Source organism: Spirosoma daeguense (assembly GCF_054776875.1).
On sequence record NZ_BAAHBF010000004.1, the window covers coordinates 519,044 to 576,714 of the forward strand.

At 46.8% G+C, this 57,671-nt stretch carries 49 protein-coding genes (1 of these 49 cut by a window edge); 27 read left to right on the forward strand and 22 right to left on the reverse strand.

All coding sequences use genetic code 11. The annotated features are described in order from the left end of the window. Both ACYVD4_RS15005 and lgt read right to left on the reverse strand, forming a co-directional pair. Complete coding sequence (locus tag ACYVD4_RS15005) at nt 1–2,103, reverse strand: S9 family peptidase (protein ID WP_460947553.1); 2,103 nt, start codon at nt 2,101–2,103, stop codon at nt 1–3. Nucleotides 2,104–2,286: 183 nt separating this feature from the next. Continuing rightward, nucleotides 2,287–3,132 carry a prolipoprotein diacylglyceryl transferase gene (gene lgt / locus ACYVD4_RS15010; RefSeq protein WP_460947006.1) on the reverse strand — a complete coding sequence of 282 codons (846 nt, stop codon included), beginning with the start codon at nt 3,130–3,132 and terminating at the stop codon, nt 2,287–2,289. A gap of 169 nt (nt 3,133–3,301) precedes the next feature. On the opposite strand from lgt, the gene yidD reads away from it, so the two are divergent. The 3 genes from yidD (at nt 3,302) to ACYVD4_RS15025 (ending at nt 4,526) form a co-directional block, all read left to right on the forward strand. Further along, nucleotides 3,302–3,511, forward strand: a complete 210-nt coding sequence (yidD, locus tag ACYVD4_RS15015; RefSeq protein ID WP_460947555.1) for a membrane protein insertion efficiency factor YidD — start codon at nt 3,302–3,304, stop codon at nt 3,509–3,511. Between the two features lie 139 nt (nt 3,512–3,650). After that, entirely contained in the window at nt 3,651–4,025 is a 375-nt protein-coding gene (locus ACYVD4_RS15020; RefSeq protein WP_460947008.1) for a co-chaperone GroES, read from the forward strand. Nucleotides 4,026–4,088: 63 nt separating this feature from the next. Further along, complete coding sequence (locus ACYVD4_RS15025; protein WP_460947010.1) at nt 4,089–4,526, forward strand: DUF4174 domain-containing protein; 438 nt, start codon at nt 4,089–4,091, stop codon at nt 4,524–4,526. Nucleotides 4,527–4,673: 147 nt separating this feature from the next. On the opposite strand, the gene ACYVD4_RS15030 is transcribed toward ACYVD4_RS15025, so the two are convergent. The 4 genes from ACYVD4_RS15030 to ACYVD4_RS15045 form a co-directional block, all read right to left on the reverse strand. Beyond that, nucleotides 4,674–6,653 carry a sialate O-acetylesterase gene (locus ACYVD4_RS15030; RefSeq protein WP_460947012.1) on the reverse strand — a complete coding sequence of 660 codons (1,980 nt, stop codon included), beginning with the start codon at nt 6,651–6,653 and terminating at the stop codon, nt 4,674–4,676. A 133-nt stretch (nt 6,654–6,786) separates the two neighbouring features. Then, on the reverse strand, nt 6,787–7,656 hold the full coding sequence (locus ACYVD4_RS15035) for a hypothetical protein (RefSeq protein WP_460947014.1): 870 nt from the start codon (nt 7,654–7,656) through the stop codon (nt 6,787–6,789). 202 nt (nt 7,657–7,858) lie between these two features. Further along, entirely contained in the window at nt 7,859–9,082 is a 1,224-nt protein-coding gene (locus ACYVD4_RS15040; RefSeq protein ID WP_460947016.1) for a hypothetical protein, read from the reverse strand. Between the two features lie 146 nt (nt 9,083–9,228). Continuing rightward, entirely contained in the window at nt 9,229–9,759 is a 531-nt protein-coding gene (locus ACYVD4_RS15045) for a DUF2911 domain-containing protein (RefSeq protein ID WP_460947018.1), read from the reverse strand. Nucleotides 9,760–9,995: 236 nt separating this feature from the next. Here ACYVD4_RS15045 and ACYVD4_RS15050 point away from each other — a divergent pair, with 236 nt between their 5' ends. From ACYVD4_RS15050 to ACYVD4_RS15075, 6 genes are all read left to right on the forward strand, one after another. Then, nucleotides 9,996–11,051: a YheT family hydrolase gene (locus ACYVD4_RS15050; RefSeq protein WP_460947557.1), complete on the forward strand. Its 1,056-nt coding sequence runs from the start codon at nt 9,996–9,998 to the stop codon at nt 11,049–11,051. 3 nt (nt 11,052–11,054) lie between these two features. After that, nucleotides 11,055–11,345: a type VII toxin-antitoxin system MntA family adenylyltransferase antitoxin gene (gene mntA / locus ACYVD4_RS15055; protein WP_460947020.1), complete on the forward strand. Its 291-nt coding sequence runs from the start codon at nt 11,055–11,057 to the stop codon at nt 11,343–11,345. Beyond that, a complete protein-coding gene (locus ACYVD4_RS15060; protein WP_460947022.1) occupies nt 11,326–11,685 on the forward strand; it encodes a HepT-like ribonuclease domain-containing protein in 360 nt (119 codons plus the stop codon). The genes mntA and ACYVD4_RS15060 overlap by 20 nt, the downstream gene beginning before the upstream one ends. A gap of 11 nt (nt 11,686–11,696) precedes the next feature. Continuing rightward, nucleotides 11,697–13,601 (forward strand): phosphoglycerate dehydrogenase, encoded by a 1,905-nt coding sequence (gene serA, locus ACYVD4_RS15065; RefSeq protein WP_460947024.1) that lies wholly within the window; start codon nt 11,697–11,699, stop codon nt 13,599–13,601. A 99-nt stretch (nt 13,602–13,700) separates the two neighbouring features. Then, a complete protein-coding gene (locus tag ACYVD4_RS15070; RefSeq protein ID WP_460947026.1) occupies nt 13,701–14,777 on the forward strand; it encodes an aminotransferase class V-fold PLP-dependent enzyme in 1,077 nt (358 codons plus the stop codon). A 212-nt stretch (nt 14,778–14,989) separates the two neighbouring features. After that, nucleotides 14,990–15,676: a hypothetical protein gene (locus ACYVD4_RS15075; protein ID WP_460947028.1), complete on the forward strand. Its 687-nt coding sequence runs from the start codon at nt 14,990–14,992 to the stop codon at nt 15,674–15,676. Here the strand turns inward: ACYVD4_RS15075 and ACYVD4_RS15080 are convergent. Beyond that, nucleotides 15,673–16,188 carry a DinB family protein gene (locus ACYVD4_RS15080; RefSeq protein ID WP_460947559.1) on the reverse strand — a complete coding sequence of 172 codons (516 nt, stop codon included), beginning with the start codon at nt 16,186–16,188 and terminating at the stop codon, nt 15,673–15,675. The two genes, ACYVD4_RS15075 and ACYVD4_RS15080, sit on opposite strands and share 4 nt — an antisense overlap. A gap of 91 nt (nt 16,189–16,279) precedes the next feature. On the opposite strand from ACYVD4_RS15080, the gene ACYVD4_RS15085 reads away from it, so the two are divergent. From ACYVD4_RS15085 to ACYVD4_RS15105, 5 genes are all read left to right on the forward strand, one after another. Continuing rightward, the gene (locus tag ACYVD4_RS15085; RefSeq protein WP_460947030.1) at nt 16,280–16,735 is read left to right on the forward strand and encodes a DUF4920 domain-containing protein; all 456 of its coding nucleotides are present in this window, start codon (nt 16,280–16,282) and stop codon (nt 16,733–16,735) included. A gap of 62 nt (nt 16,736–16,797) precedes the next feature. Next, nucleotides 16,798–17,229, forward strand: coding sequence for a hypothetical protein (locus tag ACYVD4_RS15090; protein WP_460947032.1), 432 nt, complete (start codon nt 16,798–16,800; stop codon nt 17,227–17,229). Nucleotides 17,230–17,311: 82 nt separating this feature from the next. Beyond that, a complete protein-coding gene (locus tag ACYVD4_RS15095; RefSeq protein ID WP_460947562.1) occupies nt 17,312–18,589 on the forward strand; it encodes a metal-dependent hydrolase family protein in 1,278 nt (425 codons plus the stop codon). A gap of 166 nt (nt 18,590–18,755) precedes the next feature. Next, nucleotides 18,756–20,450, forward strand: a complete 1,695-nt coding sequence (locus tag ACYVD4_RS15100) for a serine/threonine-protein kinase (RefSeq protein ID WP_460947033.1) — start codon at nt 18,756–18,758, stop codon at nt 20,448–20,450. Between the two features lie 19 nt (nt 20,451–20,469). Then, complete coding sequence (locus tag ACYVD4_RS15105; RefSeq protein WP_460947035.1) at nt 20,470–21,426, forward strand: hypothetical protein; 957 nt, start codon at nt 20,470–20,472, stop codon at nt 21,424–21,426. 70 nt (nt 21,427–21,496) lie between these two features. Here the strand turns inward: ACYVD4_RS15105 and uxuA are convergent, their stop codons facing one another. Beyond that, on the reverse strand, nt 21,497–22,681 hold the full coding sequence (gene uxuA, locus ACYVD4_RS15110; RefSeq protein ID WP_460947037.1) for a mannonate dehydratase: 1,185 nt from the start codon (nt 22,679–22,681) through the stop codon (nt 21,497–21,499). 201 nt (nt 22,682–22,882) lie between these two features. Here uxuA and ACYVD4_RS15115 point away from each other — a divergent pair, with 201 nt between their 5' ends. The 5 genes from ACYVD4_RS15115 to ACYVD4_RS15135 all read left to right on the forward strand — a co-directional run bounded on the left by ACYVD4_RS15115 (nt 22,883) and on the right by ACYVD4_RS15135 (nt 30,123). Further along, entirely contained in the window at nt 22,883–24,244 is a 1,362-nt protein-coding gene (locus tag ACYVD4_RS15115; protein WP_460947039.1) for an MFS transporter, read from the forward strand. A gap of 45 nt (nt 24,245–24,289) precedes the next feature. Next, on the forward strand, nt 24,290–25,282 hold the full coding sequence (locus ACYVD4_RS15120; RefSeq protein ID WP_460947041.1) for a PfkB family carbohydrate kinase: 993 nt from the start codon (nt 24,290–24,292) through the stop codon (nt 25,280–25,282). Between the two features lie 213 nt (nt 25,283–25,495). Then, a complete protein-coding gene (locus ACYVD4_RS15125) occupies nt 25,496–27,004 on the forward strand; it encodes a tagaturonate reductase (protein WP_460947043.1) in 1,509 nt (502 codons plus the stop codon). Nucleotides 27,005–27,578: 574 nt separating this feature from the next. Further along, on the forward strand, nt 27,579–28,571 hold the full coding sequence (locus tag ACYVD4_RS15130) for a GRP family sugar transporter (RefSeq protein WP_460947045.1): 993 nt from the start codon (nt 27,579–27,581) through the stop codon (nt 28,569–28,571). A 79-nt stretch (nt 28,572–28,650) separates the two neighbouring features. Then, on the forward strand, nt 28,651–30,123 hold the full coding sequence (locus ACYVD4_RS15135) for a sulfatase family protein (RefSeq protein ID WP_460947047.1): 1,473 nt from the start codon (nt 28,651–28,653) through the stop codon (nt 30,121–30,123). 37 nt (nt 30,124–30,160) lie between these two features. Here ACYVD4_RS15135 and ACYVD4_RS15140 read toward each other — a convergent pair whose 3' ends face one another. Further along, the gene (locus ACYVD4_RS15140) at nt 30,161–31,921 is read right to left on the reverse strand and encodes a DUF885 domain-containing protein (protein WP_460947049.1); all 1,761 of its coding nucleotides are present in this window, start codon (nt 31,919–31,921) and stop codon (nt 30,161–30,163) included. A gap of 175 nt (nt 31,922–32,096) precedes the next feature. Between ACYVD4_RS15140 and ACYVD4_RS15145 the strand changes: the two genes are divergently transcribed. After that, nucleotides 32,097–32,696 carry a hypothetical protein gene (locus tag ACYVD4_RS15145; protein ID WP_460947051.1) on the forward strand — a complete coding sequence of 200 codons (600 nt, stop codon included), beginning with the start codon at nt 32,097–32,099 and terminating at the stop codon, nt 32,694–32,696. A 249-nt stretch (nt 32,697–32,945) separates the two neighbouring features. Here the strand turns inward: ACYVD4_RS15145 and ACYVD4_RS15150 are convergent, their stop codons facing one another. After that, nucleotides 32,946–33,764 carry a LytR/AlgR family response regulator transcription factor gene (locus ACYVD4_RS15150; protein WP_460947053.1) on the reverse strand — a complete coding sequence of 273 codons (819 nt, stop codon included), beginning with the start codon at nt 33,762–33,764 and terminating at the stop codon, nt 32,946–32,948. Then, complete coding sequence (locus tag ACYVD4_RS15155) at nt 33,761–34,843, reverse strand: sensor histidine kinase (RefSeq protein ID WP_460947055.1); 1,083 nt, start codon at nt 34,841–34,843, stop codon at nt 33,761–33,763. The genes ACYVD4_RS15150 and ACYVD4_RS15155 overlap by 4 nt, the downstream gene beginning before the upstream one ends. A gap of 236 nt (nt 34,844–35,079) precedes the next feature. Here ACYVD4_RS15155 and ACYVD4_RS15160 point away from each other — a divergent pair, with 236 nt between their 5' ends. Then, nucleotides 35,080–35,871 (forward strand): ThuA domain-containing protein, encoded by a 792-nt coding sequence (locus tag ACYVD4_RS15160; RefSeq protein ID WP_460947057.1) that lies wholly within the window; start codon nt 35,080–35,082, stop codon nt 35,869–35,871. A 584-nt stretch (nt 35,872–36,455) separates the two neighbouring features. On the opposite strand, the gene ACYVD4_RS15165 is transcribed toward ACYVD4_RS15160, so the two are convergent. Both ACYVD4_RS15165 and msrA read right to left on the reverse strand, forming a co-directional pair. Further along, the gene (locus ACYVD4_RS15165; RefSeq protein ID WP_460947059.1) at nt 36,456–37,679 is read right to left on the reverse strand and encodes an MFS transporter; all 1,224 of its coding nucleotides are present in this window, start codon (nt 37,677–37,679) and stop codon (nt 36,456–36,458) included. Between the two features lie 85 nt (nt 37,680–37,764). Next, nucleotides 37,765–38,427, reverse strand: coding sequence for a peptide-methionine (S)-S-oxide reductase MsrA (gene msrA, locus ACYVD4_RS15170; protein WP_460947061.1), 663 nt, complete (start codon nt 38,425–38,427; stop codon nt 37,765–37,767). A 60-nt stretch (nt 38,428–38,487) separates the two neighbouring features. Between msrA and ACYVD4_RS15175 the strand changes: the two genes are divergently transcribed. Continuing rightward, complete coding sequence (locus ACYVD4_RS15175) at nt 38,488–39,336, forward strand: helix-turn-helix domain-containing protein (RefSeq protein WP_460947063.1); 849 nt, start codon at nt 38,488–38,490, stop codon at nt 39,334–39,336. 121 nt (nt 39,337–39,457) lie between these two features. Here ACYVD4_RS15175 and ahcY read toward each other — a convergent pair whose 3' ends face one another. Both ahcY and ACYVD4_RS15185 read right to left on the reverse strand, forming a co-directional pair. Then, nucleotides 39,458–40,768, reverse strand: a complete 1,311-nt coding sequence (gene ahcY / locus ACYVD4_RS15180; protein WP_460947065.1) for an adenosylhomocysteinase — start codon at nt 40,766–40,768, stop codon at nt 39,458–39,460. Nucleotides 40,769–40,895: 127 nt separating this feature from the next. Next, on the reverse strand, nt 40,896–41,108 hold the full coding sequence (locus ACYVD4_RS15185; RefSeq protein ID WP_460947067.1) for a RidA family protein: 213 nt from the start codon (nt 41,106–41,108) through the stop codon (nt 40,896–40,898). A gap of 167 nt (nt 41,109–41,275) precedes the next feature. On the opposite strand from ACYVD4_RS15185, the gene ACYVD4_RS15190 reads away from it, so the two are divergent. Continuing rightward, nucleotides 41,276–41,731 (forward strand): GNAT family N-acetyltransferase, encoded by a 456-nt coding sequence (locus ACYVD4_RS15190; RefSeq protein ID WP_460947069.1) that lies wholly within the window; start codon nt 41,276–41,278, stop codon nt 41,729–41,731. Nucleotides 41,732–41,740: 9 nt separating this feature from the next. On the opposite strand, the gene ACYVD4_RS15195 is transcribed toward ACYVD4_RS15190, so the two are convergent. From ACYVD4_RS15195 to ACYVD4_RS15205, 3 genes are all read right to left on the reverse strand, one after another. Continuing rightward, entirely contained in the window at nt 41,741–43,606 is a 1,866-nt protein-coding gene (locus ACYVD4_RS15195) for an outer membrane protein assembly factor BamB family protein (RefSeq protein ID WP_460947071.1), read from the reverse strand. An 84-nt stretch (nt 43,607–43,690) separates the two neighbouring features. Continuing rightward, nucleotides 43,691–45,352: a beta-N-acetylhexosaminidase gene (locus tag ACYVD4_RS15200; protein ID WP_460947073.1), complete on the reverse strand. Its 1,662-nt coding sequence runs from the start codon at nt 45,350–45,352 to the stop codon at nt 43,691–43,693. A 231-nt stretch (nt 45,353–45,583) separates the two neighbouring features. After that, nucleotides 45,584–46,222, reverse strand: a complete 639-nt coding sequence (locus ACYVD4_RS15205; protein WP_460947075.1) for a GDSL-type esterase/lipase family protein — start codon at nt 46,220–46,222, stop codon at nt 45,584–45,586. Nucleotides 46,223–46,467: 245 nt separating this feature from the next. Between ACYVD4_RS15205 and ACYVD4_RS15210 the strand changes: the two genes are divergently transcribed. The 4 genes from ACYVD4_RS15210 (at nt 46,468) to ACYVD4_RS15225 (ending at nt 53,810) form a co-directional block, all read left to right on the forward strand. After that, entirely contained in the window at nt 46,468–48,864 is a 2,397-nt protein-coding gene (locus tag ACYVD4_RS15210; RefSeq protein WP_460947077.1) for a TonB-dependent receptor, read from the forward strand. Between the two features lie 29 nt (nt 48,865–48,893). After that, nucleotides 48,894–50,111, forward strand: a complete 1,218-nt coding sequence (locus ACYVD4_RS15215) for a DUF4374 domain-containing protein (protein WP_460947079.1) — start codon at nt 48,894–48,896, stop codon at nt 50,109–50,111. A 116-nt stretch (nt 50,112–50,227) separates the two neighbouring features. Then, nucleotides 50,228–51,379: a PepSY-associated TM helix domain-containing protein gene (locus ACYVD4_RS15220; RefSeq protein WP_460947081.1), complete on the forward strand. Its 1,152-nt coding sequence runs from the start codon at nt 50,228–50,230 to the stop codon at nt 51,377–51,379. Next, on the forward strand, nt 51,369–53,810 hold the full coding sequence (locus tag ACYVD4_RS15225; RefSeq protein WP_460947083.1) for a TonB-dependent receptor: 2,442 nt from the start codon (nt 51,369–51,371) through the stop codon (nt 53,808–53,810). Before ACYVD4_RS15220 ends, ACYVD4_RS15225 begins: the two co-directional genes overlap by 11 nt. Before the next feature lie 54 nt (nt 53,811–53,864). Here ACYVD4_RS15225 and ACYVD4_RS15230 read toward each other — a convergent pair whose 3' ends face one another. The 4 genes from ACYVD4_RS15230 to ACYVD4_RS15245 all read right to left on the reverse strand — a co-directional run. Then, the gene (locus tag ACYVD4_RS15230) at nt 53,865–54,872 is read right to left on the reverse strand and encodes a phosphotransferase (protein WP_460947085.1); all 1,008 of its coding nucleotides are present in this window, start codon (nt 54,870–54,872) and stop codon (nt 53,865–53,867) included. Nucleotides 54,873–54,904: 32 nt separating this feature from the next. Next, complete coding sequence (locus ACYVD4_RS15235) at nt 54,905–55,780, reverse strand: AraC family transcriptional regulator (RefSeq protein ID WP_460947087.1); 876 nt, start codon at nt 55,778–55,780, stop codon at nt 54,905–54,907. A gap of 222 nt (nt 55,781–56,002) precedes the next feature. After that, nucleotides 56,003–56,920 carry a restriction endonuclease gene (locus ACYVD4_RS15240; RefSeq protein WP_460947089.1) on the reverse strand — a complete coding sequence of 306 codons (918 nt, stop codon included), beginning with the start codon at nt 56,918–56,920 and terminating at the stop codon, nt 56,003–56,005. A 65-nt stretch (nt 56,921–56,985) separates the two neighbouring features. Then, on the reverse strand, nt 56,986–57,671 hold the 3' portion of the coding sequence (locus ACYVD4_RS15245; protein WP_460947092.1) for a sugar phosphate isomerase/epimerase family protein. It continues 367 nt past the right edge of the window; 686 of the gene's 1,053 nt are visible here — the last part of the coding sequence; its start codon lies beyond the right edge, outside the window; it ends in the stop codon at nt 56,986–56,988.

Here is a 57,671-nt window from a genome sequence, read left to right on the forward strand (position 1 = left end):
CTAGCGGGCGCCGGGCGGGCAATTCTTCAGCAAATAGTTCGTGTATAAAGTCTGTAAGTGCTTCGTGGTTCCGGCTCCTTCCGAAATGCCATGCGTACGGTTTGGATACGGCATCACCTGAAACTGTTTATTATGTTTCACCAGCTCATTAATCAGCACTTCGGCATTGTCGTAATGTACGTTATCGTCGCCGGTTCCGTGAATATACAACAGATTACCTCTCAGATTTTGGGCATACGTAACAGGTGAACCGGCTACGAAATCTTCGCGATTTTCCTGCGGCAATCCCATATAACGTTCCTGATAGATATTATCGTAAAACAGTTGGTTACCAACGGCAGCAATCGAAATACCCGTTTTATAAATATCGGGATACTGAAACAGCAGGTGCAACGTAGTAGAACCTCCCCCACTCCAGCCCCACACAGCCACCCGGCTGGTATCGATATACGAATGCTGAGCGAATAATTTCTTCGCGCCCATCGCCTGATCACGAACGTTTATCCGACCGATTTGGCGGTAAATGGATTTGCGCCAGCCAGCTCCTTTCAGGTTCGGCGTGCCCCGGTTGTCGAGTGCTACGTAGAGATAACCCGCTTTCGCCATATCGCCCGCAAAAAGTCGGTTTAAGCCCACGGCAAAACCATCATTTACAGTGCAGTTAGCCGGTTCGCCGTAGACGTAAAAAACAATCGGGTATTTTTTGGTGCTGTCGAAATCAGTTGGCTTCGCCATCCAGCCATCCAATGTAACGCCATCGTCGGTCGTCACGCTGAAAAAACTGACATTCGGTTTGGCAATCGTGTTGGCTTTCATGGCTTCGCCCGTACCAACCAGCTTATGCTCTGGCAAACTCACCCATTCACGAGCCATTGGCGTCTGATAATTGGTGAACGTATGCTGCGCCAGCCGACCATTCGGCGAAACAACATAGCTGTGCGTTCCGGCCAGTCCTTCAGGTGTTACGCGTTCCGCCTTGCCTTTACCATCGAGCCGAACGCGGTACAGATAACGCTGGTTGGTTTTCTGGGGCGATGCGATGAAATAAATCTGGTTCGTCGCTTCGTCGATATGCGTGATCGATGCTACATCATAAGCTCCCGGCGTCAGCAGAGTTTCTTTTTTTCCGTCGGCGCTCAGCAGGTACAGGTGTTGCCAGCCATCTTTTTCCGACATCCAGACAAACGACTTCCCATTGTTCATCCATTCCCAGTTCATCGGATCATCTTTGGCATCGATCCAGGCTTTGTCGGTTTCGGTGTAAATGGGCGTAACAGACTGATTGGCTACGGTATAAACCAGCAGTTTGCTTTCGTTCTGTTTCCGATTCAATTGTTGAATCATCAGCGCACTCCCGTTTGGAAACCAGGCCATACGCGGTAAATAATTCTGCTGCGGATCGCCGGGGATATTCAACCACGTAGTAGATGGCACGGCATCCCGGCCCCCCCCTACGTTCACCAGACCGATACGTGTTGGGGATGGATTTTCACCGACTTTGGGATATTCGACGGGCACTACGTGTGAGTAAATCGAATCGGTGGTATTGAGCATCAGATAATCCCGAATCTTGGTCGCGTCGACCTGCCAATACGCAATCTGTTTGCTGTCGGGGCTCCACCGAAACCCATCACGACAGCCAAACTCCTCTTCATACGCCCAGTCGAACGTACCATTAATCCGCTTGCGGGTGCCGTCGGTGGTTAACTGGCGAACTTGGCCCGATGCTACGTCCTCGACAAATAGATTATGTTCGCTAACATAGGCCACGCTACGTCCATCGGGAGACAGTTTGGCATACATGAGCGATTGCGATGGCCGCGCTTTTCCCAACTGACGAGCCTCGCCCGATGCGCGGTTAATCAGGTAGTAATCGCCACGGGTATTCAGCCGCCATACTTTAGCCGTATTAGTAAAAATCAATACGTTACTACTATCAGCCGAAAAGGTAAAATCAGCAACAGCCATCGACTGGGTTTTACCCGGTTGCTGAAGTTTCGCTTTGGGTAGCAACGCCGTTTTTTGACCGCTCCGAACGTCAGTCCGAACGATTTCGCCCTGTTCAACCGACGCATACGCGTTGCCATCGGCCGACCAGCGCATTTGCCGACCCGGCCCCTGCGCCATTGCTGAGGCCATGACCAGATTCAGTGCTATAATGGGCAAAACCCAGCGGGTAGTCCCAAAAGACATGTTCATAAAGTGGGTTTGTGTGAAGTGTAGGGTAAGGTAAAGATATACAGATTCTAGCTCTCTAAATTTACTAAAGTAAAGAGTCAGAATCTTTTACGGTTCAAGCGTAGGTGATTTCTCGGGGTTGGAAACAGGCACTGGCGTACGATAGCTACGTACTACAAAATAGATACCCATCAACACAGCCGGAATACTCAGCCACTGGCCCATATTTAGGGGTAATTCGTTTTCGAAGGCCACCTGATTTTCTTTCAGGTACTCGTAGAAGAACCGAAGACCGAATACCCAAATCAGGAAGATACCTAACATGCTTCCGCGAGGAGTTTTTTCGCGAGTCCGATTCCAGAACCATAACAAAATGAAAAAGATAACCAGACATGACAACGATTCATATAACTGAGCCGGGTGACGCGGAATTTTGGCGTATTCGTTGTTATTCATGAACACAAATGCCCAGGGCACATCGGTTGGGCGACCCACAATTTCCGAGTTCATCAGGTTGCCAAAACGAATACAGGCTCCGGCCAGTGCTACAACAATTACAATACGGTCGGTTACCCACAGGAATGACTGCCCGGTTAAACGGCTTTCTTTCCGACGCGAATAGAGCCATAAACTCAGCAGAATACCAATAGTTGCCCCGTGGCTTGCCAGACCAGCAAAGGGTGGGGTTATGACTACTAAGGGATTGTGAAGCAAAACTTCGGGTTCGTAGAACAGAAAATGGCCGATACGTGCTCCCAGAATAGTGGATACGACCATGTAAATCAGCAGTGTATCGGTATCGGCAGCGGGTTTGCCTTCCTGCTTAAAAATGTAGGTCATTATCTGCATCCCGATGAGAAAACCCAGCGCGAAAAGCAACCCATACCAACGTACTGAAAAGGAACCTACGTGAAAGATTTCGGGATTAACCTCCCAGATAATGTATTGCAGCATATAAATGATAAAATATGTTTTCTGCCGGGCCGCCGGTACGGTTTAAGGTTTCTGTTTTACGGATGTGGCTATAAAACCGAGTCCTGACTTTACTAATTAACGACAACAGGCAAAGATACAGATAGATTGCGGGAAAGTTTTTGACCGTTTTCGTGTTTACAATTTTATGATGAAAACAATTCTGATTGGGCTGGTGAAAGGGTATCAGGGTATTGTATCGCCTTATTTCCCGAATGCCTGCCGTTATACGCCCACCTGTTCGCAATATACCATCGAAGCGATACGTAAACATGGCGCTCTGAGGGGTGGCTGGCTTGGTTTGAAACGTATTGGTCGCTGTCATCCGTGGGGTGGGCATGGCTATGACCCGGTTCCGTAAGGTTCCGTTTAAAGTCGATTATCAATCAGTTGCCCTTATCTGCTACGGAGTTCTATGACATTTTGACGTTAGTACTACGTTTTGCCCGATTTTTGCCAACACGCTCTTACGAGTAAAAGACTATTGACTACCGACTGTTATGCTTGGAATTACGTCTGATAATAAACTGAAACACCTGATCGTAGTAGGCGACCGCGTATTGATTAAACCTAAAGACCCTACCGACCGCACTTCGAGCGGCTTATACCTACCTCCTACCGTTCAGGAAAAAGAGCAGGTACAATCGGGCTATGTAATTAAGGTGGGGCCGGGTTATCCGATTCCAACTCCCGTAGACGATGAGCCGTGGAAAGAAACCGAAGAAAAAGTAAAATACATGCCGCTTCAGGCACAAGAAGGCGACGTAGCATTGTATCTGCAACGTAACGCGATTGAGTTGCAATACGAAGGCGAGCAATTTGTGATTGTTCCTCAAGCATCGATTCTCATGCTTGAGCGGCTGGAAGATTTGTAACAATGAGCTTCAACTACTGTTTGTAGTATCAGCACCGCGACTTGCCGATGGTGCTGCGTATCGATGAAAAACCATTGGTCGGTTGCCCCATTCCTGATGTCGGTGGGTGTTATGTTTATGCTACAAAGCCTGACAAATCAGCAGAAGCCGCTTAGCGCAATACTGTCCGAAAAGAAAGACCAGCGTCGGGTGTTGTTGCTCTACGCTAGCGATAAAAATCAGCCCGATTTGGTGGCCCAGCAAACAATTTTCAGCAAAGTAAAAGCTGATTTAGACGAACGTGAACTAGACGTAGTACAGGTTGAAAATACTACGTTATCGGAAAGCGACCGTCAGTTTCTAATCCGCAACTATAAACTCAAACCATCTGCTACGTTTATAGGCTGGCTTATTGGTAAAGATGGGGGCGTAAAACAGACGTATCAAAAACCAGTGAGTTCCGCCGAACTCTTTCGCCTAATCGACAGTATGCCCATGCGCAAGCTGGAAATGAGAAATTGACATAAGTGGACTTTATGAAAACCACCTCTTATAATAAATTGTCATTTCGACCGAAGGGAGAAATCTCAAACTCCTCAATGAGTAAGCTTAAGATTTCTCCCTTCGGTCGAAATGACAAAGTTTCTAGTAACAGAAGTTGAATTGGGGTTATCGGTCGCCGAATTTCACGGCTTCAGTGATTCCTTTCCACGTATCAGAACGGAACGGAACAGCCGGGAAACCCGCCTGATTATAGAGGTTTACATCGCCATTGTCATCAGCCCAACCATAGCGAACCGCTACGGGTGTTGCTACAGAGTCGGTATGAACAACAACCGTATTGCCCTGAATTTCAGCCTTCGCGTAGTGAAATATCTGGTCAGCACCCGCTACTTCAAATCCTTTTACGTAACCGTATTTATCTTTCACCCAGATACCTCCGTCTGCATTCCGGAACGTAACGCTTGCCTGATTGCCCGTAACCGTCATTTTGTCAAACATAGGCCCCCGCGAAATCTCACCTGCAAGCGTACTCGTTTGCGGATAGGAGATACGCATGGCTTCGGCGGCTAAACGCTTGCCAACATCCTGTTTATTTTTCGGGTGAATATCGTTCCGCTCCCCTATGTCCGACGTAACGGCCATACCCGTGTTGGGCAGTTTGAGCGTCATCGTCTGCGCTTCCCGAAGTTCAGCCCAGGAGCTTCCGTGCTTACTGTCGCCGTCAGACGCTTTGAAGCTGGCCAGTTGCACAAACAAAAACGGAAAATCATACCCCCAGCGTTGTCGCCAATCCTGAATCATGAGCGGAAACGATTTGCGGTACTGATACGCCCGGCCCGCGTTCGATTCACCCTGATACCAGATAGTTCCGGCTATGGCGTACGGAATCAGCGGATTCAGCATGGCATTATACAGCAATGTACCGTACGCATTCGGACCATTTCCTACTGGAGGTATTTGCACCTGCCCAATTCGGTAACGCCAATCGCCAGCCAGCGACAGATTTCCTCCAGTAGTTGCTATAGCCAGTTTATCACTTTCGCCGGTAAAGCCGCCAGTACTGCCCGTATCCTTTACCCGAACCGCAATTATGTTACGTCCTGGCTTCAGAATACCATCGGCTAGTTTATATTGCCGGGGCACATTATAACCATCTGTCGTGCCAACGAACTGGCCGTTTACAAATGTTGAATCAGCATCGTCGATGGTACCAAGCAATAATGTGGCATTTTTTAGATCGGCATCGCTCGGAATAATTATTTCATGGCGAAACCAGACAATGCCGTCGAAATTGGGTAGTCCTCCCTGAAAATCCCAGTTTTTGGGCAAGCCCATTTTAAGCCATTCGGAATCGTTAAAATCGCTGTTTGCCCACGTTTTTTCCTCGGCAGCCGTTGGCAGAATACCACCCTGTTTTTCCTGAACCAGCACTTTTAAACGGCCTCTCAGTTTCTGATCGGTAACAGACAAGCTGGATGGTAAATCGACCACCATCGGATTTAAATCTGGATCACGTAGCATGGCTTCGCGGCTGGTCCAGGTTTCGGAATGAGTACCGCCCCACGACGTATTGATCAGACCAATCGGTACGTTCAACTCCTGCTGAAGCTGACGAGCGAAGAAATACCCAACAGCCGTGAATTTAGGAGCCGTTTCGGGGGAGCAAACCGTCCAACTTCCTTCTATATCCTCTTTTGGCGTCAGGCTAACGACTTTTTTTACCAATAACTGGCGAATATTCGGGTAGTTAGCGGCTGCTATTTCGGTTTTGGCATTGGCAGCCGCGCTGAGCGGCCACTCCATATTCGACTGGCCGGAGCAAACCCAGACCTCGCCCATGAGAATATCATCGAACGTAACGGTATTGGTTTTGCCTTTCACCAGCATCTGATACGGGCCACCCGCTTCCATCGGATCGAGCATAACCTGCCATTTCCCATCTTTAGCTGCTTTGACCGTTTTGGTCTGGTTATTTAGCGAAACTGTAACTTTCTCACCAGAATCGGCCCACCCCCAGACAGGTACGGGTCTTCGACGTTGCAGAACCATATGTGAGCCAAACGTATTGGGGAGTTTTACCTCAGCTAAAGCCGTTTGGGCTGTTAGTATAGATAGGAAAAGGAGCCGTTTAGCGAGCCGCTTCATACGTAGTAAGTGAGTTGCGAATGAATCAAATTAATGGCTTTTGCCAGTTTATTCCATAAAAAAGGCGGTTGAACAAACCGCCTACTTTCTGTATGAAGTAAAATTTGAAATCAAATAGTCGTGAGTTTTATAGTTAACGAATACGTGGCTTCTTGCCCTGCACATCCAATACGTTGGTCAGACTGCGTTGTATTGAGAAGTTATAACGTAGCGTTATGCCGTAACTCATACCTGAACCAGTTCCCTGAAGTTGCGTCTCTTTCGGTGCCATCCGACCGGCCAGATACGTTACGTTGGTGGTAGAAGCCTCCCCCAATCCCCAGTATTTGCGAACGGCAATACCTAAATCAAGCGCATTATTCAACCGAATATTGTATTCAGCACCTAGCTCTGCAACTGTGGTCGTTTCAGGATTACTACGTGACTGGCTAACCAGTTTAAAGGACTCCATGGCTTCCCAACGTCCCTGATAACGATAACCAGCCAATGTGTAACGATTATCCAGATGATCTTTACCGGGCACAACCCACATACCGCCACTGAGCCAGAAACCAGACCGTAGCCAGGGTTTACTTGTAGAAATGAGCAGCCGTTTTCCACGTAGCACAAATGTATTTCGGGTATCGGTGTTGCGGAAGTATAGCGGAGTAGCTGTGTTACTGACCGACACCTGCGTGTGAATCGGCGTGCGAGCATAGCCTGCTTCAACGGCCCAACGTTCGCGGTAAACCCAGCCTAACGTAGCGCCGAGGCTCACTTTACCAACTACATCACTGGTAATAAGATCATCAAATGAATTATCAATCTGCGCGTTGTCGGTACGTAGATAACTATCGAGCGATACGTACCAGCGATTACGTATCGAAGGCCCTCCATAACGCGACAGCAATCGGTTATAGGCCGGGTTTTGTTCGGGGAGCCGGTAGTAGTCAGAACCACCTTGCCCAAAGGCAGGCAGTCCGGCTAAACCAAGCAGTATATACAATAAGTAATGTTTCATCATACGGAGTTGGTTAGGCGTTGTACAAATAACGCGATAAACGTTTGTTTGTTAACCACTTACACTAATTTTATTTAAGAAAATGCCAATAGAATTACCCTACGGTTTTATTTCAAGACTCCGATTCGCTATAATTCGTTGCAAACAGTGAATAAATAATGATTTACTGGCTTTTGGTTTCCAATTTAAACTAAAATGTAAACTCTTATTCACCTACCAATATAATTTTTCCAAAGGCGTCGTAGGCGAGTCTACTGCCAGCCTGAATCAACAGTTTACGAGCCGTAACAGAACCATTCACCGAGATCAACTGACCTGTTTGTACCGTAACACCATCGCATGGGTATGGTACCCGATTCCCTTGCCAGCTGGCTGGCGTTGTCCAGCTTCCATTCTGCTGGCTAACTACGGTTCCACATGAAATAAATCCAGCCTGTTTGGTTTGCGTATTGGCATAAATTCGGCCTGTATTTGTAAAGCGAAAATGTTCGTTTCCATTGCGCGCAAACTCCGTCAGAAACCGATTGCCCGGATTGGGAGCATCCGTCGGTGGTTCTCGAAAAGGTGCTTTGTTTGGCGACGTATTATTAGGTGCATCTGAACTGTAATTGTACTCGCTCCACCCGGTCGCTTCGTGCCCCCAGAGCCAGGCACAGTACCAGGCAAAGCGGTATTTAGCTGAATCATAATCACTTGCATAATTAGGCGTAGTAACAGAGAAAACCTTGAAATTAAGTTGTTTCTGAAACTGACGTAGCGTATCGGACTTGGCGCGCCAGAAATCCCAATCGTCGTAGGGACTGCCATCTTCGCCTTGAAACCGAAAATAATTGCCGCCTATAACAACGTGACTCTCAAACAGGTAGCCATCCTGACTCGTAAAAGGTGTTGGTTTGCTCGATGGATTATACGTAGCATTATAGACATTATCATACAGGCAGGTCGAATACAACGTATTAGCCATTACTGCCAGTCCTCTTTCGTGAGCATACGTAACAGCAGCCGTAAGCCGATCCCGCGTAACACTATCTACGTAGCCGCACTCATCAAACAGAACGCCCTTAAAGCCAAAATCCTTAATTCGCTGGAGTTTCGCTTCTATGGTTGACAGTGACAAGGGCGAGGGAATTTTCATCGACAAACTCACGTAACCATACACTTTTGTAGCCGGATTCATTTGCGTGAGAATCGTATGGCTTTTGCCACTCTCAACCGGATTTATCGTAGCATTTTCAATATTGTCGGGCCACACTACGTATTCGTACCGGCTAAATTCATTGGCCGCCGATTGCGTATTGACGGTCAGACTATTGATTTTCGATGGAAACCCGTAATAGATGAGCAGCTTTTTAGGAGCAACGTTCTGGCTATTTCCAATTAGTATGCTACCGAATAACAACGAGAACAAGAAAGTAAATCGTAGAAACATAGCCGTTGCAGAGTTTTGGGTGGGTTTTGTTACATAAGATCACAGTTTACTCATTACTACGCTAAAAACAAATAGTCTCCGGCAAAAGAAGATTTACCGGAGACTATTTGTTTATTAAGAACTGAAAACCAGCGGTTTTCTATAGACTAGGTACCATGTTTCATAACAGGCACCGAAATCGTCATATTATCCCAGGCAATAGCAACGCTACTGTTAGATGGCGTAATCGTCAGTTTTTCGATTGGCGTTTTGTTCATCGACACCGGCACTTTAATCGAAGCAACATCAGTGCCTTTTATTTTCTCGTAATCGTAAGCGCCCCACTGACCCAGTGTGCTATTCAGAATAACGCTCCACTCTTTTTCGCCGGGAATGGTGAAAAGCGTATACGTACCCGCTTTTACCATTTTGCCGCCAAACATTACGTCGTTTTTAAACGTAATTTCGGTAGCCTCATTGGCTCCTGTGCGCCAGACTTTGCCATATTTTTCGAGGCTGCTCGAACTCTCTGGACCAAAAACGACCCGACCTTTTTTTGAAGGCTGACCATACACGACTTTAATCGATTTATCCGGGCTTTCGGATGTCATTTTGGGGCTCGCCGGTTTTTTGTCCTGTGCCTGTGTCAAAGACACGAGCGACAACAGGAAAACAAGTACTAAAACTGGGGTTTTCATGTGTAGAAAGTTGGTTGTTTTGTTACGTCTATTAACGACGAAATCGGAATGATAGTTTTTTTGTCCAAAACAAATCAAAATACGTACCAATTTTTAGGACCTGTCATGAATAAAAATAGTGGATGAAATAAGTAACCAGACAACCCCAAAAGAGACAAAAACCTAATTTTTCGAATTTATAAAGCTTGTAAGCCAGAGAACTCTTACCTTTGCGGCTTCAATCGACCGCGTCTGGAATGCCGCTGATTGCCCAATCGAGTTACGAGCCGCCTACCCGTTTATGGAACGGCCATTTGCAAACCATTATTCCCTCGCTGTTTCGCAAGGTAACAACCGCCTACGTGCGTGAACGTATCGAAACGCCGGACGATGATTTTCTGGATCTGGATTGGGCAAAAGCAGTTGTTAGGAGCGAGGAGCGGGGAGTGAGAAGCCATCCGGCCGAAGATCATTCCCGAGTCAGCCCTCCTCACTCCCCGCTCCTCGCTCCTAACAACTGTTTAGTCATTCTATCGCACGGCCTGGAAGGCAGCTCAACGAGTCCGTATCTGGCAGGTATGGTACGGCATCTGACCCAAAACGGCTTCGATTGTCTGGCATGGCACTACCGGTCGTGCAGTGGCGAAATGAATCGTCAGGAGCGGTTTTATCATATCGGCGAAACATCCGATCTACACTTTGTCATCAACTATGCGCTCACCAAAGGCTATCAGAGCATTTATCTGATGGGGTTCAGCGCAGGCGGTAACGTCACCCTGAAATATTTAGGCGAACAAGGGGCAACCATAAATCCGGCTATCAAAAAAGCGGTCGTTTTCTCGGTACCTCTCGATCTGATGGGATCGGCCCGTCGACTCGAACGCTGGGACAGTCTGGTGTATAATTATCGATTCAACCGAACACTAAAACGAAAAGTCATGCAGAAAGCTGCGGTGATGCCGGGTGTTTTCCCAACCGAAGCCGTGACCAGAGCACGTAGTATTCGCGAATTTGATAATTCATTCACGGCGCCCATGAATGGTTTTCGGGACGTAACGGATTACTATACACGTAGCAGTTCGTTACAATTCATACCGCGCATAGCGATTCCAACCCTGATTGTCAATGCAAAGAATGACCCGTTTCTGTCGCCCGAATGTCTGCCTGCTACGTTGGCCCGGGAACTACCGAACGTCTGGATGGAGTTTCCAGAGAACGGCGGGCACTGTGGCTTTCCATCGAAAAGCGGAGGCATTCAGGGTACGTACTGGTCGGAAGAGCGGGCGCTGGCGTTTTTCAATAAAACAGAATAAGCTATGATTCTACAACAAGCAGCCATACAGCAATATTTTGGCACGCAGCCTGTAAAAAAAGCTTATTTGTTTGGCTCTCAGGCACGTGGCGAAGCAACAGACAGCAGCGATCTGGATATTTTAGTTGAGCTGGAGCCAAAAGTTTCGTTATTCGATTTTATCAGAATGAAACTTCAACTGGAAGCTCTACTTCATCAAACCGTTGATCTTGTTTCCGCAAACGGGCTTTCTCCTCATGTAAAGCCCTACATCGATCAGGATAAACAACTGATTTATGAAAAAGCGGATAAGTGAACAGGCACGCATAAAACACATGCTTGACGCTATTACTGAAATTCAGGAATTTGTAGAAGGTACTGTATATGAAGATTATCTGGCTGACCGAAAACTTCAGCTTGCCGTAACCCGGCTAATTGAGATTATTGGCGAAGCTTCCAATCACGTATCTGAAGACATCAGAAACCGCTTTACCAATATAGAGTGGCACATATTGACTGGTATCCGTAACGTAATAGTCCATGAATATTTTGGCATTGATTACGATATAATCTGGACTGTGATCCAGCAGGATATACCTCAGCTACGTACCAAACTGGAATATTTACTAGAACACATAACTAAAGAGTCTGAATAAGCTCTTCAATCATGCTCACCAAACCACTGGAACAGACTTATTACATTATCGATTTCGATAGCACTTTCACCAAAGTGGAAGCCCTCGACGTACTGGGCGAAATCTCACTCGTTGGCCGGCCCGACCGCGACGACGTATTGAACCAGATTAAGACCATTACCGACCGGGGTATGTCGGGCGAAATTTCGTTTACTGAATCGCTGATCTTACGTCTGAATCTGCTGAAAGCACACCGGAATCAGTTGCCTGCGCTTATCGAAAATCTGATGGGTAAAATTTCAGATTCGTTTACGAGAAATAAACAGTTTCTGACCGAGAATGCCGAGCATATTTTCATCGTATCGAACGGATTCAAAGAGTTCATTGTACCCATCGTTACGTCGCTGGGCATTCGGGCCGAAAATGTATTTGCTAATACGTTTCTATTCGACGAAGACGGTGCTGTTACAGGATTTGACCCGAAGAATCCACTATCGGCCAACGGTGGGAAATCGCAGGTAATCCGAAACCTCAACCTCGACGGCGAAGTCTACGTAATTGGTGACGGATATACCGATTACGAAATCAAAGCATCGGGGCTGGCCAACCGTTTTTATGCTTTCACGGAGAACGTAATGCGTCCGCGCGTTGTCGAAAAAGCCGACCACGTAGCACCTTCGCTCGATGAATTTTTATATCACAATAACTTGAGCCGCAGCCAGTCTTACCCGAAAAGCCGCATCAAAGTATTACTGCTGGAGAATGTTCACCCGGTGGCCGTACAATTGTTTGAGCAGGAAGGTTTTAACGTAGAGATTCGAAAAGGCGCACTCGACGAAGACGAACTGATCGAAGCCATCCGCGACGTATCGATTCTGGGTATTCGCTCAAAAACAAACGTAACGCCCCGCGTGCTCGAACATGCGAATAAGCTAATGACCATCGGTGCGTTCTGCATCGGCACGAACCAGATTGATCTCGACGCTTGTACTCAGAAAGGCATCGCGGTTTTCAACGCGCCTTACAGCAACACGCGTTCGGTTGTTGAGCTAGCTATCGGCGAAATCATTATGTTGATTCGCTCTATTGTGCCGAAAAGCAATCTGATGCACAAAGGTGGCTGGGACAAATCGGCCAAGAATAGCTTTGAAGTTCGGGGTAAAAAACTCGGTCTGGTAGGTTACGGCAACATCGGTACGCAATTATCGGTAGTAGCCGAAGCGCTGGGCATGGAAGTTTACTTCTACGATATTGTCGATAAACTGGCGCTGGGTAATGCCCGGAAATGTAAATCGCTGGACGAGCTGCTGGCAGTTTCCGATATCATCAGCCTGCATACCGATGGACGGAAGGAGAACAAAAACCTGATCAGCTACCGGGAGTTCTCGCTGATGAAAAACGGAGTGATTTTTCTGAATCTGTCGCGCGGCCACATTGTCGATATTCCGGCCCTGGTCGATGCATTAGAGCGTGGTAAAGTATACGGTGCAGGTGTCGACGTTTTCCCACACGAACCCAAAACGAACAACGAAGAATTTGTAAACGCACTACGTACCATTCCTAACGTAATTCTGACGCCCCACATTGGTGGAAGCACCGAAGAAGCGCAGGCAAATATTGGTAGTTTTGTGCCCGGCAAATTGCTCGAATACATCAACAATGGCAGTACGTACGGCAGCGTAAACTTCCCCGAACTGCAATTGCCGCTGTTGAAAGGCGCACACCGCCTGTTGCACATTCACGACAACGTACCGGGTATTCTGGCTAAAATGAACAACATCTTCGCCAAGTACCACATCAATATTCACGGTCAGTACCTCAAAACCAACGAAACAGTTGGTTATGTAATCACCGACGTAGCGAAAGAATATGCTGACGAGGTGGTGAAGGAACTAAAGGAAATTGACAACACAATTAAGTTTAGATTACTTTATTAAAGAGCGAAAGAGTGAAAGAATGAAACCGGGCCGCCGGAGCGAATACCATCCGGCAGGCTCTTTCATTCTTTCATTCTTTCACTCTTTCACTCATTAATTATGAAAAATACCTACTTCACGCCCGGACCGGCCGAACTTTACCCGACGTTTTATCAGCATCTCCAGCAAGCAATGGATGAGCAGATTGGGTCGATTTCGCACCGGAGCCAGCGGTTTCGGGATATTTATAAGTTTACCGATGAACAGCTTCGCACGTTGCTCAACATCCCGGACACCCACGGTATTTTCTTCACCGGATCGGCATCGGAGGTTTGGGAGCGAATGCTGCTGAACTGCGTAGAATTCGAAAGTTTCCACCTCGTCAACGGATCGTTTTCGCAGAAATTTTACGACTACGCCAATGCGCTCCATAAGCATACGCACGTACTGGAAAAGCCATTCGGCGAAGGGTTCGACGCGGCTGACGTTCAGGTTCCGGAGTATGCCGAAGTCGTTTGTCTGGCGCATAACGAAACGTCGTCGGGTGTACAGATGAAAACGTCGGAGATTCATAAATTAAAGCGTAAATACCCGAAAAAGCTTTTCTGTGTCGATATGGTGTCGTCGGCACCTTATCCTGATCTCGATTTCGGTATCATTGACTCTGCGTTTTTCTCCGTGCAAAAAGCGTTTGGTATGCCAGCCGGATTAGGCGTATGGATTGCCAGTCAGGGGTGCCTCGAAAAAGCGGAGCAATTGCAAGGTAATGACTCGCTTACCATTGGTGCGCACCATACATTACCAACGCTTTGGAAACATTACAAAACGTTTGAAACACCTGCCACGCCTAACGTACTGTTTATCTATTTGTTAGGGAAAATCGCAGAAGATTTTAACCAGATTGGTATCGAAAACATTCGTAAGCAAACCGAAGAAAAAGCGAAGGCTATCTATAAATTTCTGGATAGCTCTGATGCTTATTCGGCTTTCGTGCAACAGGAACGTCATCGTTCACAAACGGTTGTGGTAGCCACCACGCAAAAACCATCTGCTGACGTAATAGCAGCCGCTAAAAGCCAACAAATGATTGTTGGTAGTGGCTATGGCAAATTCAAAGAATCACAGATTCGGATTGCCAATTTCCCCGCTACGTCTACCGAGCAGGTTTCGGCATTGATTGAGCAATTGAAGAAGTAAGATTAGAGTGTAATTTATAGAACAAGGGTCATATGGGAAACGAGATTTCCTGTATGACCCTTGTCTCATTATGTTGATATATTTGATCCAATAAGGATTATCTGGTATACGCTAATACTGAAAAAACAGACAACGTACTAATTACACGACAAACTTTATAGGTCTTTGACGGTTACTATGAAAGTGTTTGTTTTTAGAATTACAACTCAACGATGATGAAAAATTTATGGATCACGATAGCGTTACTCATCGGCATATCGGCTGTGAGTATAGCGCAGAACCAGCCCGATTCAGGAGCTAACTCCCGACCGCTGGTTAATGAACAAACGAAGCAGGACATTCGTCAGGAAGCGGCTCGTACCGAAGAGAAGCTTGAAGAAGAGGTTGACCGATCGCGTAGTTATCAGGAAACACACCAGCTAAACTGGTTTCAGCCAAACACTATTTTCGGCGGTGGAGGTCTGGGCTTTGGCGCAGCCAGTGGGCAGGTTTATCTGGGCGCCAATCTAAGGGCTGGTTATTTTTTTCAACCGGGCTTTGCGGCTGGCTTGCGTTACGACGCCGACCGGCTCATTGGCAACAAATATCGTTCCCGGCAAATCGGTGCGTTTGTTCGTTATTACCCTTTCCGAACCCGTATTAGCAGTTTCGTTGGCGCGAGTTTAAACAGTGGCCGCGAGTTTTCAGAAAATATTCCAACCGATGTTAAAGCTCGTTATACCAGCGTTGGCCTCGAATTGGGCCTTATGGCCTGGATTTTTCCTCGTCTGGGTGCTGAACTAGCTTATGAAAGTAGTTTTTATAACAAACTTGATCCAACTGCCAGTCGTGGAAAAGGCAACCGGCTGAAGCTTGGCGTCAATTACTATTTCGGGCGCGTTGGTCGTTCATCACGTTAATAGTTTAATTGTTGCAGGTGATGTTGTGTGTGTAAACAGGTGAAAAGCAACATTTCGCGCATACTCAACTTACCTAATGCTGGATGGGGCAGACAATACGTATCAAGTTCCTGCTCCGTCCAGCCAGATGCTGCATCTACAAGTGCCTGATAAATACCGGTAAAGCGTTCCAGCAACGCAGCTTTGCCAATCTGGGTATCGTCTGGACGGGGCGACATTGTAGCAGGAGCTTTCACACCCGTTGCCAATACGTTCCGATACATTGCCTCCATCTGTTGATACGTTCGCGATGGAACCTCGGGGCTACCCCATTGTAGAAGCACATCGCGCGGCCCTGTCATCAGCCGAACAACGGGCTTTGCCGACAGATATAGATGCTGCGTTACGTCGGCAACTGACCACTTTTCGCCCGACTGTTCATAAAACGCTACGTCGGATAGCGGGCTTACTACGTCCACGAATTGCTGACAATCAGACAATAAGCGTTTCTGTAACTTGGCTTTAGTGTGCACTATTTTCAAAGAGAAATGTTTATTTTTGACGGTGTAGAACGTACCAGTTCGGTACGAACGTTAACAAACGCATACTATACCAGAGATCCGAATGAAAAAGTTCCTGTTTTTCAGCCTGTTCATTGCTGCTTCGTGGAGTGCTTCTGCGCAGCACGAAGTTAGCTATCATGGCAAAAAAATCACCGAAACCGATGCTATTCCGGCCACACAGTTAGCAACAAAGATGGGTGATAAGGATAAGATGAACGCCAAAGTTGAAGGAACCGTTGAATCGGTTTGCAAGGTAAAAGGCTGCTGGATGAAAGTAAAAACTGCCGACGGTCAAACCATGCGGGTCATGTTTAAAGACTATGCTTTCTTTGTTCCGAAAGATATTGAAGGCAAAACGGTTGTAGTTGAAGGTATAGCAGAAACCACTACTACGTCGGTAGCCAAACTGCGTCACTATGCTGAAGACGGTGGCAAATCGAAGGAAGAGATTGAAAAAATCACCGAGCCCGAAAAAGCACTGACTTTCATGGCTGACGGCGTTATCGTAAAAAAATAACGTATCGATTTGCAACTGTTGTTACGTTATCAGAGTCTTCGTTAAAAAAATCACCAATGCTAATGATACCGTTCTCAACACAGTTAATCAGTTTTCTGACTGCAGGAATGCTGCTCGCGGCTTCCTGCAATTCGACCGATACGCCCCCAACCGACCGAGTGTCGCTAAAAATGAACCAATCAGCCAGATTGGGTTCAGAGGTAGTGGTTCGGGTCGATTCAATTGAGGATAACCGTTGCCCTATGAATGCCAATTGCATTTGGGCTGGTCAGGCAAAAGTAAAATTGCAGATAGCGAAAGATCAGGATAGTAAAAACTTACAGTTGATGCTGGGTCAGGATATCCAAAATAAGGAAAACAAACGCCCTGACTCAACAGGCGTTACGTTAGCAAACGAAATCTATAAAGTTATTTTGCGCGAGGTTACTCCTTATCCGGAAACAACATCCAGCAAACCACAGCAAACGGCTGTAATTCAGGTAACGAAGTTGTAATTTTGTCCGTTCTTTTCCGTATTTTCAGGGCCGTAACGTACTGCGTTACGGCTTTTTTTATGTCAAATTGCTTCCTTCTATGATAAAAAAACTTTACCTATTCGCTGGTTTATCGTTACTAACATCTCCCCTATTCGCCCAACGAACGCTGCTCCATTGCGGTAATCTTTTCGACGGTGTCGGCAATACACTCCAGCCTCAGATGACCATTGTGGTGGAAGGGAATAAAATCACAGCTTTACAGAAAGGCTACACTTCTCCTACCGGAAAAGATCAGGTTATTGACCTGAAATCAAAAACGGTATTACCCGGCCTCATCGACATGCACGTGCATCTGGAGAGCGAAACCCGGCGGGGAGGTGTTATTGATCGATTCACACAAAATGTACCCGACGTAGCGTTTCAAGCGGCTAAATACGCCAAAACGACCTTGCTGGCGGGTTTTACTACGGTGCGTGATCTGGGAGGAAGTGGTATTAACATTGCGCTACGTAACGCTATTAACCGTGGTCTGGTAGATGGTCCTCGTGTTTTTACCGCCGGAAAATCAATTGCCACCACGGGTGGTCATGCCGACCCAACCAATGGTTATCGGAAAGATTTAATGGGCGATCCGGGCCCGGAAGAAGGTGTTATCAACAGCCCTGACGAAGCTCGGAAAGCCGTGCGGCAGCGATACAAAGACGGCTCTGATCTGATTAAAATAACGGCAACGGGTGGCGTGTTGAGTAATGCCAAAGATGGTTCGGGACCACAATTTACCGAAGAAGAAGCGAAAGCGATTGTGGATGCGGCCAAAGATTATGGCTTTTCGGTGGCGGCTCACGCGCACGGAGCAGAAGGTATGAAACGTGCCATACGAGCTGGTGTTCAGACGGTTGAACACGGTACGTATATGGACGACGAAACGATTGAGCTATTTAAAAAGCACGGCACCTACTTCGTACCGACGATCATTGCCGGGAAAACCGTAGCCGATTCGGCCAAACATTTCGGGTATTATACGGCCTTGGTAACACCCAAAGCACTGGCTATTGGACCGAAAATTCAGGCAACATTTGCCAAGGCGTATAAAGCCGGGGTGAAGATCGCTTTTGGTACGGATGCAGGCGTGTTTATTCATGGCTACAATGCCAAAGAATTTGAGTACATGGTAGAAGCCGGGATGCCAGCCATAGAAGCCATCAAGTCGGCACTGCTGAATAATGCCAAATTGTTAGGAATGGATGCGCAAATTGGCTCGCTTGAGACGGGGAAACTAGCCGATATTATTGCGGTAGATGAAAACCCTATTCAAACCATCAAAACGTTACAGACTGTTCGCTTTGTTATGAAAGATGGTAAGGTTTATAAACAGTAAACAGCTTGTTATAACTGTCATGACAGACTGTAAACTTTCCGTCAAAAGTTCTTTATCAAACTCACCAATAGGTAATTATAAAGACTTTATATTTATAGCAAATATCCAGATTTGCCTATAACAAGGTTAATCAACACCATCGTTTACTGCTTAAAGAATCTTGTTTGTGGATAAACCAGAACGTATAGCTTCTTATACCCTTAAACACGAAATCGGCAAGGGCGGCATGTCGAAAGTGTATTTTGCGGTCAACAGCATTAACGATCCCTTCGCCGTCAAAATCCTTAATATCGATTTAGCACAGAACGAAAACATTCGCCGGCGTTTCCGCAACGAAATGGAAGCACTTAAATCGTTGCGCGACATTGAACAGGTATGCCAGATTAAAGATTATTACGAAGACAATCATCAGATGGCCATTGTGATGGAGTACCTCACAGGCATCAATCTGCTGAGTCATATAAAACGTAATGGTCCGGCTTCCACCGAATTGCTTATCGACTGGTTGCGGCAGTTGCTTCCGCCATTTGCCATTTGTCACAATCGGAAAATTGTTCACCGCGACGTAAAGCCAAGTAATTTTCTTCTGACTACCGACGGAAAAATAAAAATTCTGGATTTTGGCATTGCTAAAGCACTGAATCAGAACGATGAACAACTAAACAGTATGTCGTTGGGTCTGACCAGTATACAGGAAGTGTTGGGCTCGCCGATGTACATGAGTCCTGAACAAGTACGTGGGTTGCAGGAGATTGATCACCGTAGCGATATTTATTCGCTGGGTGTAATGATGTATACGCTACTGATTGGCAACAATCCTTACGAAGGCCTGAGCACACGTAGTTATTTCGATATTCAGGAATCTATTGTCAAAAAACCACTGCCCCCTCTGTCGGGCGAGGCCGCGGTTTTCAATCCGATTATCCAGAAATCGACCCGGAAAGAGCCTATTGATCGGCATCAATCGATTCAGGAGATGCTAGATGAGGTCAATGCGATAGCGATCAGACGTAACGACCAGCCTAAACCAACCATTTCTGAGGAACAACCAACAGTTGCTATCATAAGGCCATCGGTTATCGTGCCACTACCCACCGAAAAACCAGATCCGCATCAAGTTACTCCAGAACAACCATCTGCTCGGCCTCTGGCTGTCGTAACGAAACCGGACGTAGCAGTTTATCCACAACCAGCAACGCCTTCGCCCAGAGTCAGTGCCAAGAAACAACCAGCTCCTCAGACAAAACCAATCCCGGCTCCAGCGCCTAAGGCACCACAACCAGCCCCCTCAAACACACCTACTGCAACACCCTGGTTTTTGATTGGGTTAGGTATTTTGCTGCTGATGGCTGTGATTGCTATCATCTTTATCGACCAAAATGACGCTCCTAAAGAAAACGCAGCCGCTACGTTCGAGCGTGCTACGTCGGCATTAACTACTACGTCTTCGTCGAACTCTTCCAAACTTTCCTTGCTACGTACCACCCGGTTATTAAGTCGGTTATATCAGATTCCACGCGAGAACCAGCCCGCTGTTTTTAAATCGGCCCGGCGAACGCTTACCGAACTCAAGGCAACGCCCGGCAACGAACATACCATTGATTCCCTTTTTAGAGCTTTTGAGTCAAATGGCGCACAGTCGGAGCTGTCGTATCACAAAACCGGAAGTGCATCGGCCAGACAAACAGCAATCGAGTGGTATCAGACGGCCTATACGTTGAAAGCCAATCCTGCTCTGTTACAGTCTATTCAAGGTCTACATGCGCCATCCGTAAAAACGCAGCCTACTCCTAGATGGTCAAAGCCAAAACCTGCCAAGAAATCTTCCGATTCACGCAGTGTCGACTTTATAGAATTCTAATCTCCACTCCAAATCAATTATGCAAAAAACAGCTATCAAGCACCTCTTTCTCATCTCTTTATCTTTATTATTTGCCTTAAGTATAACAAGCTGTTCACGAAATTCGAGCGCCATCCGTCGGTCGTCGCTGACTTTACGAAACTCAATGCAGGCACAGGACAACAGTATAAAAAAACTGGACAGAGCAGCAGAACAGGCAAAGAAATCGTCAGGCGAAGGGAAAATTGCGACCTCATCGAATGACGAAATCCAGACAAACGTAACGTCGGATAAGGCAACTATTGAGAATAATAAAAAGGAGATACAGGGTGCTTTATCGGATATAGAGAACTACAAGAGTGGGAAAAGTCAGCAGCGAGAACGGGATATCATATTTTCGGCTAATGCTACCGTTTCAAAAACGAATGAGAGTCTGCGGATTATCGAAAAAAAGACCGAAATCCTCATCGACTTTCTAGGCAACGAAACCTATAGTCGTTCGGAAATTGGTGCGGTTTTCAAGCCAGGCGTGTTTTGGCTCACACCTGAATCAACGAAAGAAGCTCAGCGGCTCTTTAGTCCCGTTGTTAACAAGCTTTTCACGTTTGCCGACAAATACCGTGGTGGCTTTAAAAAGCTTAGGGGCGAAATTATTGTAACAGGCTATGCCGACGCAACTCCTGTGGAGCCGGGCACAAAACTGTACACCGATTTATCGCAACGTCTTCAAAAAGAAGACAATATAACTCAACCAACTAGCAAGGATCTCAACAGAAAGCTTTCGCAGTTGCGTGCGAATGTGATTAAAGACTTGCTGGAAAACGTAATAGTTGCCAGAAAAAAGGCAGATTCAAATCCAATGAATGTTACGGTAAATGCGATTGGACGGGGTGAACAGATTCCGCTGGAACAGCAATCGGCTACCTTATCGGCCGATGACCGACGCCGACGTATCGTTACGTTCTACTGGGTTGTGCTTCCACTACAAGGCACCTAACGTATCAACCCCACGGCATCGGCCGTGGGGTATTTCACTACATCCTCTCAGAACGTAGCGTTTGGCGTTACTACATAAAACTCGACAAACCTAGCATTAGCCCGCGCAGTTCGGCAAGGCCACGTAAGCGCCCAATGGCCGTATAACCCGGATTGCTACGTTTGGCTGATGTCAAATCATCGAGCATCCGGTGGCCGTGGTCGGGTCGGAAAGGCATTCGTGCATCGGTGCGTCCTTCGTTCTGCCGACGTTTTTGTTCATTCAGTAACGCCTGCATTACGTGTACCATCGGTACGTCGCCTTCGAGGTGATTCGCTTCCTGAAAACTTCCGTCGGTATCCCGTTGGGTGCTACGTAGGTGAATGAAATGAATCTTTGGTCCCAACCGCTCAGCCATACCCGCCAGGTCGTTATCGGCCCGAACACCATACGAACCCGTACAAAAACAAATTCCGTTAGCCGGTGATTCTGCTGCAGCCAGCAAGGCCCGCGCATCAGCTTCCGTACTAACCACTCGCGGTAAGCCCAGAATTGGGTATGGCGGATCATCGGGGTGAATGGCGAGCCTAACACCAACTGACTCAGCCACTGGCACGATTTCGCGCAGAAAAGCATACAGATTCTGCCGCAACTCATGGTCGCCCGTATCTTTATAGGCTGCCAGCGCATCGCGAAACCGCTCTACAGTGTAACTCTCTTCCGAACCGGGCAACCCCGCAATGATGGTACGTGTCAGGCGTTTTACCTGCGCATCGGTCATGCTATCGAGTTTAGTACGTGCCTGTTTTTTCTGCTCATCCGAGTAAAGATACTCCGCTCCCGGCCGTTGAAGAATATAGAGTTCGAAGGCCGCAAATTCGGTGGCATCGAACCGGAGCCCCGTTGAGCCATCAGGCATCGGGAAATCCAGATCAGTACGTGTCCAGTCGAGCACGGGCATGAAATTATAACAGACCGTATCAATGCCTGCCTGCGCCAGATTAACGATAGACTCTTTGTAATTCTCGATATACTGCCGATACTCACCCGTTTGGGTTTTGATGGCTTCATGAACCGGAATACTCTCGACCACCGACCAGCTTAACTGATTGGCTTCGATTTCGTTTTTCCGATGCAGAATTTCCTCTACAGACCACACTTGTCCATTCGGAATGTGATGCAGAGCCGTGACAATTCCGGTGGCACCTGCCTGCCGGACGTCATTAAGCGATACGGGGTCGTTTGGACCGAACCACCGCCAGGTTTGTTCAAGCATATAAGTAACTAGTTGTCAATCAGTAGTCAATGGTCGTCAGTCAATCAGCATTGTTGTTTGTAAGCCTCATACTGAGCATCGGTTCGTAAAATAACGGCCTGCCGATGAGAGTAAGAAACTAATCGGCTCTTGACTGTTTACTTTTTTTCAGGTAAATAAGCATCGACTTATGCTTTTCTCCCCAAAAGTCGACTGCTTGTTTTGCAAACGCAAACTACTTCTGGGCGCTTTCGCTGGCGCATTGTTGCTTTATTGTTTCTGGCAACAACCATTAATTACATAGATCGGCAGATTCTGTCGTTTACTATGACCGATGAACTGTTTCGGAAAGAAATGCTCGACATGGCTCCCGACGCCGTGCTCACGGAAGAAGCCACTGATCGGTTCAAAGTACTGTATGGCGATGTAGATGCCGCCTTCAAATTTGCCTATGCCATTGGTTTTCTGGTAGCTGGCTGGCTCATTGATCGGATTGGTACCCGCCGGGGTTTTGCGTTGGGCATCTTTGTCTGGAGTATTGCTGCCGTGTTGTCGGCTTTTGTCAAAAACATTGCTGATTTGCGCTGGGCACGGGCTGCGTTGGGGTTGGGCGAGTCGGCAAATTTTCCGTCGTCCATTAAAACCATAGCCGATTGGTTCCCGCGCAACGAACGCTCATTTGCAAACGGTATTTTCAACGCGGGCACCAACGTAGGCATTATTCTGACGGCTTTGTTTGCCCCTTACCTGATTCTGCAATTAGGCTGGCGAAGCTCATTTCTGGTTACGGGTCTGCTAAGTTTCGGGCTCTTGGCTTTATGGGGACTCACCTATAGCAAACCCGAGCGGCATCCGAAACTTACTCGTCAGGAGCTCGACTACATACGTAGCGATCAGGAGCGAATACCACCGATAAAGGTTTCCTGGGGTCATTTACTGGGCTATAAACAAACCTGGGCATTTGCCGTTGGTAAATTCATGGCCGACCCAATCTGGTTGTTTTATATGTCGTGGTTACCCGATTTTTTCAACTCCAACGATGCTTTTAGCGAAACCCTCGACCTCAAAACATTTGGCGTGCCTTTCCTGATTATTTATATGGTGTCTGACGCAGGCAGTATCTTTTTCGGCTGGCTCAGCACGCAGTTTATGAACTGGGGCTGGTCGGCCAACCGCGCCCGAAAAACAACCATGCTTATTTGTGCTTTGTGCGTAGTACCTATTTTCTTTGCCGCCAAAACCAGCAGCCTACCAGTGGCCATTGCGTTGCTTTCGCTGGCCACAGCCGCGCATCAGGGCTGGTCGGCCAACATGTATACGTTTGCCTCAGATCTGTTCCCCAGAAACGTAGTAGCTTCTGTGACCGGAATTGGCGGCATGTTTGGCGCAGTAGGCAGTATTATACTAGCCTTGCTTTCGGGACGTATCATCACATCGTTGGGGTATCTGCCTATGTTTGCCATTGCCGGTTGCTCTTATTTGGTAGCTTTGGTAATTATTCATTTGATATTACCCAAATTAGAACCCGTTAGGCCCGAAGAACTAGAACAAAGTAGCCGGTGGTCAGTAATTGGCCGCTCCTGACGCTCAGCGTTGAGCTATGTGTTTACTACTTATTAACCTGAACAAATGAAAATTGTCACTTTTGGCGAAGTTATGCTTCGGCTCAGTCCGCCGGGCGTTGAGCGATTTACACAAACCAATTCGCTAACCATGCACTTTGGCGGAACCGAGGCCAACGTAGCGGTGTCGATGGCGCAATTTGGCTTTCAGGCCACGCACGTAACGCGGTTTCCAGACCATACGCTCGGCAAAGCGGCTGCGGGTTATCTTCGTAAATATGGTGTTGATACGCAGCACGTTCGGTATGGCGACGGACGGCTGGGGCTCTATTTTCTGGAAACAGGAGCCGGAAGTCGGGCCAGTCAGATTATTTACGATAGGGTCGATTCAGCCTTTGCCCGTATTCAGCCTTCTGATATCGACTGGGAGCCTATTTTGCAGGGAGCCGACTGGTTTCACTGGACAGGCATTACGCCTGCTCTTTCGCAGGGAGCTGCCGATTGCTTGCTGGCAGGTATCCAAACTGCTAATCGCCTTGGCGTTCCGGTCTCTGCCGATATTGTTTATCGCAGTAATCTCTGGCAGTACGGTCGGCGCCCGCAGGAAATTATGCCCGCCCTAACCGAAGGTTGCACACTAATTTTGGGAAGCAAAGGGCTCTTCTCTGATCTTTACAACGTAGTAGGAAGTACGTTTCAGGAAGCGGGCCGGGCCATGATGCAGCGGTTTCCTAACATCCGCTACGTTACCGACACCAAACGCAATTCGGTAAGTGCATCCCATAATCAACTGTCGGCCAAGATTTTCGACGGCAACAGCGTTTTCAAATCAAGGTTGTATGACATTCGTCCCATCACCGATCGAATTGGTACGGGCGACGCTTACATAGCTGGTTTGATTTACGGCCTGCTCACCTTCAATGATCTGCAACGTGCTGTTGAGTTCGGTGCTGCGGCATCGGCGCTGAAACATACGATTCCCGGCGATGTGAATCTAACAACCATTGCGGAGGTAGAAACCCTGGCGAGTGGTGATACATCTGGTAAATTAAAACGATAGATTCCCCTCCTATCTGCCTTATAACCCCGCAATATGTAGACAAATACCGAATGACCTCTTGAAATCGAAGCCGAATACTGGGTTTTGATAAAATAGGTACGCTGGTTAGACGAGTAGTTTGTAATATTGCTAAAATATGACAAAAACTCGGTTCAACTTTATTTATAGTTAATACGTATCATGCTGGCTGAGCAAACAGTACCCCCTTCTACCATGACCAAGTTAAGCCGTTCGACGCATCAGGCCGCTGTATTTCCTGAAAAAATCCTTCAATTTGGTACAGGTGTTTTACTGCGAGGTTTACCCGATTATTTAGTTCAAAAAGCTAATGCAGCCGGGCGGTTTGGTGGTTCTATCGTTGTCGTAAAATCAACCGATAGCCAGACCGATGAATTTACGCAACAGGATAATCTATATACCGTTGCCGTTCGGGGCGTTCAGCAGGGGCAGAATATCTCTGAAACATCTGTAGTATCAGCTATAAGCCGGGTTTTGGCCGCCCAAACGCAGTGGAAAGAGATATTGATGCTGGCGCGGAATCCTAAGCTTCAGATTGTTATTTCAAACACCACCGAAGTTGGGCTTAATTATGTAGAGGAGAGCATTTTCCAGCAGCCGCCAGTTTCTTTTCCAGCTAAGTTAACGGCTTTTCTGTATGAGCGTTTTCGGAGTGTGGGCGGTTCTCGGGCAAAAGGGCTGGTTGTTATTCCAACCGAATTGGTTACCGATAACGGGCTGAAACTGCGCGACGCGGTTGAAAAACTATCGGAATTCAACGAACTCGGTAAGCTATTTAGCAAATGGCTCAAGTTCCACGTTCGTTTCTGTAATTCGCTGGTCGACCGGATTGTGACTCGACCTACCGACGAAGCCCGTCAGGCACTGGAGCAGGAAACAGGACTTGAAGATGAGCTATTGACCTTCACCGAGCCGTATCATTTGTGGGCTATTGAAGGCGATGACCGGGTTCGGCAAATGTTAACCTTTGCGGATGCATCGACTCCGCAGATTATCATCGACGAAGACATTAATTTTTACCGCGAGCGTAAACTTCGCGTACTCAATGGTACTCACTCGTTCACGATGCCGCTTGGTTATCTACTTGGATTAGAGACCGTTGCCGACGAAATGCGTCACCCAGACATGAGTCGTTTTATTGAATCGCTCATGCTCACCGAAATCGTGCCAACTGTGCCCGATTATGGCACTCCAGGTATGGACAAAGCCGCCGTTGAACAGTTTGCGCATGACGTACTGGACCGGTTCCGCAACCCGCACCTCGACCACCTGTTGCTCAATATTTCGCTTCAGGAAACGGCCAAAATGCAGGCACGTAACGTAGCAACCATTCAGCGGTATTACGACAAGTTCAACAGTGTGCCAAAATTCATGGCGTTGGGCTTTGCCGCTTATCTGCTGTTCATGAAGGCGGTTCGGGAAGAAAAAGGGCAGTTTTTTGGCGAAATCAACGTAGCAAACGGGGGAGTGCTTACCTATCCGATCCGCGATGATAAAGCCGGTTATTTTTACGGCGACTGGAAAACCGTAAAGAAAAGCACACCCACTACGGTAGAGGCCTTTGTAAAAAGCGTTCTGTCCGACAAAAACCTGTGGCAAACCGATCTGACGGCGCTTCCCGGTTTTAGTGAGGCCGTTGCCCAAAAGCTAAACGCAATGTTAGCGACAGGCGTTGAAAAAACGCTCCAGAGCGAACTTTCATAAGCCATTCCAATAAATCAATACGTTATCCCGACTCATGCTACGTATAAAGCGGCTGCTTATACTACGTAGCATGAGTCGGGATTTTCTGTAAAAACAATTCAGCTTTCCGAACGGGGAATACAGATTCGTTTAGTTCCACAAGCAGCCAAACGGTCGGGAGCCGCTGCCATTTCCCTTCTCCTTACTCACGCCATTTTTCTATAGGCAAAGGAAGTTTGTCAGCCTCATATTTGGGCGATTTTACCTTCCCGAATATGGTTGGCTACAATCTTGAAGTCAGATTGAGACTTACCCACCCTATCAGAGATTTTTTACCCCGGCAGTTTTTGCCAAACAAAGTTCTCCGGTACTTGATCATTGCTTATTCTGACTGATTAGCAAGATCAACACGCCACAAAAGCGCCACTTTTAGCTTTCTTTATACTAACTGTCTTTAATGGTTTAGTTAGTCAAGAAGGGTTGTATAACCTTGTTACGTAGCACCTTTTAGTTACCACATTATCAGTCTAATAAACTCTTTTGTAATGGTAACGATATTCCGTATCTTGCTGCATTATCCTTAACCTAAACACCCATGTTCACGATTTCCTACTACCCACTCGCAGTGGCTGTCTGCTTTATTACCATGCTCTGTTGGGGTTCATGGGCCAATATGCAGAAACTCACGGCATCGAAAGTTCCAACCACCATCTTTTATCGCGACTATACCTACGGAATTCTTGTATTAAGCCTGCTTCTGGCTTTTACCTTAGGTAGCTTTGGCCAAAAAGGACGCTCCTTTCTAGCCGATTTTAGTCAGGCTAGTACGTTGAGTTTGGGCTATGCTATCGTTGGCGGTATCCTATTCAATATTGCAAATATTCTGATTGTTGTTGGTATTGAGCTTGCAGGGTTGTCGGTGGCCATGCCCGTGGGAATTGGGTTAGCTTTGATTCTGGGCGTTGTTGTCAATTATGTTTTTGTACCTGTTGGCGATGTTCCTCTGTTGGCAACGGGCGTTTTCTCGGTTTTTCTGGCGGTGGTATTCAGCGCATTGGCTTATCGATCAAAAGCAACTTCCAGTCAGGCCGTAAACACAACCGGACTGATTATATCGCTGGCAGGTGGCTTTCTGATGAGCTTTTTCTTCTATTTTGTTGCAAAAGCAATGGCTACCGATTTCGTGAATCCTGCTCCTGGGTCACTAACGCCTTATACCGCACTCGTGTTGTTTGCCATAGGCGTTGTGGCCAGCACGCCCTTGTTTATTCCGCTTCTCCGCCGTTTTGCCAGCCGACCTGCCGACGATGAAATTGAGTACTTCGACGTAGCAGGACGTTATCATCGGTTTGGTATGCTGGGGGGTATGATCTGGTGTTTGGGCATGGCTTCCAGTCTGCTGGCTTCGGGAGCTGCCGGATACGCAATTAGTTACGGGCTAGGGCAAGGTGCTACCATTATTGCCGTTTTATGGGGCATCTTTATCTGGCACGAATTTCAGGGAGCACCCAAAACGTCGAATCGCTACCTGATGTTGATGGGGCTTTGTTACGTATTGGGGCTTGTGCTGATTATTTCGGCTAAATAACGTAACGGGTTATCAGGACGGCGTTCAAACTTTGCTACGTTTGCAAGCTAACGCGCTTGGTGCCTAAAATACGCTACGTATGAAACCCATCTATATCCTCACGAGTCTATTCTGTCTACTTCTGTCTGGACTTTCTTCCTGCACTACGTCCCAGAAACAGCCATCCCGTCCGAATATTCTATTTATTCTGGCCGATGACTGGAGTTATCCCTATGCGAGTATATATGGCGATACTACGTTAAAAACGCCCAACCTCGACCGACTGGCCAAACACGGAACTGTATTTACAAATGCCTACTGCGCTTCGCCTTCCTGTACACCTTCGCGAGCTGGTATACTAACCGGGCGGTATCCGCATAATCTAGGCGAAGGCGTCAATCTGGTGGGGCGACTCGACAGTAGCATTCCTACTTATGTGCAATTGCTACGTAAGGCTGGCTATTCTGTTGGTTTTGAGCGTAAAGGGTGGTCGCCGGGCGATTATAAACAAATGGGTTATACCCAAAATCCATCTGGAGATTCGCTGGCGTTTACTCCTTTTCTGAAAAAACTACCCAAAAATCAGCCCTTTTTCTTCTGGTTTGGCACTAACGACCCACACCGACCATTCAATCTGGGCGACGGTAAGAAGACAGGTATAAACCCCGCTAAAATCCATCTGCCCGCTTTTCTTCCCAACGTAGCAGAAGTTAGAAACGACGTAGCAGACTATCTATCGGAGGTAGAACACCTTGATCGTGAAATTGGTGATTTGCTGAAGCAACTGGAAGAAACCGGCCAGTTAGCCAATACCGTTATTGTGGTTGCCTCTGACAACGGTATGCCTTTTCCGCACGCGAAAGCCAATTTATACGATTATGGAACCCGGGTTCCGTTACTTATCAGCCAATTTTCGGAGAATGAGAAGCAACCCGAACGTAACGATTCATTCGTGAATTTGATCGACCTGATGCCAACGTTTCTGGATTGGGCCAACGTAACGGAACGTCCTGAATTAGACGGTATTAGTCTGGTACCAATATTGACCGGACAAAAAACCGTTCACCGAAACGAGGTTTTTCTTGAGCGTGAACGGCATTGTTTGTGTCGCCCACAGTTCAATTACGGTGCGGGTTATCCGATGCGGGCTATTCGAACTAAAGACTATTTGTACATCCGCAATTTCCGCCCCGAACGAATGCCGGCTGGCGACGAATCGATACCCGACACACCGTCAATATTTGGTGACGTAGATGGCGGACCTACCAAAGTGTATATGATGGATCACCGTACTGATTCTGTTGTAAAACCACTCTTTACGGCTGGTTTTGCCCGTCGGCCTGCCGAAGAATTATACGTACTGAAAAATGATCCCTATAATCTGACCAACCGTGCTAATGACGCTACGTATGCTACAGTAAAAAAAGACTTGGAGCAACGGCTAAATGACTGGATGAAACAGGAAAACGACCCTCGTCAGAACAGTGGTGGTGACCAGATTGACCGATACGAAGCCACAACCCATGCCTGGATAACCCGCACAGGAATCATTTTCGTGGATAAAGCAAAATAAGCTGATCACCAGCTTTTAGGTAACACTAAAGTTTAAGCTATTTGGCAGCCTTGATGTAGTTGTTAACTAACTGTTCCAGAATGGGCATCGTTACGGTGCCCTGACTCAACAACAGGTCATGAAAGGCACGTACATCAAATTTGTCGCCCATTGCATCTTGCGCTTTACGGCGTAACTCTCTAATTTTCAATTCACCAATTTTGTAGGCCAACGCCTGCCCCGGCCAGGAAATATAACGGTCGGTTTCGGTGGTGCAGTCGTGTACCGACAAAGCCGTATGCTCGGTCAGGTAATCGATCACCTGCTGACGCGACCAGCCTTTGGCATGAATACCCGTATCAACAACCAATCGGCAGGCCCGCCACATTTCAAATGTTAGTCGTCCGAAATCGCTGTAGGGGTCTTTATAAAAGCCCATTTCTTTCCCCAACCATTCACAATACAGACCCCACCCTTCGCCAAATGAATCGACATACAAACTTCTTCTGAACGAAGGCAGGCCGGTCAATTCTTTCGACAGAGCCGATTGAAGGTGATGCCCCGGCACGGCTTCATGGAGTGTGAGTGACTCCAGCGTGTAAAGAGGTCGGCTGTTCAGATTGTATGTATTTACCCAGTAATAACCCGGCGTTTTACTGCTCAACGGCGCACCTACGTAACGACCACTAGTATATTTTGGAGCCAGCGCGTCGGGCACCGGCGCTACGCCATAAGGCTGTCGCGGAAGCTTACCAAAATAGGCGGGTAACTTATCATCGGCCTGCTTGGCAATAAAACTGGCTTCTTTTAACAACTGAATCGGTGTTTTAGCATAAAACTGCGAATCAGTCCGTAGAAACTTCAGAAAATCCTGAAATGAGCCTTTAAAGCCTGTTTTATCAATAATGGACTGCATATCGTCCTGAATCCGCTTCACTTCCTGCAAGCCCATCTGATGAACGGCTTCTGGGGTTAAGTCGAGGGTTGTATAGTAGCGAACTCGTTGCTCGTAAAACGCGACTCCGTTTGGCAAATCCTTCGCGGCAACAGTCTGACGAGCCCCCGGAATATATTCCTTGTCCATAAAATCACCGAAAAGCATATAGGCTTTCACGGCACCCTCCAACACGGCTTCCTTTCCGGCCTGCTGCAACTGGCTGCGCTCGGATTCGGTGAACGTAGCGGGCATTTGCAGAAAAGGAGCGTAGAAAACGCTACGTGTAGGATCGGTAACAATATGGTTCTGATACGTTATTTCATATCCTTTCAGAATAACTTTAGGGGCAGTTATGCCAGCTTTCAACCCCTGACGCATTACGTTGATTACATTTCCAAGATAGTTCGGAAGTGTGTTCAGGAAACGGGTGTAGGTCTCATAATCGGCAACCGTCCGAAATGTCAGGTAATTTGGCACAAACGACAAACCAATATGTGGGCCATAATCTGACGTGAGCGGATTATAGTAGGCTTTCATCTCATGTTCATCAATGGCTTCCTGCAATGTATACAGGAGTAGTTCTTTATTCACCAAATCGACCGCCGAAAGCGATTCATTTGGGATAACCTTCAACTGACTTAACTGCTGTCGATAAAAAGACGTTTGCCGCGCAAATGCAGCTTCTGTATATTCGCCCATCGATTCAATTTGGGTTTTACTACCAGCAAATACCTCTTTCAGGGGCGACTGTCGGAGTTGAAAAGCCCACGTGCTATCGATAACTCGATGCAATTGCTGCGTGGGCGACTGAGCCTTAGCAGCAGTAAAGGCCCAAAACAGCAGTACGTTAAGTTGAATCAGTTGGCGAATAGAGAAAGGCATAGGTACGTAGCGAATTGGCTGAAATTGTTAAAATAAGAGAAAATCGCCAATAAAACGTGTCGAATTTCAATACGTATTGCAACGCATCTTTACAATTAAGGGTATATATAATACGTATGTACTAGTAAGTAGATCATCAAACAAAACCGCGACAATCACTCAAATATTTCTTTTCATGCGAAAATTGTTCTTTGCTTTATTAATCTGCATTCCCTCTCTTGTTAACGCTCAGAATTTTACTGCCCTCAAACTGAATGCTACGGCGGGTTACGCGCTTCCGCTCTATCAGGGAGCCAGTAAAGGTGGTTTTGTATATAGTGTAGAACCCCGATACCACGTAACGCGCCAAATTGCCGTTGGACTACGTTTTGAACAGGCCTTTATTAGCCGAACCGAAATTCTGAACAACAACCTCGAATATACCAGTCAGGCCAAGTCTACCTTATCGGGCCTTGCAACAGTCAATTATTTGTTTGGCAAAAAAACCGTGCAGCCGTTTATTGGCATTGGAGCAGGTTTATATCATATTGAACCTAGTGCGCAACTGCTGAATGGACCAAGCAGCACGATCTACCGTTTCTCATTACCAGCCACAAATCAGTTTGGCGGTATGGTCAGAATTGGCGTCAACTATTCGGCAATAACGGCCGAAGTTGCAGCTAACCTAATGGATGACAGCAGTATTAGCTACGTAAATATGAACAGTGTTTTAACTGGAAAAAACTCATATTTCACCGCAAAAATAGGTTATACGTTAGGAGGTAAACAGCGCTAACACAGAACATATAAAAAAAAGTCCTCACAGCAGCGACCATTCCTCATAAGCTCCTCCTGTTTTAGCTAATCTTGGAGAGCTGCGTTGGTAAAAATGATTTTCTGCGTTTTTTCCTTAAATCCCCTATCGGTGACTCGCTCTTAGATGGAGTCACCGATAAGGGATTTAAGGAATTTTTAGCTAGTTAAAATACGATCTGTTTCTTCTCCATGACTAAAACAGGAAGGTAATAACAAAAGTAAATTCACTTTATTCGCCTAGCCAGATTTTGAATTCAGCGGCTTTCTCACGGCTAACCATAACCTCTTCGTCGAAAGCAGGACGCAGACTGATTTTTAGCTTTCCGTTGAAATGAATCTGCACTTTTTCGATGGCCCGCAGCTCTGCAATAACCTGTCGATTGAGCCGTATGAATCGCTTCGTATCGAGCATGTTGGCCAGTTCGTCCATCGTATAATCGAGCATCCATTCCTGCTGATGATGCGTTCGTGCAAACGACAGTCGATTTCGGGTAAAGAAATAAGCAATTTCGTCGGTTTCCAGCGGAATGAGCCGTTGCCCTTGTTTAACCAGAAAACGGGAACGTACTGGCAATGGGTCACTTACGGCAGGCTCTATCCGATTCGATTGACCAGCTAGTTGTGTGAGCAGACTGGTTAGCTGTTGTTGTAGAGCATCGGGACGATTTGCAAATAAGGCTGCCAGTGTTTGTAACTTGGCAAATGCCCGACGAAGATCTTCAGCTTTGATCGGTTTCAGCAAATAATCAATGCTGTTGACTTTAAACGCCTGAATAGCAAATTCATCATAAGCCGTTGTGAAAATGACCGGACACTGTACCGTTGTCTGATTAAAAATCGCAAAACTCTGGCCGTCAGCGAGTTCAATATCCATCAGAATTACATCGGGACGTAATGCTGGATTTATACCGTTCTGCCGAAGCCAGGCTACCGATTCTTCTACGCTGCCAGTTTGCCCTACCAGATTCGCAGTCGGCTCTATTTCCTGAACAAGCCGCTTTAATTTACGAGCTGTCGGTTCTTCATCCTCAATAATTAAAATGTTCATGGTAATATGTTGTCGGCAGGATGCGTAATAGCTGGATTGTCGGTCAACGTAGTGCTTAAAGGCGAAATCAATGGAAGCGTTACCTGAAAAGAATCGTCGGTTTGTTCAATAATTACCGATGACCGATTGAGCAAATGATACTTAGCCTGAATATTAGCCAGCCCCGTCCGGTTCGATAGAATTGTCTGCTGCTTTTTATGCAACGTATTCACAATGAACAGATTATTGTTATGCTCGGTAAAAATACGTATCTGAAGCGGGCGACTCGGCAAAACGGTGTTATGCTTCACCGCATTTTCGACCAGAAGTTGTAGGGTTAGCGGAGGGAGCAGAAACGCGGTGTATTCTTCATCAACAGCTACGTCAAGCGTAATGCCTTTCCCAAAACGAGTTTGTAGCAAGTGAAAATAAGCTTCAATGAATTGTAATTCTGTAGCTAGTGTGGTTAAAGGCTGGTTGTTAGTCTGAAGTACGTAGCGATACACCGATGCAAGCTCATCGATAAACGCTTCGGCCCTGGGCGGATCTTCCGTAACCAGCGACGATAACGTACTGAGACTATTAAATAAAAAATGCGGATTAATCTGTGCCTTAAGCGAATTAAGCTGACTTTGCAGATTTTCCTGTTTGAGCCGTTCAGCTTCGTAATACGTTGCCCACCATTGCCGATATAGATAACGGCCTTCATAAATGGCAACTACTGGAACCAGAAACACAAATGGAATCAGAACCGACAGCCAGTAAGATCGCTCTGGAAGCGAATACCCCCAGAATTCGGTTTTGTCGTACAGATACGTAATGGCTAAGCGCTGAATCGTCACTGTAACAACCAGCCATGCAACCTGATACAGAATTCGGGGCGTGGTTTGATTTAATCGCGGATACGTCCGTCGGGCCAAAACGATACCAAGCCGACCAAGCTCCCACACCAGTATGCATTCAATAATACTTAGTCCGATTGTTTCGAACAGGCCATGATGATGTGCATCGTTATCGGGTCGATAAAAAATAAAATTGGACACAATAGCTACCATAGGAATACCTATCAGACGTAACCATTTGTCGTTCAGTTTTTTCATGTTTGCCATCACTGTGTATCAAATATGCCGAAAAGCGAAAATGAGCACAAACACGTTTGTCTGAAACGTTGAAAAAGTAGCACAGAAACACGCAAATCCGTACTGAAGTGTGTAACGTAATTGAATAGAATATTGAGGTTAGTCTCAGACAGCATCTTGCTGTCTGAGACTAACCTCAATACGTAGTGAGTAAGTGAAATCACCTCGTTGCCTTTTCTGAATTCGATCCTAATCGTATGAAAAATTCTGGTTGGAATTTGGGCATTGCTACGTTTATTCTTCCGCTTCTGTTATGGATAAACACGTCAGCTTTGGGGCAAACGAAACAATCTTCGTTTCGGGTAGTAGTCATGGCCGAACCCGCCAGTATGCACGCACCATTTGTTGCTGCGGGCAAAATCTGGCTTGGCCAATTGGCTACTGAAAAGGGGTTTACAGTTGATTACATTGAGGATGCAAAGCCGATAAATGAAAAATTTCTGGCTCAATATCAGTTATTTATTCAGCTCGATTATCCGCCCTACCGATGGAGCGATACAGCAAAAGCAGCTTTTCAGCAATATATCACCGAAGGTAAAGGCGGCTGGATTGGGTTTCACCATGCCAGTCTGTTGGGTGAGTTCGATGGGTTTCCGATATGGCCATGGTTTTCGGATTTTCTGGGTGGTATTCGGTATAAAAACTATATCGCTACGTTCGCCAAAGCCACTGTTCGGGTCGAAGCAAAAGACCATCCGTGCATGAAAGGTGTTCCCGCTACATTCGATGTGGCGAAAGAAGAATGGTACACGTATAACAAAAGTCCGCGCCCGAACGTATTGGTACTGGCTTCGGTCGATGAATCAACCTATTCGCCCGACAGCAACATCAAAATGGGCGATCATCCCGTTATCTGGTCAAACGAGCGGTTCAAGGCGCGGAATATTTATATTTTCATGGGGCATCATCCCGATTTATTCAAGAACAATGCCTTTGTAAAAATCTTCGGCAATGCCATTGATTGGGCATCTCAGAAAGAGAAAAAATAAGATTGTATGCAAAAACGTTACGTCGACGGTATGTTCTGCCAATTGAAAAAATGCATACATCTGGGCGAAATCTGAGCCCGTGCGCTCTCTAGTAACAATTTTCTGGCAACTGCGCATTGAACACACTACGTTATTGTTGGCGAAGTAGCAGGGTCGACTATTCAATTGTCTTCCGCTACACTACGTAGTGCTGCTATTGAGTTGTATAGTGCAGATGGTGGTAGGGTTCCGAAAGACGTAATGCAAAAAAGTACCAACTGAGATTCTGCCGCAACTTTTCGATCTGGCCATATCGGGTAAGTTAACGATAGATGTAGAACCCGTACCACTTAGCCACGTGGAGCACGCTTGGAAACAGAGTGAAACAGCCGGAAAACGCTACGTGTTAGTGCCTTGATTTTGTTGATTTGATAGGTATTAAATCTGTTTGTAGCAGGTTTTGACTTTAGTTTACCAACCTTCTTGTTGGGGTTTTAGAAGTGTGGTAAACTAAAAACAAAACTCTGACACGATTAGCCCAAAACGGGAGAGATTTGGGGGTGATAACGAATCGTTTTCGCTAACTCAAATAGCTGAAGCTAGTATCAGAACAGTTTCACAATACGTGCTAATCCGGCCGAAATCAGGAGAACGATTCCGACGAAGGCCAAACCGTAGGCCAGACCAAAAGCCTCAGCCACAAACCCAATAACGGGTGGGCCAGCCAGAAAGCCGATAAAACTGAACGTAGCAAACGTAGCAAGTCCGGCGGCTGGCGGAATACCCGGCACGCGCATCGAAGCGCTATATAAAATTGGAGCACCCAGCGAGCAACCAATTCCCAGAAGAGCAAAACCAATCAAGGCCGTTATTGGATACGGTATTGCAATGGCAACTAAAATACCGGCTGCTGCCACAATAGCTCCAATTTGCAGCCATCGTTTTGCGCCAATTTTCGGAATTATTGTGTCGCCAAAGAAACGGAATGTGGTCATTGTTAACGAGAATGCACCAAAGCCAAGCGCGGCAATCTGGTTGCTGGCTCCCAGCGTTTCGTGGAGGTAAACCGCGCTCCAGTCGAGGGCTACACCTTCACCCATAGCCACGGCCAGCCCGATCAGAATCATCAGCAATAAATCGAGATTCGGTACTACAAAAGACGAGTTTGATTTTTCAACCGACTCCGCTAACTGCTCAGCCGGGCGGCTGCTCGATGGAATCTGGAGCAATGTGGGCTGAAGCAGGAACGTAGCAATTAAAACCAGCCCCGACATAATAGCCATGTGAATCGTTGGCGATACGTGGAGCGCAATAACCGCGCCCGCAATTCCCGAACCGATCAGTCCGCCCAAGCTCCACATGCCGTGGCACGACGACATTATGGCGATTCCTTCTGAACGCTCTACGTTGGTAGCACAGGTGTTCATCGCTACATTCAGTAGCGCGCTGCTCAGACCCAGCAGAAACAGCCCGGCAGCCATAATCAACGTAGTAGGTGCATTGATAGTTACACAAACGGCTAACGCCACACCCACCGCCGACCATAGACAGGCTTTCGCTTCGCCCAACCGGGCAACGATCCAACCTGTTAACGGATTCATAATCAGCAAGCCAACGGGCATGGCAAATAGTGTGAGGCCCAGCTCGGCGTCGGAGAGATGCAGGTTTGCTTTTACGTGTGGAATATGTGCGACCCAGCTACCAAACAAAAGACTGTCCGACGCAAATACCAGTCCAACAGCCAGCGCCTGTCGGTTGAGGAAAAATGTCAACAAATTGCGCAGAAACACGTTTCTGTTCGTCTTATTTAGTGAGATGGTCGTATTCATATTGCAAAAATAGCCGCTCCGAAGCGGCTATTTTTGCAATCTATTAGCTAATACTAATGCTGTATTGACTTAATAAGCTTGAAACTTATTGTTCCATTGTTAACGCTGTATTATTTTTGAGATGGCCAGCCATCGCTTTACGTAGTTTTTCGACCTTTGGCAGCGATACACGCTGGATGTAAGGCTGGTTGGGATGAAGCGCAAAATAGTTCTGATGATAGTTTTCGGCTGGGTAGAAAGCCGTAATGGGTGTTACTTCCGTTACTACCCGATTCGGGTAATGTTTCGACTCGTTGGTACGTTTAATAGCGGCCTCTATCTCTTCTTTTTCAGCAGGAGTACGGTAGAATGCAACCGACCGGTAATCACGACCAACGTCGGGCCCCTGCCGATTCAACGTAGTGGGATCATGTCCGGCAAAAAAAGCGTCGAGCAGTTGCGGGTAGCTAATCACTTTAGGGTCGTAATAAACCTGCACAGATTCGGCATGGCCAGTTTTATCGGTTCCTACCTGTTCGTAAGACGGGTTTTTAACGTTACCCCCAGCATAACCTGAAACAACTTCGCGCACACCTTTAAGCTGGTTCATACCTTCTTCAAGTGCCCAGAAACATCCGCCTGCAAACGTAGCAACCGCTTCGCCAGATTTGGGTGCGGGAAGTTTAGCAGGTTGATAATCAACCGATTGACCTTGTGCGCAGCCAGTCATCAATAACAAGCTAAGCGCATATAAATGAATTCGTTTCATTAGTAAGTTGGCGTATATTGTGTTGGTATATAAACGTTTAAAACGGAATAGCAGTTTTCTATGAAGCTTCAGTTTGAAAAAATAGAGCCCGAAGCGGGTAGCTCATTCCGGGTCATTCACAGTACAGAACCCGAAACCTGCCGGGTCTACTGGCATTATCATCCAGAATACGAAATTGTGTATCTGCCATTTGGCAATGGTCAGCGCCGGGTCGGCACGAACGTATCTCATTATGAGGAAGGTGAGCTGGTGTTTATTGGCCCCAATTTACCCCACCTTAATTTTAGTTATGGTCGAGAGGGTAATTTTGAAGAAATTGTGGTGCAGTTGCGGGACGATTTTATGGGTGAAGCGTTTTTGCTACGTCCTGAGCTGGCAACCGTACGGCGTTTGTTTGAACGGGCGCATATGGGTGTAATGTTCGGTGTCGATACCAAACGGAAGGTTGGACCTTTACTGGCACAGTTGCCTAAATCAGCTCCGTTTAACCGATTTTTGACGTTGATACAGATTCTGGAATTACTGGCCAATGCGCCAGATGCCGAACTGTTACATAATCCGGGCGTTCGGTTCGACCTGAATCCAAAAGAGCAGGAACGTATCAATCACATTTGCCAGTACGTTGAAGCGCATTATGCTGAACCTGTTGATATTCGAGACGTAGCAGATCTGGTTAGTTTGACAGTTCCGGCTTTCTGTCGCTATTTTAAACGGATGATGCATCTGACCTTCACCGATTTTCTGAATGAATACCGCGTCAATCAGGCCCGTCGATTACTACACTCGTCCCGAACAGTTGCCGATGTTGGTTTTGCAGTCGGCTTCAATAACCTGTCTCATTTCAACAAAACGTTCCGGAACGTAACAGGACAGACACCCAGTACGTATCGAAAGGCATTTACTGGTTAATAACGGTGACTCATGCTACGTCCTTAACGTAGTGAAAAGGATAAAATAAAAGCGCAAACCCAGACTGAGTTCGCGCTTTTGATCTTACGGCGACAAAATGTCGCCGTAATAGAAATCTATACTAGTAACGATACATTTCCGATTTGAACGGACCTTCAACCGATACACCGATGTAATCAGCTTGCTCCTGCTCCAGAGGCTCAAGTTTAGCACCCACGTGAGCAAGGTGAAGAGCAGCAACTTTCTCGTCAAGTTTCTTCGGCAGTACGTATACTTTGTTCTCGTATTTATCCGAATTCGCCCATAGCTCAAGTTGAGCCAGTGTCTGGTTCGAGAACGAGCACGACATTACGAAGCTAGGGTGACCCATAGCACAGCCAAGGTTTACCAGACGACCTTCGGCCAGAATGATAATTTCTTTGCCGTCAATCTCGTACATGTCGACCTGTGGTTTGATCTGGCTCTTGGCATGACCGTAATTTTCGTTCAACCACGCCATATCAATCTCATTGTCGAAGTGGCCAATGTTACAAACAACAGCCTTGTCTTTCATCGCTTTGAAATGACGACCCTTGATGATATTAACGTTACCCGTTGCCGTTACGAAAATCTGAGCGCGGGTAGCGGCTTCATCCATCGTAATCACTTCGAAACCGTCCATTGCAGCTTGCAACGCGCAGATTGGGTCAATTTCGGTAACCAGTACACGGCAGCCTGCGCCACGTAGTGATTCAGCCGAACCTTTACCTACATCGCCATAACCAGCAACAACCGCTACTTTACCAGCCAACATCAAATCAGTTGCCCGACGGATCGCATCGACCAGCGACTCACGGCAGCCGTATTTGTTATCAAATTTCGACTTCGTTACCGAATCATTTACGTTGATCGATGGAAGGTGCAACGTACCATTTTTCATCCGCTCATACAGGCGGTGAACACCTGTTGTGGTTTCTTCCGATAGACCTTTGATGCCTTGAATCAACTCAGGATATACGTCGAAAACCATGTTGGTCAGGTCGCCACCATCATCAAGAATCATGTTCAGTGGCTGACGGTCTTCGCCGAAGAACAGCGTTTGCTCGATACACCAGTTGAATTCTTCTTCGTTCATACCTTTCCAGGCATAAACCGGAATACCCGCTGCAGCAATAGCAGCCGCAGCGTGATCCTGTGTAGAGAAAATATTACACGACGACCAGGTTACATCAGCACCTAGCTCAACCAGCGTTTCAATCAAAACGGCGGTCTGGATCGTCATATGAAGACAGCCAGCAATACGAGCGCCCTGAAGCGGTTTTGATGGACCATATTCGGCCCGGAGTGCCATCAGACCTGGCATTTCGGCTTCAGCAAGCCGGATTTCCTTGCGGCCCCACTCGGCCAACGCGATGTCCTTAACCTTGTAGGGGACGTAAGTTGAGGTTTGCATAATTTACAGTTTTTCGGTTTACAACTAAGTAAATATCTTCTCAGAAGATATTATAAACCCGGTCGAATTCTTAGTAAAGTACAAAAATAGGCGACATTCCTCAGAAAGTCTAGCAATAATTGATAGTTTATTTAATGGCCACAATTGCCTCTATTTCAATCAGCACATCTTTATCGTATAATCCCTGCACGCCAACATAGGTTCTGGCAGGCGGATTGAAGGTAACGTATTGTTTTCTTGTTTCTCTGGCAATCCGTTCAACATCGGTATTCACTATATAAGCGGTTAGTTTTATAACATCTGAAAAAGTAGTGCCTATTACAGCAGGTACCGTTTTCAAATTTTTCGTGTACTAGTTGCGCTGCGCCCTGAAATCAACTCTGTGAATGGTTTCTCCTCTCTCAATAGTAGAGCCGCAGGTAGAGAAAGTTTTTTGAAAGACTTTATAAAAAGCTAGTTTTGACGCAAAACTAGTTAAACCAAACCTGGCAAATTAACGCTACGGATATGATTTCTATTGTTCCTTACTCATCTGCCTATCAACCTGATTTTAAGCGTCTTAATATCGATTGGATTTCGAAATATTTTAACGTTGAACCCCACGACCTCGAACAGCTAGACCATCCCGAAGAACACGTATTACCGAACAACGGCCAGATATTTTTTGCGAAAGTTGACGACGACGTAGTAGGCTGCGTAGCTGTTGTCAATACCGGAAAATCGGGCTTCGAACTGGCAAAAATGGCCGTTTCGCCAGCCGCACAGGGAATGGGAGTCGGCAAAAAACTTTGTGTGGCCGCCATTGATTACGCCCGACAGATAAGAGCCAAAACTCTCTGGCTCGAATCAAATCGCATATTGACGCCCGCACTGACAATGTATGCCAGCGTTGGTTTTCAGGAGGTGCCTAGTGTGCCAACGCCTTACGCTCGTGCGGATATTCGGATGGAGATGTATTTCTGATGCTACGTATCAACGTGAATCAACGTAGCGGAGTCGGGCAATTTTTCCGTCCATCGTGGTCACCAATACGTCATGGTTACTGAGCGGCCAAATCCGATTTACCATAGCGTTGGATAGTTTATGCGCCCAACTGATCTGGTGCGTTTGTCGGTCAATAGCGTATAAAACACCCTCGTCGGTCGGAACGAAGACGGTTCCACTACGTTCGATGATTGGCGAAGGACTTATCTCGGAACCGTAGTGGCAATTCACGTACCATTCGGGCTGCGCTACGTCGGAGCGGGTCGACAAAGCCCACACACTGTCGGCCATGCATTTAACGTACATCAGCGAGCCATCTTCCGATAAACCGCTGGCTTCAAATCCTTTGTGCAGGTTCGATTTCCAGATCTCTTTCCCTGTTTTGGCATCGAGTGCGGTAACCGTACGGTCGGGCGTTTGCAGGAAAATTCGTCCGTTGGTGAGCAGAGGGACACAGGCCGCTGGCGAAAAATTCCTGACTTTGTTGTTGGTCCAGCTCCAGGCGAGTTGTCCATTTTTTTTGTCCAGCGCGTAAAACGTCGAGCCCCAAGAGCCAAAGTAAATGTGTTCTTTATCGGCCACTGGCACCGATTCGACAAAGCCTTTTACATCGCTGAACGCCCATTTTTCAGACCCATCCTTTAGCGATAAAGCGCGGAATTTCCCTTCCGAACTACCAATGTAAACCGTATTACCATCAATGAGCGGACAGGCAACAATGGGCTTGCCGGTTTCCTGTTTCCAACGTAGCAAACCACTACGTTTATCGAGGCAGTAAATCGTGCCATCGGTTGATGCTACCACTATGTAATTCTTACGTAGCGCGGGTGTTGAATAGATTTTGCCATTAGTTGCAAAACGCCATTTCCCCGAACCATCGGCGAGCGAGAGCGCCACAAGTTGCCCCGACGTATTTGGATAGAAACAGGTGGTTTTGTCGGAAACAATACCTGCGCCAATGTCGCTGTTATCCTGTTTTTCCCACGCTCGTGCTACGTTCTTATATTGCTCGTTGAGTTGATATGTTGGGCGAGCGTATTGCTTTTTGTCCTGATTAAAATGGTGGTTGATCAGCGAAATCGTGCGCCAGGGCGAAGCCGTCTGACCAGCTTGTTCGCCCACAGTTGGCGTACGTACCGAAAACGACATCGTATCGTTCTGAATCGTAACGAGATTGTAGCCACCAATTGCTTCTTTTGCCCGAAGGTTAGAGCGTCCCATCGTGCCGGGTATCCCTTCAAAATCCAGCTTCAGATTGGCGTGACCGTGCCCGCAAAAAGCCGCCTGAACGTTTGTTTTCTTGATCTCGTCAATAATCAAATACCAGTTCGACAGTGAGTTATCGAGCGGGTAGTGGTTCATGAAAATGACAGGCTTGTCGGAGTTTTTCAATTTCTCAACTTCCGAACGTAGCCAGAGTATGTCTTCGCGACTGACCAGACCCGGCGACATTCGCATGTTAGGGCCACTACCGCAGCCGATAAACCGGTATTTGCCGAAATCGAACGCAAAATGCTCGGCACCAAATACCTTCTTGAAACTATTACAGCCATTTTCCGACCACTTGGTATCGTGGTTGCCGGGAAATATGTACCATTTTTTAGTCAGTCCATCGAGAATACGTTTGGCGGTTGCAAATTCCTGATCTGAACCGTAATCCGTTACGTCGCCCGTAAATACCACGAAGTCGATGTCAGTTAATGCGTTGATATCGTTGACTGTCCGTTGTAAATCGTCGGCGGCTGTTTCGGGCGCACCAACATGTGTATCCGTCACGAAAGCAAACCGAATGGGTTGCGCCAGAGAGAGTTGCAGGCTGGCGAAAAATAGGAGTAACGTAACAAATCGTTTCATGATAACTGACGAAGCAACAAACCCGAACATAAAAAACCTCTGACAAAGGTCGAAACTTTGTCAGAGGTGATTGTTACGTAGCAGTTACTTTTTAGCGGTTTCTTTCGGCCAGACGTAGTCGAATTTATTATTGATAGGCGCGCCAAAGTAATTGACCTTCAGATAATCGAGCCGTTTATTATGAATGGCAAGCCGTTGCTTGAAATCATCCAGATTTTTGCTTTCGCCGGGCGTCCAAGCGGTTTCGGCAACGGCAATCAGACGCGGGAAAGCCATATATTCAACGTAGTGCGCAGTCGGTAAATATTCCGACCAGACGTTGGCCTGTACGCCCAGTACGTGCTTTGCCTGCTCGGCAGTTAAACTATCTGTTACTGATGGATTGAAGCTGTACACTTTTTCGAGCGGTAACAAACCGCCAATGGCTACAGGCTGCGTTTTGGGGTCAGTCTGATAATAATCAAGGTAACAATACGTATTGGGAGTCATCACTACGTCGTGATTCTGCCGGGCCGAGGCAATGCCGCCGTTAACACCCCGCCAGCTCATAACCGTAGCGTTAGGCGATAAACCGCCCTCCAGAATTTCATCCCAACCAATAATCCGGCGGCCTTTCGACGTAACAAATTTGTCGATACGCTGAATGAAATAACTCTGAAGCTCGTGCTCGTCTTTCAGCCCTTTTTGCTTCATCAGTTCCTGACAAAACTTGCTTTGTTTCCACTCTTTCTTAGGGCATTCATCGCCACCGATGTGAATGTATTTGCTCGGAAAAATGTCCATCACTTCCGACAGTACGTTCTCTAGGAACGTAAAGGTTTCTTCGCGCGGAAACAGTACGTGATCGTGCACGCCCCACGTATTCGAAACCGGAGCAACCTGATCGGGGTTGGCGCCCAATTCGGGATATACCGATAACACCGCAACGGAATGGCCCGGCATTTCGATTTCGGGAATCACTGTGATGAATCGCTCTTTCGCGTATTTCACAATCTCGTGGGCATCATCCTGCGTGTAAAAACCGCCATAGGGTTTGTCGTCATATTTACGATCACGGTAATGCCCTACCATCGTCGACGGGCGTATCGATGCGTATTTGGTCAGTTCGGGGTATTTTTTGATTTCGATGCGCCAGCCCTGATCTTCGGTCAAGTGCCAATGAAACACATTCATTTTGTGAAGCGCCAGCAGATCGATGTATCGTTTTACAAACTCAACCGAATAAAAATAACGGCCGGCGTCGAGCATCGACCCGCGATAGCCATAACGAGGTTTATCTTCAATGGCACAGGCTGGTACCGCCCACGTAACACCATCGACTTTCGTTGGACTGAAAACCGCAGCAGGCATCAGTTGCAGCAACGATTGAACCCCGTAGAAATAACCCTGTGGTTTCTCGGCCGAAATCACGATTTGTTTAGCCGAAACGGTCAGTGTGTACCCTTCTTCGCCTAATTTCCCTCCACTGGCTGGTACAAACGAAATGCCTTTCCCGGACGTACCATTTTTAACCGTTACTGCCGAACCAGTTGCGTTTGTAAGCTGATCGGCCAATAATTGCGCAACCCGGCGCACTTCCGGATCATTCCCTGCTACGTTAATAATCGGTTTTGCCGGTAATACGTAAGCTCCGCTACGTGGCTCTAACTGAGTGGGTTTTGGCAGTATAGCGTAGCTGGCCGTCTGTGCGTGGAGAGCCTCTATAACATATCCAAAGACCAATAAGCTGACAATCAGTTTTTTCATGGAAAAGAGTTATGCGTTTAGTCCACAAAGCTACGTGTTGTTCGAGTCGGGCAAACGTTAAACCAAAGCCTATACCCTCAAAAATCTTTATATCCTACGCCGTTTGGCTCAGAGTAAATAACTGATTTTAAGGCAAAATACGGCTCCGTTGGCAGAATAGCCCTATGCTATCCGTTTAGGATATTGCTGCGAAAACGTTTGCGCATTTTCAGTATTTTTTTGTCGAAACCACTACTTCAAATACGGTTTCAACACTTTGGCCCAGCGTTCGTAACCCGCCGGAAGCATATGCAAACTGTCGGACTTAAATAATTCAGGCACTGGCTGACCAGATTTTGTAAGCATAACCGGGCGAATATCAACGAAATCAGCTTTTTTCTGTTTGGCCAGAAACTGCTGAATCAGCCTATTCGCAGCATCCATTTCGGCGAAGTATTTCCGTCGCGACGGACTGGGTTTGAGCGCAATAAATACGAACGGCACATCCGGCAATTTCTTGCGAACATGCTGGAACAACGTAACGAAACGCTCGTAGGTTTGCTGGCCGGTTACGCCCATTGCTACGTCGTTTTCGCCCGCATAAAGCACAACCTGTTTAGGGTTATACGGAATAATAACGCGGTCGGCATAATGAATCACATCATTGAGGGTTGAGCCGCCGAAACCACGCTGTAATATGGTTTTATTCGGGAAATAGTTATCCAGATTTTCCCAGAGCCGGATAGATGAGCTACCAGTAAACACGATTGGTCTTTGAGGAGGTGGCGTTGTCCGGTCAGTTTTTTCAAAAGCCTGAATTTCACCTTCAAATCGATTCTCCTGAGCAAAGGTGCAGAACGGCAGCAGCAACAATAGTAAGTAACGTAGCATGTAGAGGCAGATGGTTTTTGAACAAAAGCCATAAACAGCTTCAAACTCATGCTCTATTGCCAAATGATACCAAACTATCAGTCAATTGAACCATAAATAGACGGATCAAAACGAGAAAGAATGCGCTTCTGCTACGTCTGGCTTACCTATTAAATCAAACTATTTCTCTTTTTTTCTCTTCGTCACCTTCGGGAAGCTGGCCGTGATGCTACTACCTAGTTGATATATCATTTTCATATCAACTGATGCAATCTGCCAAACCAGTACGTTCCCATTTAGTAATCATTTTCTGGTTCCTCTCGATTTCCGCTTTCGGGCAGAACGTAGCAGAGCTTTCGGGTTATGTAAAAACCGAATCAGACGTAGCGATTCCCGGCGCTACAATTGCCATTAAAAATACGTCGTTCGGCACTACGTGCAATGCTAACGGGTTCTATTCGTTCGAATCACTCAAGCCCGGAAATTACACGATCAGCATTTCAGCGGTAGGCTACCATCCTACTTCTAAGGAAGTTACCGTAAAATCACACCAAAAGCTGACCAGCAATTTTCGGTTAACGGAAAACCAGCAAAACCTCAGCGAAGTCAGTGTTTTTGGCAAAACCGAAACCCAGCAGGTAAAAGAACAAGCTTTCGCGGTCAACGCGATTGAAACCAAACAATTTGCCAATACCACCGCCGATCTGAACCAGATTTTGAACCGTAGTACCGGCGTTCGTATCCGCGAACAGGGCGGTCTGGGTTCCAATTTCAACTTTTCGATCAATGGACTTTCAGGGCGAGCGGTAAAGTATTTTATCGACGGTGTACCGCTCGAAATTCTGGGTAGTTCGGTTTCGCTCAACACGATTCCGGTCAATCTGGCCGAACGTATCGAGGTTTATAAAGGCGTTGTTCCGGTGCAGCTTGGTTCCGATGCTATGGGTGGCGCCGTAAACGTAATCACGAATCAGAATCAACGTAATTATCTGGATATCAGCCATAGTTACGGCTCATTCAATACGCATCGCTCAGCACTGACGGGGCAGTACGTTCATAAGCCAACAGGCATTACCATTAAAGCCAGCGGTTTCTACAACTACTCCGACAACAACTACAAAATGAAGGGGGTCGAAATCCTCGAAGGTGGTCAACGGGTTGGTAATGAAATCAAAGACTTGTCTGGTGCTTCGTTCGTTACAGCCGATGCACGCCGGTTTCACGACCGCTTTAGCTCCGGCATGGGGCAGGTAGAAGTTGGAATTTCAAATAAACGCTGGGCCGACGTCCTGTATCTAGGGCTTGGATATTCAGCTGGTCAGCAGCAATTGCAAACCGGTTTCGAACAAACCATTGTTTACGGCAACGTAACGCGTAAAAGCAATACCACCACAGCCACGCTACGCTACAAAAAGAGCGATCTATTCGTAAAAGGACTTGATTTTAATCTGTTTGCGTCGCGCTCAAAAGACACCTACATCACCGCCGATACGTTGTTCCGGCAATATTACTGGGATGGTTTCTGGACAGTCAAAGCCGCCAGCGAAATGGGTGGTATCAGGTCGTTGTCGTACATCATTCGCCCCAGAAATTTTGTCCGGGCCAACCTGAGCTATGTATTGAATGACCAGCATTCATTCAACCTCAATTACACCCTGGATAATCTTATAAACGAGAACTACAATTCGCTGCTGACGTCTGGCGACGATATGCCGGGCACGATGAACAAGCAGATTCTCGGCTTTGCCTATCAGCAGGAATTCCTCGACAAACGACTGACCAATACGTTCTTTGTCAAATATTACGGGCTAGGTTTAGCTCGTAACAAATGGATCGATCAGAGCTATCAGACGCTGACAAACCAGTTTAATCTGTTTGGTTATGGCGTAGCATCGCGCTTTAAAATTCTGCCTGACTTAGGCGTTAAGTTGTCGCTGGAACGGGCGTATCGGTTGCAGGAAGTTGAGGAAGTTTTTGGCGATGGTCTGAACGTACAACCCAACCCCGACCTCAAACCAGAAAACAGCTACAATGCCAATCTGGGCGGTTATTACGGACTACGTATCAACAAACACCGATTCTTCCTCGAAGCCTCCGGCTTCTATCGCGATGCACAGGACTTCATCTATCCCGTTCCCGACCAACGGTCGAAAGCGTTGAAAAACGAAAATAAATCAAGTGTACTGGTTACTGGTTTTGAAACCGAATTCCGCTACGATTACGCTGACCTGCTTTCGTTCAACATCAACGCTACGTATCAGAGTGCGGTCAATATGACCAAGTTTGGCAGCACTAGTTCCATTACGTACGAAGCCACTTACAAAAACAAGATTCCGAATCAGCCCTGGCTTTTTGGCAACGCGAACCTGAGTCTGGGGAAAAACAACGTATTCGGAAACGGTACGCGTCTGCAATTCAACTGGTACACCCAATACGTTCACTGGTTCTATTTGACCTGGGCGGCTTTCGGAAATGTAAACGGCAAATCGACCATTCCCGACCAGTTGATTCACAACGCTACGTTGAGTTACTCTTTCCAGAACGGTCGCTATAATATTTCGGGTGAGTGCCGCAACCTGACCGATGCATTGGCGTTCGACAATTTCCGTCTACAAAAACCCGGACGCGCCTTCTCGGTAAAACTCCGCTATTTCCTTAAGTAAATCCATCTAGTTCTCTCAAAGCCAAATCAATGAAACGCTTTATTAATTTCTCCGTTAAAACAGTTTTCACCGTCCTGATCGCTTTCGGACTGAACGCCTGTAGCAGTGACAACGTAACGCCACCAACGCAGGAAGCAGGTACGTATTCGGCTGTAGTAGCCGTAGGGGCATGGCCTAATATTGCCTATTACATTGCCGATATTCCGTCGCTGACTTCCGGCACAATCAGCCTGCAAGGAAATGGCGCCGAAATGACCGGCAAAGTCTATGCACAGGACATTATTCAGAAAAACGGCTTTTACTATCACGCCAATTTTGGCAGTGGTCGGTTAGGAAAATACCACGTTGCCAACGGTGCTGTTGTGGTCGATAAAGAAGTGCCATTTACGCACCTCAACTGGAGTTCGTATGCGTGGGTTGACGACCAGACGCTGGTGATTTTTGGCACGGGCGATAACGGTGGCAAAGATGAAGGTCGTTACGCAATTATTAAAGTCGCCGACATGACCGTCACGACTGGAAAACTGGCTTTACAGGCATTCCCAACTGGTTTCACTACGTATTCAATGGGTTTTGCCGAATACCGCGCAGGCAAGCTGTTTCTGGGGTACAGCTTTGGCTCGAGCGACTGGTCGAACTATCCGATCATGCCCGTTTCACAACAGTTTAACGTAGCGGTAATCAACTATTCTACGATGGCCGTTGAAAGCAACATCAACGACATTCGCACGACCAATCCGGGCGGCCCGATGGTGTATGCGCCTTCTTCGTTTCAGGACGAAAACGGCGACATTTATTTCATGAGCGACCCCGTTGCTAATTACGATTACAAATCGCCATCGGCGGTTTACCGGATCAAAAACGGCAGCACTACGTTAGATCCGACGTATTATTTCGACTTCTCATCGAAAGTGAACATGGAAATGGGAGCCGCTATGTGGTACGTTGGTAACGGCAAAGCTATTGTTCGTACACGCGTAGCTGGTCAATCTATCGACGCCGATCATTCGTTCTCCGTCATCGATGTTAAAACCGGTACGTTCGTTAAAAAACTGGCTCTACCCGCCGACAAAGGCGAACGCATGGTGCAGGCTGTTATCGTTGAAAATGGTAAAGCGTATATCGCTGTCAATGCTGCTGATAAAGATTACATATGGGAGTACGACGTAGCCGCCGACAAACTGACACAAGGCACCGAATTCGTTGGCGGTATCAACTTCATACTACGTCTCGAAAAAACGAAATAACCTTTTGCGGATCACCCCTCCCCCGTAGGGAGACGGTCGGCCGCTGCCGGACTTAAAAACGACCGCAGACAAGCCCCTCCCTACGGGGGAGGGGTTGGGGTGGGGTATAAATAATCATGCAGATTCTGAAAAAAATTAATGCCTGGCTCCATTTATGGCTCGGTCTGGCATCAGGAATTGTCGTTTTCGTTGTGTCGGTAACGGGTTGTATTCTCGTCTTCGAACAGGAACTAAAACCTTTAACGCAACCTTGGCAAAATGCCGAACGACCTGCCAATGCTGTTTACCTGACGCCGTCGGAAATTCAGCAGAAAATGAAAACTGCTTTTCCCGATAAAAAGACGTTAAGCCTTTGGTATCAGGGACATGGCCGCACCGTAAAAGTTACGCTGGACTCCGATTCAACGATTTTTGCCAATCCGTATACGGGCGCCGTGGTGGGTGTGGTCGATCACGAAGATTTCTTCCGATTCATTCTGGATGGGCACGTTGGCTTATGGATTGAAGGCGAAGTGGGTCATCAGATTGTAGCCTGGGCTACCCTGATTTTTTTCGTTTTGCTCATCACCGGGCTTATTTTGTGGTGGCCAAAAAAGTGGAACAAAAGCAATAAAGAGAAAGCGTTTACCATCAAATGGAAAGCGAAATTTAAGCGGGTCAACTATGATCTGCACAATGTACTAGGCTTTTATTCGCTGATTCCGGTGCTGGTCATTACCCTTACCGGGCTCATTATGGGGTTTACCTGGATCAATAAGGGCGTTTACTGGCTCGCGTCGGGTGGCGCAGAACCAGCCCCTTACCAACGCGCATTTTCAGATACGACACAGATAGCTTCAGTACCTACGCTGGTCAATGTAGACCGGGCGTTTAAGAAAGGAATGGACGAGTTGGGGGTTTATAATAAAGATGCCATTATTGTTGCCATTCCGCAGAAACCAGCCGATGCTATTTACGTTTGCACCGACATGTATCAAGGCGACTGGCGCGATATTTTCCTTGATCAATACACATTAAAGCAGTTGCCATCGTCTGATGTTCAACGAGATCAGCTCAACTTTGCCGACTGGCTTCGTCGCTCGAATTATACGTTGCACGTTGGGGCCATTGGCGATATGACTACCAAAATTATCTACTTCATCGCTAGTTTGATTTGCGCCAGCCTCCCAATTACTGGTTTTTATATCTGGTGGGGCCGCCGTGGATTCGGCCGACGAAAAAAAACCAAATCGGCTCCACGTAAAATAGCTGTCCGTTATGAATTATAAGTACCTGCTTTCGCTCATTGCCTTCCTCTTTTTCATCAACCAAACTTCTTCCGAAGCCCAAAAAACTTCACCGTATTTAATCAAAGGCAGTCTTATTGATTCGGCGAATCAGAAGCCTATTGAATTTGCAACCATTGGTATCCTGAATTCAGAAAATAAAGTAATAGCCCTCACCTATTCCGACGAAAGTGGGGCCTTTAAATCAGCCGATATTTCAGCCGGTTCGTACAGTTTGAATCTGTCGTTTGTTGGCTATGCGCCAAAAACAATTTCGTTTTCCGTTTCGCCAGAATCGCCCGTTGTTGACCTTAAAACCATCTATCTCAAGTCGGAAGCGAAACAGTTATCTGCTGTTACCGTAACGGCTACACGTCAGTTGGTTGAGCAACAGCCGGGTATGTTGATTTACAATGCCGAAAAAGACATTAGCAATACGGGCGGAACAGCCGCCGACGTACTACGTAAAGCGCCCGTTCTGAATGTCGATGCCGCCGGGAACGTAACGATGCGTGGCAATCGAAACCTGCGCATTCTCATCAATGGAAAATACTCGGGGCAAATGGCACGTAACGCGGCCGACGCCCTGAACATGATGCCCGCCAATTCAATCAAATCCGTTGAAGTTATTACCAGTCCATCAGCCCGTTACGATGCCGAAGGAGCCGCTGGAGTGATAAATATTATTACCAAAAAAGGCCAGCAGAACGTGAGCGGTACGGTGGAAGTGGTGGCGAGTAATCTGGAACAGGCTGTAAACCCACGGATTTCTGTCAATCGCGAAAAATGGAATTTTAACTCTACCCTTCACATTCACCGAATCTGGAGCGTGGAAAAAAACGATCTGAGCCGCACAACGTTTGAAAATGGCGTACCAACCGGACGTATTCAGCAGAACGTATCACGCAACAATGGTAAGCCGCACGGTTCGGGGGATTTGCAATTCGAATTCCTACCGAACGAATCCAATACGTTCAATTTTTCGGTGAATGGCTGGCTCGGCAACTGGCCCGATAACAGCGAGCAGCATACACAACGTTTTTCGGCCAATGGTTCGCTGCTGGAAGATTTTCGACAGAACGTACTGACGAATTCGCCAACGCGCGGCATCGACCTCAATCTGGGCTACACGCATAAGTTCAAGAAACCGGGTGAGGAACTTTACCTGATGGCGCAGCACAACAACGCCGTTGATAAGTACAACTACGATGCCCGCCAGACAAGCTCGGATCAATCACTGCTTTACCGCGAATTGAACGATAATAACAATGCCAAACAGGAGTGGACGTTTCAGGGTGACTACATTCTGCCGTTTGCGAAAGACAATAAGCATGCCTGGGAAAGCGGAGCCAAAGTAATTCTGCGCCACAACAGCAGCGATTATCTGGTGCAGGCCAGCAGTGATGCCAGTCCTTCCCAACTCACAACGATTGCGGCACGTAGCGATCTGTTCACCTATACGCAAAATGTGTTTGCGGGATATAGCCAGCTTAAATTCAAATGGCAGGGTGGCTGGTCGTTGCACGCAGGTGCCCGTATGGAAGGAACGTATCTGAAAGGAAACCAGCGAAACCAGAATGCTACGTTCAGCAATAATTTCTGGAATCTTGTTCCGAGCGCTACGTTGTTTAAAAAACTGAATGCCAACAACAACCTGACACTGAGCTACACCAAGCGAATTTCGCGACCTTCGATCTGGGATCTGAATCCAAATGTATACGCGCAGGACCCCAAAAACATCGAAACAGGAAACCCGTTGCTACGTCCTGAAGAAGTAAATCAGGTTGAGTTTACGTACGCGCTGCAAACCGATTCCGACTTCTTCCTGAATGCTTCGCTTTTTGGCCGACAAACAACCAATTCCATCGAAAGTATTATCCGGATTTCGGCGTCGGGCGTAGCCACCACGACCAAGCAAAACCTAGCCTCAAATAGCCAATATGGACTTAATCTATCCACATCGTTCAACGTAATGCCGGGCTGGAAAGTCAACAGCAACGCTAACCTTCGTCATGCCCAATACCAGAGTGGCGCACTGGCGATCAGCAACAGCGGTATGGCCTGGGGCATCAACGCAAACAGTAGCTGGAAACTTCCCAACAATTTTAGCGTTCAGGCTTACGCCGATTATGATGCCCGAAGCGTTACGTTGCAGGGCTACGAAGGCTACTGGTTTTATTACAGTTTCTCGGCCAAGAAAGAAATACCAGCGTCGAAATTGGCGGTTACGCTCACCACTGTCAGCCCGTTTGGCAGCTACATCGGCCAGACGCATTTCACTCGTGGCAGCGACTTCGAAACTACGATACGTAATCAATACTTAATGCGTTCGATACGTCTCTCGCTCAACTGGGAGTTTGGGAGCATGTTTAAAGCAAGCAACAGTCGTAAAATCAACAACGACGACCAAAAGAATTCCAAAGGTGGTGGATGATAAAAAAAGCCTGATACAACTCAGGCTTTTCCTTTTAGAACACTACGTATCTTACTAGTTACTAACCGATTCAGAGGCCGATAGATTATTAAAATCGAACCAGCGTTTGATACGTAGATTGATGAAACGCTTTAAATACATTTCGTTCAGAAATACATTCGACCAGTTATCGAATCGTTCGCACTGTACGCCGACGTAAAAGAAATAAATGCTCTCAGCCAGCATGGGCAACAATCGTTTCTCCTCATCGCTGATTGGCGTAATCGACTCGTAGCCATGCAAGAAACTTTCCTTCTTTTTATAGAATTCTGCTACGTCGGTTTCGGTGCTATGAATCTGTAAGATGTAGTAAGCGATATCCATACAAAGAAGCCCAGTGCCACAGAAGTCGAAATCGAAAAGCGTGACTGTACCATCGTTAGCAATGTTCAGATTATCGAACCAGATATCCAGATGCACCACGCCAGTCCGCGTTTTCGAATAATCGATAGCAGCAAACTGATCCAGCAAATAGCGTTGTGTCGACAGCATAAACTGCATTTCGGACGTATCGGCAGGCAGAAACGGCTTTAGCTTTTCTATCGGATCGACCAGCAATACCTCCGGCATATACGTAACGCGGTCGATGTCCAGATTGGCTGTAACCTGGTGGAAACGTGCCATAATCTGGCCTATTTTATAATGCAGTTCTTCCGGAAATGTCAAGAGTTTTTCACCTTCCGCAAAGGAAAACATAACGCCAAACCGTTCACCTTCCGGGGCATTTATCGTCTGAATATAGTGTCCCCTCCTATCCTTCAGCGGATAAGAAACTGGTATTCCCTTTTCATTGACCCATTTCAGCAAACCAACTTCTTCACTGATTTCGTTGAGCGTTCGCCAGTTGAGGCTATAGACCCGGAAAACCGCTTTAGATTCGCCATCAGTAATCAAATAGGAATGGTTTATACCCGCTTTTACTAACTGACACGTAGCGTTCTGACTAAATCCGTATTTCTCACGTAAAAACTGAGCTAAATGTGTTGTCGACAGAATCGAAGACGAAACAGGGAATACTTCCATAAAGGCGTAACAAGATGCGCCAATGCGCTATTTTACAGAATCTCTTTCCCGAAAACCTTCCGGTACTGCATCGGGCTTTTCCCCATAATCTGGCGAAAGTACTTATTAAAACCAGACGATTGATTGAAGCCACATTCAAAACAAATCTGACTTATACTCAACGTACTATCGATAAGCAATTTACAGGCATGATGCACACGTAATTCGAGCAGAAACTGTGAGTACGATTTTCTGCTCCGAAGTTTAAAATAACGGCAGAACGAGTTTACACTAAGGCTTGCTACGTTCGCAATTTCTTCCAGTGAAATTTTACGTTGAAAATTGGCGATGGAATAGGCATAGATTCGGTTGATCCGGTCTGTATCGCCTTCATCGAAATGGCTGGGATAATCAATGGTCGACAAAACGTCGATTTCATCGGATTGAGCCAGCAGCATCAGGGTTTGCAGTAATGAAACCATCCGCTCCGGTCCCGACTCCGCCAGCATTCTCGCCAATATCGTTTTTAACTGCTGACTGGTTTGTCCGTAAATCCGTAACCCCTGTTTAGCCAACTCCAGCAGCTTAACCAATGGCCTATTTTCGGGCAATTGCAGAAACGTATCACCCCAGAAATCGGACCGAAAATGAACAACCGTCGATTTAGCAAAGAAATCGCTCTGATGGTCAAAATACGCTTTATCGCATCGCCAGTAGTGCGGTAGGTTTGCACCAATCAGCAACGTATCGCCTGCCTGAAAATTTCGAATACTATCGCCAATAAACTGCGTACCGTTTCCCGCTTCTATGTGCAGCAACTCTAATTCGGGATGATAATGCCAGCGGTTATAGAAATAAGGGACAACATCCTGACGGACGCTAAAGGAACATTCGGATGCAATAGGTATTTTCAGTAGTTGCGGTTTCATACCAATATGTTAGCAACTGGCTTCCACACCTATCTGATTTGTTGCCAAAATAATGGCAAAACTAGCCAACAAAATGCAATTTCATCACTAAAACATTCTATTTTTTTGTATACGATTACTAGATAATTGATTATGCTTAAAGCTCACAGCGTTTTATCATAGGTTGGTATTCAGCAAAGCATCACCAGTTTGCGTGATTGCTTTCTTAGTTTATTTCTATTTTCATTCATTACTAAAGTAATCGTTATCTAACCGCTTTACTTCAAACGTTTGTTGTAAAGCAACGCCTAAATTATAGTCAATCATTAGCTGGGCTAACTGTTCTCCGTCAATTAATACAATCTTGGTTTCATTACGAGGCATATAATCAAGAGCTTCCCGCGTAAATGACGACGTAGTGATAAAGACACCCTTTTTCGCTCCCTGACCAGCTAAGGCACCAATAAATTTATGTATCTCGGGACGACCTACTACATTACCGGGCTTCCAGCGTTTAGCCTGAATGTAGATAATGTCCAACCCAAGCTTATCTTCTTTAATTGTACCATCTATCCCTTCATCTCCACTTTTACCCACTGCTTTTCCCGCGTCTTTGATGGAACCACCGTATCCCATTCGAACAAGCAGTTCAACAACAAGCTTTTCGAAGAAAGCTGGGGACAAATTAATTACTCTGTCAATTAACTCTATAGCAAGTGCTTTTCTAATACTAAAGTAAGATGATTCTAATGTTTCTTCTGGCGTTTGCTGAAGTACTACTATAGATTCTGAATCAGGTTCTCCTGTTTCCTGTTTTTTAGTGCTTTGAAACTCCAGAAATTCTGGGTACTGCCGAAGAAAAGCTACGTTTATTTGCTTTGGTTTTTGATATAATACCTTTTTACCTCGCTCAGTAATAGTAATAATGCCACGTTTGGGCGAATCAAGAAGGCCCGATTTTTTTAGATATGTTCGTGCCCATCCTACGCGATTACCAAAAAGAAATGTCTGACCACTAGGAAGTAATTCAGCGCGTTCTTCATCTGTTAACTTAAAATGGTTGCCTAACGTATCTACAAGATCTGACACCTTATATTCTTTTCCGTCCTCCACAGATTTGAGCAACGGTAACATAATACTCTGATAATCGGGAACAGGCATAAATAAGAAATATGGGTACCTTAAATAAATTAGGGCACCCATTATAAAACACTGAAAATCAACAATTACAAGCCTAATACTTTCTTATTAAAATTCTCATCGGCACCTGTTCCGGCGAAATCGTCGAAAGCGCGTTCGGTTACACGGATGATGTGGTCGGCGATGAACGGTGCACCTTCAGCAGCACCCTGTTCAGGATGTTTCAGCGCACATTCCCACTCCAGAACCGCCCAGCTATCGTAGTCGTATTGAGCTAGTTTGCTGAAAATACCGCTGAAATCGACCTGACCGTCGCCTAATGAACGGAAGCGTCCGGCGCGTTCTACCCAGCCTTGGAAACCTCCGTAAACACCTTGCTTACCTGTTGGGTTGAACTCGGCATCTTTTACGTGGTATGCGTAAATGCGCTCATGGTAGAAATCGATGAACTGGAGGTAATCAAGCTGTTGTAACACAAAGTGGCTTGGATCGTAGTTGATACCGGCGCGTGGGTGATTTCCCACTTTCTCCAGAAACATCTCGAACGTAATACCATCGTGCAGGTCTTCGCCGGGGTGCAGCTCATAACCTACGTTAACACCTGCCTCATCGAACGCGTCCAGAATCGGCTTCCAGCGATTTGCCAGCTCCGTAAATCCGGTTTCGACCAGTCCTGCCGGGCGTTGTGGCCACGGATAAACAAAAGGCCATAACAACGCTCCAGAGAACGTAACGTGGCCGGTCAGACCCAAATTTTTAGAGGCTTTGGCGG

What these genes read in the sequence shown, in the direction of transcription:
- ACYVD4_RS15005 (WP_460947553.1), bottom strand. Translation starts at nt 2,103, where the DNA reads ATGCGCTGGTCGGCCGATGGCAACGCGTATGCGTCGGTTGAACAGGGC.
- lgt (WP_460947006.1), bottom strand. Translation starts at nt 3,132, where the DNA reads ATGCTGCAATACATTATCTGGGAGGTTAATCCCGAAATCTTTCACGTA.
- yidD (WP_460947555.1), top strand. Translation starts at nt 3,302, where the DNA reads ATGAAAACAATTCTGATTGGGCTGGTGAAAGGGTATCAGGGTATTGTA.
- ACYVD4_RS15020 (WP_460947008.1), top strand. Translation starts at nt 3,651, where the DNA reads ATGCTTGGAATTACGTCTGATAATAAACTGAAACACCTGATCGTAGTA.
- ACYVD4_RS15025 (WP_460947010.1), top strand. Translation starts at nt 4,089, where the DNA reads ATGAAAAACCATTGGTCGGTTGCCCCATTCCTGATGTCGGTGGGTGTT.
- ACYVD4_RS15030 (WP_460947012.1), bottom strand. Translation starts at nt 6,653, where the DNA reads ATGAAGCGGCTCGCTAAACGGCTCCTTTTCCTATCTATACTAACAGCC.
- ACYVD4_RS15035 (WP_460947014.1), bottom strand. Translation starts at nt 7,656, where the DNA reads ATGATGAAACATTACTTATTGTATATACTGCTTGGTTTAGCCGGACTG.
- ACYVD4_RS15040 (WP_460947016.1), bottom strand. Translation starts at nt 9,082, where the DNA reads ATGTTTCTACGATTTACTTTCTTGTTCTCGTTGTTATTCGGTAGCATA.
- ACYVD4_RS15045 (WP_460947018.1), bottom strand. Translation starts at nt 9,759, where the DNA reads ATGAAAACCCCAGTTTTAGTACTTGTTTTCCTGTTGTCGCTCGTGTCT.
- ACYVD4_RS15050 (WP_460947557.1), top strand. Translation starts at nt 9,996, where the DNA reads ATGCCGCTGATTGCCCAATCGAGTTACGAGCCGCCTACCCGTTTATGG.
- mntA (WP_460947020.1), top strand. Translation starts at nt 11,055, where the DNA reads ATGATTCTACAACAAGCAGCCATACAGCAATATTTTGGCACGCAGCCT.
- ACYVD4_RS15060 (WP_460947022.1), top strand. Translation starts at nt 11,326, where the DNA reads ATGAAAAAGCGGATAAGTGAACAGGCACGCATAAAACACATGCTTGAC.
- serA (WP_460947024.1), top strand. Translation starts at nt 11,697, where the DNA reads ATGCTCACCAAACCACTGGAACAGACTTATTACATTATCGATTTCGAT.
- ACYVD4_RS15070 (WP_460947026.1), top strand. Translation starts at nt 13,701, where the DNA reads ATGAAAAATACCTACTTCACGCCCGGACCGGCCGAACTTTACCCGACG.
- ACYVD4_RS15075 (WP_460947028.1), top strand. Translation starts at nt 14,990, where the DNA reads ATGATGAAAAATTTATGGATCACGATAGCGTTACTCATCGGCATATCG.
- ACYVD4_RS15085 (WP_460947030.1), top strand. Translation starts at nt 16,280, where the DNA reads ATGAAAAAGTTCCTGTTTTTCAGCCTGTTCATTGCTGCTTCGTGGAGT.
- ACYVD4_RS15090 (WP_460947032.1), top strand. Translation starts at nt 16,798, where the DNA reads ATGATACCGTTCTCAACACAGTTAATCAGTTTTCTGACTGCAGGAATG.
- ACYVD4_RS15105 (WP_460947035.1), top strand. Translation starts at nt 20,470, where the DNA reads ATGCAAAAAACAGCTATCAAGCACCTCTTTCTCATCTCTTTATCTTTA.
- uxuA (WP_460947037.1), bottom strand. Translation starts at nt 22,681, where the DNA reads ATGCTTGAACAAACCTGGCGGTGGTTCGGTCCAAACGACCCCGTATCG.
- ACYVD4_RS15120 (WP_460947041.1), top strand. Translation starts at nt 24,290, where the DNA reads ATGAAAATTGTCACTTTTGGCGAAGTTATGCTTCGGCTCAGTCCGCCG.
- ACYVD4_RS15125 (WP_460947043.1), top strand. Translation starts at nt 25,496, where the DNA reads ATGACCAAGTTAAGCCGTTCGACGCATCAGGCCGCTGTATTTCCTGAA.
- ACYVD4_RS15130 (WP_460947045.1), top strand. Translation starts at nt 27,579, where the DNA reads ATGTTCACGATTTCCTACTACCCACTCGCAGTGGCTGTCTGCTTTATT.
- ACYVD4_RS15135 (WP_460947047.1), top strand. Translation starts at nt 28,651, where the DNA reads ATGAAACCCATCTATATCCTCACGAGTCTATTCTGTCTACTTCTGTCT.
- ACYVD4_RS15140 (WP_460947049.1), bottom strand. Translation starts at nt 31,921, where the DNA reads ATGCCTTTCTCTATTCGCCAACTGATTCAACTTAACGTACTGCTGTTT.
- ACYVD4_RS15145 (WP_460947051.1), top strand. Translation starts at nt 32,097, where the DNA reads ATGCGAAAATTGTTCTTTGCTTTATTAATCTGCATTCCCTCTCTTGTT.
- ACYVD4_RS15150 (WP_460947053.1), bottom strand. Translation starts at nt 33,764, where the DNA reads ATGAACATTTTAATTATTGAGGATGAAGAACCGACAGCTCGTAAATTA.
- ACYVD4_RS15155 (WP_460947055.1), bottom strand. Translation starts at nt 34,843, where the DNA reads ATGAAAAAACTGAACGACAAATGGTTACGTCTGATAGGTATTCCTATG.
- ACYVD4_RS15160 (WP_460947057.1), top strand. Translation starts at nt 35,080, where the DNA reads ATGAAAAATTCTGGTTGGAATTTGGGCATTGCTACGTTTATTCTTCCG.
- ACYVD4_RS15165 (WP_460947059.1), bottom strand. Translation starts at nt 37,679, where the DNA reads ATGAATACGACCATCTCACTAAATAAGACGAACAGAAACGTGTTTCTG.
- msrA (WP_460947061.1), bottom strand. Translation starts at nt 38,427, where the DNA reads ATGAAACGAATTCATTTATATGCGCTTAGCTTGTTATTGATGACTGGC.
- ACYVD4_RS15175 (WP_460947063.1), top strand. Translation starts at nt 38,488, where the DNA reads ATGAAGCTTCAGTTTGAAAAAATAGAGCCCGAAGCGGGTAGCTCATTC.
- ahcY (WP_460947065.1), bottom strand. Translation starts at nt 40,768, where the DNA reads ATGCAAACCTCAACTTACGTCCCCTACAAGGTTAAGGACATCGCGTTG.
- ACYVD4_RS15190 (WP_460947069.1), top strand. Translation starts at nt 41,276, where the DNA reads ATGATTTCTATTGTTCCTTACTCATCTGCCTATCAACCTGATTTTAAG.
- ACYVD4_RS15195 (WP_460947071.1), bottom strand. Translation starts at nt 43,606, where the DNA reads ATGAAACGATTTGTTACGTTACTCCTATTTTTCGCCAGCCTGCAACTC.
- ACYVD4_RS15200 (WP_460947073.1), bottom strand. Translation starts at nt 45,352, where the DNA reads ATGAAAAAACTGATTGTCAGCTTATTGGTCTTTGGATATGTTATAGAG.
- ACYVD4_RS15205 (WP_460947075.1), bottom strand. Translation starts at nt 46,222, where the DNA reads ATGCTACGTTACTTACTATTGTTGCTGCTGCCGTTCTGCACCTTTGCT.
- ACYVD4_RS15210 (WP_460947077.1), top strand. Translation starts at nt 46,468, where the DNA reads ATGCAATCTGCCAAACCAGTACGTTCCCATTTAGTAATCATTTTCTGG.
- ACYVD4_RS15215 (WP_460947079.1), top strand. Translation starts at nt 48,894, where the DNA reads ATGAAACGCTTTATTAATTTCTCCGTTAAAACAGTTTTCACCGTCCTG.
- ACYVD4_RS15220 (WP_460947081.1), top strand. Translation starts at nt 50,228, where the DNA reads ATGCAGATTCTGAAAAAAATTAATGCCTGGCTCCATTTATGGCTCGGT.
- ACYVD4_RS15225 (WP_460947083.1), top strand. Translation starts at nt 51,369, where the DNA reads ATGAATTATAAGTACCTGCTTTCGCTCATTGCCTTCCTCTTTTTCATC.
- ACYVD4_RS15230 (WP_460947085.1), bottom strand. Translation starts at nt 54,872, where the DNA reads ATGGAAGTATTCCCTGTTTCGTCTTCGATTCTGTCGACAACACATTTA.
- ACYVD4_RS15235 (WP_460947087.1), bottom strand. Translation starts at nt 55,780, where the DNA reads ATGAAACCGCAACTACTGAAAATACCTATTGCATCCGAATGTTCCTTT.
- ACYVD4_RS15240 (WP_460947089.1), bottom strand. Translation starts at nt 56,920, where the DNA reads ATGCCTGTTCCCGATTATCAGAGTATTATGTTACCGTTGCTCAAATCT.